Below are 57,419 nucleotides of genomic sequence, written 5' to 3'. Positions count from 1 at the left end.
GCCTGTCGAGGCACCGATGTCTCGAAGAGGTCTCAACTCACCTGCACGAGGGATGCGCGCCACGGCGCGAACCACCGGCGCGTAGATATATGTGAAGCGCGCCCCCGACTCGTACACCTTCGCACACAAATGCGACTGCCGAGGGGTGTATCGGTGGGGGATCGCGCTCACCGGCCGGCGGAGGCGGTCCGGCCATCAGGGCTTCCGCACCTGTCGCAAGCGGGCTCAATCCTCATAAGGTGAGCAGTATTGAAGCCGGTGGTGGTCACGAGGAGGACTGCGGTGAGCGAGACGAGCCCCAAGCTGCGCGCCGAGCTGGAGGGTATCCCCACCTACAAGCCGGGCAAGCCGGCCGCGCCCGGCGGTCCCGTGGCCTACAAACTGTCCTCCAACGAGAATCCCTATCCGCCGCTGCCCGGTGTGCTGGAGAGCGTCTCGGCCGCCGTCGCGTCGTTCAACCGCTACCCGGACATGGCCTGCACGGGGCTGGTGAACGAGATCGCCGAGCGCTTCGGCGTGCCCGCCTCGCATGTCGCCACCGGTACCGGATCGGTGGGCGTCGCCCAGCAGCTGGTGCAGTCGACCGCCGGCCCCGGCGACGAGGTCATCTACGCCTGGCGTTCCTTCGAGGCGTACCCGATCATCACGCGGATCAGCGGCGCGACCGCCGTGCAGGTGCCGCTCACGCCGGGCGATGTGCACGACCTGGACGCCATGGCGGACGCGATCACCGAGCGGACCCGTCTGATCTTCGTCTGCAACCCCAACAACCCCACCGGAACCGTCGTGAAGCGGGCCGAGCTGGAACGGTTCCTCGACAGGGTGCCGGCTGACGTGCTGGTCGTTTTGGACGAGGCCTACCGCGAGTTCATCCGTGACCCCGAGGTGCCGGACGGCTGTGAGCTGTACCGCGAGCGGCCGAACGTGTGCGTCCTGCGGACGTTCTCCAAGGCCTACGGGCTCGCCGGTCTGCGGGTGGGTTTCGCGATCGCCCATGAGCCGGTGGCGGCGGCGCTGCGCAAGACGGCGGTGCCGTTCGGAGTGAGCCAGCTCGCCCAGGAAGCGGCGATCGCGTCGCTGCGGGCTGAGGACGAGCTGTTCGGGAGGGTCGGCTCGCTGGTGTGCGAGCGCACCCGGGTGGTCGAGGGTCTGCGGGCGCAGGGCTGGACGGTGCCCGAGACGCAGGCGAACTTCGTGTGGCTGCGGCTGGGCGAGCGCACCGGCGACTTCGCGGCGGCGTGCGAGCAGGCCGGCGTCGTGATCCGGCCGTTCCAGGGTGAGGGCGTGCGGGTGACGATCGGGGAGACCGAGGCGAACGACATCTTCCTCAAGGCCGCGGAGGGCTTCCGCAAGGAGATGTAGGCACGGCCGCGAGTCGGCCGACCGTCGGGGCGTCTTGGTTTCACGTGGAACCGAGGCGCCCTTCCGCATGCCCCGGAGGCGCGCGTCCCGCCCCCCGCCCCGGACCCCGGCCCTCCCGTCCCGGACCCCGGCCCTCCCGCCAGAGAGCCCTTCGTTGCTGGTCACGGGCATGAAGCGGGGTTTGGGTACCCCCGCTGTCCGAGTGTCGAACGGGCATGCGTCATAATTGCTTGTGAATGTGAACGCTTTCACAAGCGTGGAGTTAGGAGCGGTGACGTGGACCTGGCGTTGGCGCCGGAGACCCTGGCGCGCTGGCAGTTCGGCATCACGACCGTCTACCACTTTCTGTTCGTGCCCCTGACGATCTCGCTGGCCGCACTCACGGCCGGCCTGCAGACCGCCTGGGTACGCACGGAGAAGGAGAAATACCTCAAGGCGACGAAGTTCTGGGGCAAGCTCTTCCTGATCAACATCGCGATGGGTGTCGTCACCGGCATCGTGCAGGAGTTCCAGTTCGGCATGAACTGGTCCGACTACTCACGGTTCGTCGGCGACGTCTTCGGCGCCCCGCTCGCCTTCGAGGCGCTCATCGCCTTCTTCTTCGAGTCGACCTTCATCGGCCTGTGGATCTTCGGCTGGGACAAGCTGCCCAAGAGGATCCACCTGGCCTGCATCTGGATGGTCTCCATCGGCACCGTCCTGTCGGCCTACTTCATCCTGGCGGCCAACTCCTGGATGCAGCACCCGGTCGGCTACCGGATCAACGGCGCGAAGGGCCGGGCCGAGCTCACCGACTTCTGGCTCGTGCTGACGCAGAACACCGCACTCGCCCAGGCCTTCCACACCCTCTCGGCGGCCTTCCTCACCGGCGGCGCGTTCATGGTGGGCATCTCCGCCTTCCATCTGCTGCGCAAGAAGCACATCCGGGAGATGAAGACCTCGCTGCGGCTCGGCCTGGTCACCGTGGCCGTCGGCGGCCTGCTCACCGCGGTCAGCGGCGATGTGCTCGGCAAGATCATGTTCGAGCAGCAGCCGATGAAGATGGCAGCGGCCGAGGCCCTGTGGGACGGCGAGGCGCCCGCCCCGTTCTCCGTCTTCGCCTACGGCGACGTCGACAAGGGCCACAACAAGGTCGCCGTCGAGATCCCCGGTCTGCTGTCCTTCCTCGCCAACGACGACTTCAGCTCGTACGTGCCGGGCATCAACGACGTCAACAAGGCCGAGCAGGAGAAGTTCGGCCCCGGCGACTACCGGCCCAACATCCCCGTCGCCTACTGGGGCTTCCGCTGGATGATCGGTTTCGGCATGACGTCCTTCGCCATCGGTGCGGCCGGACTGTGGCTGACCCGCAAGAAGTTCATGTTGCCGCAGCACCTGCGGGTCGGCGACGACGAGGTGCCGCACGTGGTGCTCTTCCGGGACAAGGCGCTCAGCCCCAAGCTCACCAAGCTGTACTGGCTCGCGGCGATCTGGACCCTGGGCTTCCCTCTGATCGCCAACTCGTGGGGCTGGATCTTCACCGAGATGGGCCGCCAGCCCTGGGTCGTCTACGGCGTCCTGCGCACCCGGGACGCGGTCTCCCCCGGTGTGTCCCAGGGCGAGGTCCTCACCTCGATGATCGTCTTCACCGCCCTGTACGCGATCCTCGCCGTCGTCGAGGTCAAGCTGCTGGTGAAGTACGTGAAGGCCGGCCCGCCCGAGCTCACCGAGGCCGACCTCAACCCGCCCACGAAGATCGGCGGCGACTCCCCTGACGCCGACAAGCCGATGGCCTTCTCGTACTAGGCCGAGGGAGCTGCACAGTCATGGAACTGCACGACGTCTGGTTCGTCCTGATCGCCGTCCTGTGGATCGGCTATTTCTTCCTGGAGGGCTTCGACTTCGGGGTCGGCGTCCTCACCAAGCTGCTCGCTCGCGACCGGCCCGAGAAGCGGGTGCTCATCAACACCATCGGGCCGGTCTGGGACGGCAACGAGGTGTGGCTGCTCTCGGCGGGCGGCGCGACCTTCGCCGCCTTCCCGGAGTGGTACGCCACGCTCTTCTCCGGGTTCTATCTGCCGTTGCTGCTCATCCTGGTCTGTCTGATCGTCCGGGGCGTCGCCTTCGAGTACCGGGCCAAGCGGCCCGAGGAGAACTGGCAGCGCAACTGGGAGAACGCGATCTTCTGGACCTCGCTGCTGCCCGCGTTCCTGTGGGGGGTGGCCTTCGGCAACATCGTCCACGGCGTGAAGCTCGACCGTGACTTCGAGTACGTCGGCAACCTGTGGGACCTGCTCAACCCGTACGCGCTGCTCGGCGGTCTGGTGACCCTGACCCTGTTCACCTTCCACGGCGCGGTGTTCACGGCGCTCAAGACCGTCGGCGAGATCCGCGAACGGGCACGGAAACTGGCCCTCAAGGTCGGTCTGGCGACCGCCGTCCTCGCGCTGCTCTTCCTGCTGTGGACGCAGATCGACAGCGGTGACGCCAAGAGCCTGGTGGCGATGGTCGTGGCGGTGGCCGCTCTGGTCGCGGCGCTCGTGGCGAACCAGGCGGGTCGCGAAGGCTGGTCGTTCGCGCTGTCCGGCCTCACCATTGTGGCCGCCGTGGCCATGCTGTTCCTGACGCTCTTCCCGAACGTCATGCCGTCCACCCTCAACGAGGAATGGAGCCTCACGGTGACCAACGCCTCGTCGAGCCCGTACACCCTGAAGATCATGACCTGGTGCGCGGTCATCGCCACACCGATCGTGATGCTCTACCAGGGGTGGACGTACTGGGTGTTCCGCAAGCGGATCGGTACGCAGCACATCGCCGAGTCGGTGCACTGAGTCCGAGCCGGGGCGTGTTCCACGTGGAACACGCCCCTTGAGAAGAGGGTGTGTTTCACGTGAAACCGATCGACCCGCGACTGCTCCACTACGCCCGCGCCACTCGCCTCTTCCTCGTGGCGGTCGTCGCACTGGGCGTCGTCGGAGCGGCGCTGGTCATCGCCCAGGCGATGCTCATCGCCGAGATCGTGGTCGGCGCGTTCCAGCACGGGTTGCCGATCACCGAACTTCGCACTCCTCTCATGTCGTTGGCGGCCGTGGCGGTCGGCCGGGCACTGGTTGCCTGGCTCACCGAACTCTCGGCGCACCGCGCGAGCGCCGCCGTGAAGTCGGAGCTGCGGGGACGTCTGCTGGAGCGGGCGACCCTGCTCGGCCCCGGCTGGCTCAGCGGACAGCGCACCGGCTCACTCGTCGCCCTCGCCACGCGAGGGGTGGACGCCCTAGACGACTACTTCGCCCGCTATCTCCCGCAGTTGGGCCTCGCGGTCGTCGTGCCGGTGGCGGTGCTGGCGCGGATCGTCACCGAGGACTGGGTGTCCGCCGCGATCATCGTGGCCACGTTGCCGCTGATCCCGGTGTTCATGGTGCTGATCGGCTGGGCGACACAGTCGCGGATGGACCGTCAGTGGCGGCTGCTGTCCCGGCTGTCCGGGCACTTCCTCGACGTCGTCGCGGGACTTCCCACGCTGAAGGTGTTCGGTCGGGCCAAGGCCCAGGCCGAGTCGATCCGGCGCATCACCGGCGAGTACCGGCGAGCGACTCTGCGGACGTTGCGGATCGCCTTCATCTCGTCGTTCGCCCTGGAGCTGTTGTCGACCCTGTCGGTGGCCCTGGTCGCCGTGACCATCGGTATGCGGCTCGTCCACGGCGAGATGGACCTGTACATCGGGCTGGTCATCCTGGTGCTGGCACCGGAGGCGTATCTGCCGTTGCGGCAGGTGGGAGCGCAGTACCACGCGGCCGCCGAGGGACTCGCGGCTGCCGAGGAGATCTTCGAGGTGCTGCAGGCCCCGGTTCCGGCGTCGGGCACGAGCGCGGCGCCGGCGGGCGGCATCGCCTTCGACGCCGTGACCGTCCGCTATCCCGGACGGTCCGCCGCCGCGGTGTCCGATGTGTCCTTCACCGCCGGGCCGGGCGAGACGGTCGCCCTCGTCGGCGCCAGCGGCGCGGGCAAGTCGACCCTGCTGTACGCGCTGCTGGGCTTCGTCCGGCCCGCGGAAGGCCGGATCCGGGTCGGGGGAACCGACCTCGCGGACATCGACCTGGAGCAGTGGCGGTCCCGGGTCGCCTGGGTGCCGCAGCACCCGCACCTGTACGCCGGGACGATCGCCGAGAACGTGCGGCTGGCGCGCCCCGACGCCGACGACGCGGCCGTGCGCCGTGCGCTGGCCGACGCGGGGGCCCTTCAGTTCGTGGACGCGCTGCCCGAGGGGGAGCGGACGGTGCTCGGTGAGGCGGGCTCCGGACTCTCCGCCGGGCAGCGCCAGCGGCTCGCGCTGGCCCGGGCGTTCCTCGCCGACCGGCCCGTCCTGCTGCTCGACGAGCCGACGGCCGCGCTCGACGGGGAGACCGAGGCGGAGGTCGTGGCGGCCGTGCGGCGGCTGGCGGCCGGGCGGACGGTGCTGCTCGTCGTGCACCGGCCGGCGCTGCTGGCGGTGGCGGACCGCGTGGTGCGCCTGGACACCGTGGAGCCGGCCACGGGACCGGTACGGGTCGCGGCGGTCCGCCGGGTGGACGACCTGCCCGGAGGCCACGAGGCGGATGTGCCGCCTGCAGGGACGTACGAGCCCGAAAGCCGGCTCCCCTCCGGGGGTGCGGTCCTCGCCCGGGTCCGGGACATGGCGGGCGCCCGGCGCGGCCGGCTGGCCCTCGCACTGCTGCTCGGCAGCCTCGCCCTCGGCAGCGCGGTCGGACTCATGGCCACCTCCGGGTGGCTCATCTCCCGGGCCTCGCAGCAGCCGCCGGTGCTGTACCTGATGGTCGCGGTCACGGCGACGCGGGCCTTCGGCATCGGGCGGGCGGTGTTCCGGTACGCGGAGCGGCTCGTCTCGCACGACGCCGTGCTCCGGATGCTCGCCGACACCCGGGTCGCGGTGTACCGGCGGCTGGAGCGGCTGGCGCCCGCTGGGCTGCGCGCCACGCGCCGGGGGGACCTGCTGTCCCGAATCGTCGCCGATGTGGACGCGCTGCAGGACTACTGGCTGCGCTGGCTGCTGCCTGCGGGCGCGGCCGTCGTCGTCTCGGCCGGGTCCGTGGCCTTCACGGCGTGGCTGCTGCCCGAGGCCGGTGCGGTCCTCGCGGCGGGTCTGCTCGCTGCCGGAGTGGCCGTCCCGCTGGTCACCGCGGCTGTGGCGCGCCGGGCCGAGCGCCGGCTCGCCCCGGCCCGCGGCGAACTCGCCACCCGCGCGGCCGACCTCCTCACCGGCACCGCCGAACTGGCCGTCGCCGGCGCCCTGCCGGCCCGGACCGCCGAGGTCCGCGCGGCGGACTCGGTGCTCACGCGGATCGCCTCACATGCCGCCACCGCCACGGCCCTCGGAGCAGGACTGACCGCGTTGGTGTCCGGGCTGACCGTCGCCGCCTCCGCGCTCGTGGGCGCGCAGGCCGTCGGCGCGGGGCGGCTGAGCGGCGTGACCATGGCCGTCGTCGTCCTCACCCCGCTGGCCGCGTTCGAGGCCGTCCTCGGGCTGCCCACGGCCGTCCAGTACCGTCAGCGATCGCTCAGGAGCGCGGAGCGGGTGTTCGAGGTGCTGGACACCCCCGAGCCGGTGCGGGAACCGGAGCGGCCCCGGCAGGCGCCCGCGTCGCCGTTCCCGCTCGTCCTCCAGGGACTGAGCGCCCGGCACACCGGGCAGGGCCGGGACGCTCTCGCCGGGGTCGACCTGACCCTGGACCAGGGACGCCGGATCGCCGTCGTGGGCGCCTCCGGTTCTGGCAAGACGACGCTCGCCCAGGTGCTCCTGCGGTTCCTCGCCGCGGACACGGGCGGGTACACGCTCGGCGGGGTCGACGCTCGAGCCCTGGACGGCGACGACGTGCGGCGGCTCGTCGGGCTGTGCGCGCAGGACGCGCATCTCTTCGACAGCTCGGTCCGCGAGAACCTGTTGCTGGCGAGGAAGGACGCGACCGAGGACCGGCTGCGGGACGCGCTGGGGCGGGCCCGGCTGCTGGAGTGGACCGACAGCCTGCCCGACGGCCTCGACACGCTCGTCGGCGAGCACGGGGCCAAGCTCTCCGGCGGGCAACGGCAGCGGCTCGCCCTCGCGCGCGCCCTCCTCGCCGACTTCCCGGTGCTGGTGCTGGACGAGCCCGCGGAACACCTCGACCTGGCCACCGCCGACGCCCTCACCGCGGACCTGCTGGCCGCCACCGAGGGGCGGACGACGCTGCTCATCACGCACCGGCTGGCCGGACTGGACGCCGTGGACGAAGTGATCGTCCTGGACGAGGGGCGCGTCGTGCAGCGAGGCGCGTACGCGGAGCTGGCCTCCGAAGAGGGGCCGCTGCGCACGATGATCGAGCGGGAGACGGCGGCGCGGACGCCGGCGGGGGCGCGGTAGCGCGCTCACCACGCGGCTGGGCCGTTCGTGCTGTCCGGTCCCCCGGGCGTACGACGTGAACAGGACCCGGGCGGACCCGCCGGGCCACGATCGCTGACATGCGCTCATCTCGCCGCCGCCCGCTGCTCGTCCCGGTTCTGCTGTGTGTGCCCGCGCTGCTGGCGGCAGCGCCGATATCCGCCGGCGAGGAGTCCGGCGGCGAGGGCGCCGGTGCGGAGGTGGGGCCGGCGTGCCGGTGGCGCGTCTGTACGAGGACGCGCCCGTGGCCGGCCGGATGTACGAGGCCGGGCGGGTCGAGGCGGAGGCCCAGCGGGCGGAGGTCGAGCGGCTGGAGGCGTTGCTCACGGGTCGGCGTCAGAAGATCGCCGCGCTGCGGGAGGAACTCGGCCGGATCGCGCGCGCCCAGTACCGCACCGGCGGCGAACTGTCCGCCGCGGCGCAGGGCCTCCTGGCCGGCCGTCCCGACGCGGTGTCCCGCCGGCAGCACTCCTTCGCGCGGATGAGCCTGGACGTGGACAAGGCCATCGGGGAGAGCAGGCGGGCGGAGGCGCGGCTCGCGGCGGACGAGGCGAAGGCGGCCGACGGCTGGCAGGCGATGGAGCAGCGCACGCTCGAACTCGCCTCCCTCAAGGCGGACATCGAGCAGAAGCTGGAACAGGCGCGCGGGCAGTTGCAGGGGGGAGGCCGACGCCTCGGTCGCCGCCGGTGCGTGCCGCGGCGCCGTGCGGCTGGACCAGGAACCGGCGTCCTGCTCCGGCGCATGGGTCACGTCCGTCGAGGGGTACACCCTGTCGGCGGGCTTCGGCAGCGCAGATGGGCACTGGGCGAACCGGCACACGGGCAGGGCTTCGCGGTGCCCATCGGGACGCCGGTGCGGGCGGTGGGCGCGGGCAGGGTGGCGCGGGTGTCCTGCGGGGGCGCGTTCGGCATCGAGATCGTGCTGGAGCACGACGACGGCTACTGCACCCAGTACGCCCATCTCGCGGCCGTCGCGGTGGACCAGGGTGAGAGCGTGGGCCCCGGACAGTTGATCGGCCAGTCCGGCACCGGCGGCAACTCCACAGGGCCGCATCTGCACTTCGAGGCACGGGTCACCCCGGAGGCGGACTCCGCGGTGGACCCGGTGCCCTGGCTGGCGGCACGCGGGGCTCCTGTCGGCCAGTGACGGCCGAGGCGCCTACCGGTCGCGGCCCTCTGCGCGGAGTCGCTCCGCGAGCAGCTCTTCGATGATCACGGCGACGCCGTCGTCGTTGTTGGCGACGGTCTGCCCGGAGGCCGCCGCGACCACGTCCGGGTGCGCGTTGCCCATCGCGTACGACCGGCCCGCCCAGGTGAGCATCTCGACGTCGTTGGGCATGTCCCCGAAGGCGACGACCTCCTCGTGGGAGATGCCGCGTTCCGCGCAGCACAGGGCGAGCGTGCTGGCCTTGGAGACGTCGGGGCCGCTGATCTCCAGCAGGGCGCTGGGGCTGGAGCGGGTGACGTTGGCGCGGTCGCCGATGGCCAGCCGGGCCACGGTGAGGAACGCGTCCGGGTCGAGCGTGGGGTGGAACGCGAGGATCTTCAGCACGGGTTCGTCGGCGCCCGGCGCGTCCGGCGCGAGCAGCCGCTCGGCGGGAGCCAGGGCGTCGGGAACCTCCATGTGCATCTTGGGGTACTCCGGCTCCTGGTAGAAGCCGTACGTCTGCTCGACCGCGTACATGGTTCCCGGCGCCGCCTCGCGCAACAGCCGTACGGCGTCCAGAGCGTTCTCCCGGGCCAGCTCGCGCACCTTCACGAACCGGTGGGCGCCCGGGCCGCCGTGCAGGTCGACCACGGCGGCGCCGTTGCCGCAGATCGCCAGGCCGTGCCCGTGGACGTGGTCGCTGACGACGTCCATCCAGCGGGCCGGGCGGCCGGTGACGAAGAAGACCTCGATGCCGGCCTCCTCGGCGGCGGCGAGGGCCGCGACCGTCCGTGGCGAGACCGACTTGTCGTCGCGCAGGAGAGTGCCGTCCAGGTCGGTGGCGATCAGCCGGGGCGGGGTGGCGGCGGCCGGGGTCTCGGGCTGTCGAGTCGCTGAGGTCACCGCGCCATTCTCGCGCATATGCCTGCGCGGTCGTGCGACGGTCCGCACGGGTGAGGCCGGCGCAGGGGCCGCCGAGGTCAGCGCAGCTGCGCCGGCGCCTCCATGGCGATCTGCTCGAAGACCTTCTGGTCCGCGGCGAAGTCGGAGTCCGGGATGGGCCAGTGCAGAACGAGTTCCGTGAAGCCGAGCTCCTTGTAGCGCCCCGCGAAGTCGACGAACGCGTCCAGGGACTCCAGCGGGCGGGCGCGGTCGGGAGTGAAGCCGGTGAGCAGGATCTTGTCGAGCGAGTGCACATCGCGCCCGAGAGCCACACAGGCGTCCGTCAGCTTCTCGATCTGGCCGTGGACCGCCTGGACGGACTGTTCGGACGTGCCGTTCTCGAACAGCCGGGGGTCGCCGGTGGTCACCCAGGCCTGTCCGTGCCGGGCCGCCAGCTTCAGCCCGCGCGGCCCAGTCGCGGCGACGGCGAACGGCAGTCGGGGCCGCTGGACGCAGCCGGGGATGTTGCGGGCCTCGTGCGCCGAGTAGAAGTCGCCTTCGAAGGAGACGGAGTCCTCGGTGAGCAGCCGGTCGAGAAGGGGCACGAACTCGGCGAAGCGGTCTGCCCGCTCGCGCGGCGTCCATGGTTCCTGGCCGAGGGCGGTGGCGTCGAAGCCGGTGCCACCCGCTCCGATGCCGAGGGTGACACGGCCGTCGGAGAAGTCGTCGAGGGAGATCAGTTCCTTGGCGAGGGTCACCGGGTGCCGGAAGTTCGGGGAGGTGACCAGCGTGCCGAGGCGGATCCGGTCGGTGACGGACGCGGCGGCGGTCAGCGTCGGGATCGCGCCGAACCAGGGGCCGTCGCGGAAGGCGCGCCAGGACAGGTGGTCGTAGGTGTACGCGGTGTGGAAGCCGAGTTGCTCGGCGCGCATCCACGCCGAACGGCTGCCTTCCCGCCAGCGGCGGTACGGCAGGATCACAGTGCTCAGACGCAGACTCATGGCATTGAGCCTATGCGGACGCACTGTTTCACGTGAAACAGTCACCCTGTGTGTGTCTCGCCACAGGTCACGGTGTCAGTGGGCCTCGGGGAACCGCAGATACCGCGGCGGGACGGCCTTCGCCAGCCACACCCCGTTCGCGCTGACGTGGAAGACATGGCCGTCGCGGTGCATGGCCCCTGAGTCCACGGAGAGGACCACCGGGCGGCCGCGGCGGGCCCCGACCCGGGTCGCCGTCTCCCGGTCGGCCGAGAGGTGCACGTCGTGCCGGTTCATGGGCAGCAGTCCCTCGGCGCGGATCGCGTCCAGGGAGCGGGCGACGGTGCCGTGGTACAGGTACGGCGGTGGGGTCGCCGGAGGCAGGCCGAGATCGACCTCGATGCTGTGCCCCTGGCTGGCACGGATGCGGGCGCCCTCGATCGCGAAGCGCTTCTTGTCGTTGGCGGCGACCACATGGTCCAGCTCGTCCCGGGTGAACCGGAACCCGTGGGCGCCGGCCGCCGCGATCAGCGCCTCGATCTCGACCCAGCCCCCTTCGTCGAGGGTAAGGCCGATCCGCTCCGGCTGGTGCCGCAGGTGTTTCGAGAGGTACTTCGACACCTTCACGGTGCGTCTTTCGTCCATTCGTCCAGCATGACGCGTGAGACGTGGATCACGCATTTCGTTTTGCGCCCGGATGTTTGGTCCACAGCCAACTCCGCTTATCCACAGAAGTATTGGCGATCCTGTGGACAACTCGACTCCAGATACGACCTGTTGGGCAAGCACACGTGTGAGCTCATCACTTGGGCTCATGTGCGCCAACGTTTCTACGGAAGCGGCTCGATACGCGCCAGCGTCCTCAACACACCAGGAGCGAAACGGGACAGCGCACGCGCTGCCTTGGCCTCCGGTGTCACCGCGACCACCGCCTCGTTGCGGACGACCGCTCTCAAGATCGCTTGCGCTGCCTTCTCCGGAGGGTAGTTGCGCAGACGGTAGGCCCGGGCGGCCCTCTTCCGGCGGCGCTTCTCCTCCTCCGGGCCGACCCCGACGAACGTGGCCGTCGTCGTGATGCCGGTGTTCACCACGCCGGGGCAGATCGCCGTGACTCCGATGTCCCGCCCGGCCAGTTCGGCCCGCAGGCACTCGCTGAGCATGAGGACCGCCGCCTTGGACGTGCCGTAGGCGGGCAGGGACCTCACCGGCTGAAAGGCCGCGGCGGAGGCGATGTTGACGATATGGCCGCCCTGTCCACGCTGCGCCATCTGCCGCCCGAAGAGACGACAGCCGTGGATGACGCCCCACAGATTGACGTCCAGCACCCTGTGCCAGTCGTCGGACGTCGTGTCGAAGAAGGAGCCCGACAGGCCGATGCCCGCGTTGTTCACCAGCACGTCCACCACGCCCAGTTCACCGTGGACCCTCGCCGCGAGCTTCTCCATCGCCGGCTCGTCGGAGACGTCCACCGTCTCCGCCCACGCCTGTGTCGCGCCGGCCGACAAGGCCGCCTCCGCGGTGCGGGCGGCACTCTCCGCGTCCCGGTCCACAGCGATCACCCGCGCCCCGGCCCCGGCGAACGCGAGTGCCGTGGCCCGCCCGATGCCGCTGCCCGCTCCGGTGACCAACACGAGCTGTCCGCCGAAGCGTTGGGCGTAGGCGGACGGGGTCCGGCGCCGGGACTCTTCGGCCGGGACGGCCCTGCCACCCGCTGTCGACTCCACCGACATGACGAAGTCGGCGATCCAGGTCGACACCTGGTCGGGCCGCGTCCGCGGGAGCCAGTGCTTCGCCGGCAGCGTCCGTCGTGTCAACCGCGGTGCCCACCGCTCCAGTCCGTCGTAAAGGCGCTCTGAGAGATACACGTCGCCCGAGGGCGTGATGAGCTGCACGGGCACGGTCGTGCGGGCGTCGGTGCGCGGCCGACTCAGCCGTTCGCGCACGTTGTCCCGGTACAGCCAGGCGCCGTTGGCCGCGTCGGAAGGAAGCGAGGGCGTCGGGTAATCACCGTCCGGAACCCGCTCCAGCCGTCGCAGGACGCCAGGCCACCGCCTGCCGAGCGGCCCCCGCCACGCCAGTTCGGGCAGTGCGGGGGTGTGCAGCAGACCGACGTACCAGGATCTCGCTCCCTGGCCGAGGAGTTGGCCCACCCGGCGCGGACTCGGTCTGGAGAGACGCTCGTTGATCCAGTGGCCGAAGTGGTCCAGGGACGGGCCGGACATCGACGTGAAGGAGGCGATCCGGTCCCTGGCGCGTGCGACGGTGACGAACTCCCACGACTGCACCGAGCCCCAGTCGTGTCCCACCAGGTGCACAGGGCGGTCCGGGCTGACGGCGTCCGCCACGGCCAGGAAGTCGTTCGTCAGCTTCTCCAGGGTGAACCCGCCCCGCAGCGGCTCGGGCGCGGTGGACCGGCCGTGCCCCCGGACGTCGTACAGCACCACATGGAAACGCAAGGCGCCGGCCAGCCGGGCCGCGACCTCGGACCACACCTCCTTGCTGTCCGGGTAGCCGTGCACCAGGACGACCGTCGGCCGTCCGGCGTCTCCCAGCTCGACCACGCACAGCTCGACCCCGCCGGTTCGCACCCTGCGCTCGCGCGCACCCTCGAGCATCGCCGCTCCCCCTCCGCCGCTCCGCGTGTCCGTGAGGTGACGCCGCCGAATCTGACAGTCGTTAGACGCATCGTCAATAGGGCGGCTCCCGCGCCGGAGCCACCTCTCCCGTAACTCTCAGGCAGGGGGCCCCCTACGGTCCCCTACTTCTGAAGGCTGATGCGAAGACGGCTCTCCGGTCTGACGACCGACGTGGCGCGCGTCACTAATGTCGAAGACGTGACTGTGATCGCTACCGAAAGCCTGAGCAAGCGGTTCCCCCGGGTGACCGCGCTCGACCGGCTGTCCGTCGACGTCGGGCCCGGTGTCACCGGACTCGTCGGCGCCAACGGAGCCGGCAAGTCCACCCTGATCAAGATCCTGCTGGGTCTGTCCCCCGCCTCGGAGGGCCGCGCCTCGGTGCTCGGCCTGGACGTCGCCACCAAGGGCGCCGAAATTCGCGAGCGCGTCGGCTACATGCCGGAGCACGACTGCCTGCCGCCCGACGTCTCGGCCACCGAGTTCGTCGTGCACATGGCCCGCATGTCCGGCCTGCCGCCCACCGCCGCCCGCGAACGCACCGCTGACACGCTGCGCCACGTCGGTCTGTACGAGGAGCGCTACCGCCCCATCGGCGGCTACTCCACCGGCATGAAGCAGCGGGTGAAGCTCGCCCAGGCCCTCGTCCACGACCCCCAGCTGGTCTTCCTGGACGAGCCCACCAACGGCCTCGACCCGGTTGGCCGCGACGAGATGCTGGGCCTGATCCGCCGCATCCACACCGACTTCGGCATCTCGGTCCTGGTCACCTCCCACCTCCTGGGCGAACTGGAACGCACCTGCGACCACGTCGTCGTCGTCGACGGCGGAAAGCTCCTGCGCTCCAGCTCCACCACCGACTTCACCCAGACCACCACCACCCTCGCGATCGAGGTCACCGACACCGACGAGCACCCCGACGGCACGCGCGCCGTCCGCGAGGCGCTCCACGCGCGCGGAGTGGACGTCCTCGACGGCGACAGCGGCCTGCCGGGCGCCGGCCACATCCTGCTGCTCACCGCCCGGGGCGAGGAGACCTACGACGTGGTGCGCGACCTCGTGGCCGAGCTGGGCCTCGGGCTGGTGCGCATGGAACAGCGCCGGCACCACATCTCCGAGGTCTTCAAGGACGGCGACGCACAACGGAAGGAGGCCGTCGGCCATGGCGGTTGAGCACCCCGCACCCACCCTCCCGGGTGACCAGACCCGCATCCACAACATCGGCTACCGCAGCTACGACGGCCCCCGCCTGGGCCGCGCCTACGCCCGCCGCTCCCTCTACTCGCAGTCCCTGCGCGGCGCCTACGGCCTCGGCCGCTCGGTGAAGTCCAAGGTGCTGCCCATGCTGCTGTTCGTGGTGATGTGCGTGCCCGCGGCCATCATGGTCGCCGTCGCGGTCGCCACCAAGGCGACCGCGCTCCCGCTGGAGTACACCCGCTACGCCGTCGTCATGCAGGCCGTCATCAGCCTGTACGTCGCCTCGCAGGCACCCCAGTCCGTCTCGCGCGACCTGCGCTTCAAGACCGTGCCGCTGTACTTCTCCCGGCCGATAGAGACCGCCGACTACGTGCGCGCCAAGTTCGCCGCGCTCGCCTCGGCGCTGTTCATCCTCACCGCCGCACCCCTGCTGGTGCTCTACGTGGGCGCCCTGCTGGCCAAGCTCGACTTCGCCGACCAGACCAAGGGATTCGCCCAGGGACTGGTCTCCGTGACCCTGCTCTCCCTGCTCTTCGCCGGCCTCGGCCTGGTCGTCGCCGCGGTCACTCCGCGCCGCGGGTTCGGCATCGCCGCCGTCATCGCCGTCCTGACCATCTCCTACGGCGCGGTCTCCACCCTCCAGGCCATCGCCGAGGCCCAGGGCAGCACCGACGCTATCCGCTGGATAGGCCTGTTCTCGCCGATCACGCTGATCGACGGGGTGCAGTCGGCGTTCCTCGGCGCCTCCTCCGCCTTCCCGGGCGGGATCGGCCCCTCCACGGGCGAGGGCGCGGTGTACGTCCTGTTCGCCCTGGGCCTCATCGCCGCCTGCTACGGGCTCCTGATGCGCCGCTACCGGAAGGTGGGACTGTGACCACGCTCTCCCTCGATCACGTCTCCCGCTGGTTCGGCAACGTGGTCGCCGTCAACGACATCACCATGACCATCGGTCCCGGCGTCACCGGGCTGCTCGGCCCCAACGGCGCCGGAAAGTCGACCCTGATCAACATGATGGGCGGCTTCCTCGCCCCTTCCACCGGCACCGTCACGCTCGACGGACAGCAGGTCTGGCGCAACGAGGCCATCTACAAGCACATCGGCGTCGTCCCCGAACGCGAGGCGATGTACGACTTCCTCACCGGCCGCGAATTCGTCGTCGCCAACGCCGAATTGCACGGACTGGGCGCCAAGGCCGCCCAGAAGGCCCTGGCCACGGTGGAGATGGAGTACGCGCAGGACCGCAAGATCCAGACGTACTCCAAGGGCATGCGGCAGCGCGTGAAGATGGCGTCCGCCCTGGTGCACGACCCCTCCCTGCTCCTGCTCGACGAGCCGTTCAACGGAATGGACCCGCGCCAGCGGATGCAGCTCATGGACCTGCTGCGGCGCATGGGCGACGAGGGACGCACGGTGCTGTTCTCGTCGCACATCCTCGAAGAGGTCGAGCAGCTCGCCTGGCACATCGAGGTCGTGGTCGCCGGACGGCACGCGGCCAGCGGCGACTTCCGCAAGATCCGCCGTCTGATGACCGACCGCCCGCACCGCTACCTGGTGCGTTCCAGCGACGACCGCGCTCTCGCGGCCGCGCTGATCGCCGACCCGTCGACATCGGGCATCGAAGTGGACGTCGCCGAGGGGGCGTTGCGCATCCAGGCCGTCGACTTCGGGCGTTTCACGACGCTGCTGCCGAGAGTGGCACGCGACAACGGCATCCGCTTGCTCACGGTGTCGCCGTCCGACGAGTCCCTCGAGTCCGTCTTCTCGTATCTTGTCGCGGCGTAGGAGGCCGAAGATGTACGACCCCACCGTCGCCCGGCTCACCTACCGGGCCCTGCTCGGCCGTCGCCGGGCCCTCATCCTCGGCTCGCTGCCGCTGCTGCTGATCGTGATCTCGGTGCTGGTGCGCGCCCTCGCGGGCGCCGACGACCAGACCGCGGCCGATCTGCTGGGCGGGCTCGGGCTCGCCACCATGGTGCCGATCATCGGCGTCATCGCCGGCACGGGCGCCATCGGCCCGGAGATCGACGACGGCTCCGTCGTCTACCTGCTGTCCAAGCCGCTGAAGCGGTCGACGATCATCTTCACCAAGCTGATCGTGGCGATCGCGGTGACGATGGTGTTCTCGGCGCTGCCGACGCTGATCGCGGGCTTCATCCTCAACGGCAACGGCCAGCAGGTCGCCGTCGCCTACACGGTGGCCGCGCTGGTCTCCTCCATCGCCTACGCCGCGCTCTTCCTGCTGCTCGGCACGGTGTCGCGGCACGCGGTGGTGTTCGGGCTGGTCTACGCCCTCGTGTGGGAGGCCCTGTTCGGCTCCCTGGTGCCTGGTGCGCGCACGCTCAGTGTCCAGCAGTGGTCGCTGGCCGTCGCCGACAAGGTGGCCGGCGGTGATCTGATCAGCTCCGACGTCGGACTGACCACGGCGACCGTCCTGCTGGCCGCGGTGACCGTGCTGGCCACCTGGTTCGCGGGGCAGAAGCTGCGGGCGCTGACGCTGGCCGGCGAGGAGTAGGCCGGCGGGACGCAGTCCGCGCGTGCCGAGGGGCGGGGCCCCTTTTTGACGGGGGCTTCACCTCCGCCCCGGCACACTGGGCGAAGAAACGCGAACGACGCGAACAGGCGTCAGCAGATGCCGAGAGGCACCTAGAGACGCCGAGCGGCGTCAAGGAGCGCGAAGAGGACACCGGCGGAGGGGAGGACTGCTGTGGCGGACGAGACGGCGGGGCACGGCAGCCGGGAGCAGGGAGAGCACGGACCGGCCGACGGGCCGGCCGGGGGCGGGCCCTTCGACGCGGCTTGGGACGGCCTGGTGCTGGACGAGGAGTTCATACGGGCCGCCGATACGTCCGAGCCCTCCGCCCGCGCCCGGATGCTCGCGGCCCGCTGGCGGGCCGAGCGGCCCGAGCCGCAGCCGTGGCGGTCCGACGAGCCGCCGGCCGGCTGGTTCTTCAGTAAGGCGCGCCGACGGAGATGGCGGCGCCGGTAGGCACTCGGAGGATCCGCGGAGTCGCCTCCGGCGGGTCCCCGACCTCGTGTCGAACGGTCGTTTTATTCGGTGGCGTCCCACTCGTCCGCCCGGCACAGTGGTGATGTCCGCAACGCCGGCGGAGGCCGGTGTCAGGAACCGGGGAGGAGCGGGACGATGCCCATGCACGGCAGGACGTCCGGCTCCCGGCAGGGCAGCCCGCGGAGGGCTCCGGAGCGGTCACACGCTCCGTCCGAGCCCGCCCCGCAAGGGGCGCTGCCCGGGGGCGGCCGCTTCGAGCACGCGGCACCACTGCCGCGTGAGGCCGCCCCACCCCGGGCCTGATCCTCGGCGGTGTCCCGGGGCTCGGGGCGAGCGCTGCTCAGACCCCTCAGGGAAGCAGCTTCTCCAGCACCAGGGCGATGCCGTCGTCCTCGTTCGAAGCCGTCACCTCGGTCGCCACCGCCTTCAGTTCCGGGTGGGCGTTGGCCATGGCCACGCCTCGGGACGCCCAGGCGAACATCGGGATGTCGTTGGGCATGTCGCCGAAGGCGATCGTGTCGGCGGCCTTGAGGCCGAGGCGGCGGGCGGCGAGGGAGAGCCCCGTGGCCTTGGAGAGGCCGAGGGGGAGCAGCTCCACGATGCCCGCGCCGGCCAGGGCGACGGTGACGAAGCCGCCGGCGGCGCGGCGGGCCGCCTCGGCGAGGTCGTCGTCCGAGAGCTCGGGATGCTGGATGTAGATCTTGTTCAGCGGCGCCGACCAGAGGTCCGACGCGTCGGTGAACGGCGTCGAGGGGAGCTTGCCGGTGACCGAGTAACCGGGTCCGACCAGCACGTCCCCGTCGAGTCCGTCGCGGCTGGCCGCCAGGTACAGCGGACCGACCTCCGCCTCGATCTTGGCGAGCGCCACCCCGGCGAGCTGCCGGTCCAGAGTCACCGAGGTCAGCAGGCGGTGCGCGCCGGCGTCGTAGACCTGGGCTCCCTGGCCGCAGACGGCCAGACCGTCGTAGCCGAGTTCGTCGAGGATGTGCCGGGTCCAGGGAACCGCGCGGCCGGTGACGACGATGTGGGCCGCCCCCGCCGCGGTGGCCGCGGCGAGAGCGTCGCGGGTGCGCCGCGAGATCGACTCGTCGGAGCGCAGGAGCGTCCCGTCGAGATCGGTGGCGATGAGCCGATGGGGGAAGCCCTCGCTCACTTGGACACCGGCTCCAGCACCTCACGCCCGCCGAGGTAGGGCCGCAACACCTCGGGCACGCGCACGGAGCCGTCGGCCTGCTGGTGGTTCTCCAGGATCGCCACGATGGTGCGCGGGACGGCGCACAGCGTGCCGTTGAGCGTGGCCAGCGGGCGAACCTGCTTGCCCTCGCGGTAGCGGATCGACAGGCGGCGGGACTGGAACTCGGTGCAGTCCGAGGTCGAGGTCAGCTCGCGGTACTTGCCCTGGGTGGGGATCCACGCCTCGCAGTCGAACTTGCGGGAGGCCGAGGAGCCCAGGTCGGCGGAGGCGACGTCGATCACGCGGAACGGCAGTTCCAGCGAGGTCAGCCACTGCTTCTCCCACTCCAGCAGGCGCTGGTGCTCGGCCTGCGAGTCCTCGGGAGTGACGTACGTGAACATCTCGACCTTGTCGAACTGGTGCACGCGGAAGATGCCCCGGGTGTCCTTGCCGTGCGAGCCGGCCTCGCGCCGGAAGCAGGGGGAGAAGCCCGCGTAGCGCAGCGGCAGCCGCTCGGCGTCGATGATCTCGTCCATGTGGTACGCGGCGAGGGGGACCTCGGAGGTACCGACGAGGTAGAGGTCGTCCTTGTCGAGGTGGTAGACGTCCTGGGCCGCCTGGCCGAGGAAACCGGTGCCGGCCATGGACTGCGGGCGCACCAGGGCGGGCGTCAGCATCGGCGTGAAGCCGGCCGCCGTCGCCTGCGCGATCGCCGCGTTCACCAGGGCGAGCTCCAGGAGGGCGCCCACGCCCGTGAGGAAGTAGAAGCGGGAGCCGGAGACCTTCGCGCCGCGCTCGACGTCGATCGCGCCGAGGATCTGGCCGAGCTCGAGGTGGTCCTTCGCCTCGAAGCCCTCGGCGGTGAAGTCGCGGATCTCGCCGTGCGTCTCCAGCGTGACGAAGTCCTCCTCGCCGCCGACGGGCACGTCGGGGTGGACGAGGTTGCCGAGCCGCAGCAGCAGGTCCTGGGTCTCGGCGTCGGCGGCGTCACGCTCGGTGTCGGCGGCCTTGACGTCGGCCTTGAGCTGTTCGGCGCGCTTGAGCAGCTCGGCCTTCTCCTCGGCGGAGGCCTTGGGGATGAGCTTGCCGAGCTGCTTCTGCTCGGCGCGGAGCTCGTCGAAGCGGACGCCGGACGACCTGCGCCGCTCGTCGGCGGACAGGAGAGCGTCGACGAGCGCGACGTCCTCTCCACGGGCGCGCTGGGACGCGCGCACACGGTCGGGGTCCTCACGGAGCAGGCGAAGGTCAATCACGCGGTCCAGGCTACCGGTGCGGCGTGAGCGCTCACGACTCACTATTCCCCGTGTGGCGATTCGCGGCTTACGGGCGACTATGGGGCAATTGCGGAACGAGTCAAGGAAAAGTGTCTCACTCCCTGGGACGGGGCAGGCCGCGCACGGTGCGTTGACCCGACTTCCTTGCGGAGGGGGTGACTTGGGCCGGCGTTGTCCACAGGGATTCCGGGGTGGGGGAAAGTTATCCACAGGGTGTGCGAAAGATCTGTGGATACTGGAATTGATCATTCCGAGTGGTGGTCGAGTGGTGCGGAATTCCCGTTCCGCGCCGACTGCACCCCCACTTTCGAGTGGAAATGGGTAGCCCCAAAGGATTGTTCACAGGAAACAGGTGGACTAAGGGTGACGTGCGCCGCCCTGGCCGCGTGTGGGGCCTGTAGGGCGATTTGTCGACCGGACGACCCTTCGATGTCGACTTGTCCCCAGGTCGAGATGCCGCCCTGTGGATAACGCCTGTGGATAACGAAGATATGCAGAAAGGACCTAGAACCGGCCGTCCTGGCAGCGTGCCACCCAGTCCGCCGCCGCGACGAACTCGCCCTCCGAGGTCCCGGGCAGCGGCGCGGGAATGTCCGCCGCCACCGCGTCCGCGCGCGGGTACGAGCCGAGGAACCGCACATCGCGGCAGATCCGCTTCAGCCCCATCAGCGCCTCGGCCATCCGCCGGTCGGCGATGTGGCCGGCGGCGTCGATGCAGAAGCAGTAGTTGCCGATGCCGGCGCCCGTCGGCCGGGACTGCAGCACCATGAGGTTGATGCCACGGGTCGCGAACTCCCCGAGCAGGTCGCGCAGCCCTCCCGGATGGTCGTCGCGCTGCCAGAGCACGACGGAGGTCTTGTCCGCCCCGGTCGGCGCGGCGGGCCGGGCCGGACGGCCCACCAGCACGAACCGCGTCTGGGCGTTCTCCGCGTCGTGGATCTCCGTCTCCAGCGCCTCCAGGCCGTACCGGGCGGCCGCGAACTCGCCCGCGAAGGCCGCGTCGTAGCGGCCCTCCTGGACGAGACGGGCGCCGTCGGCGTTGGAGGCGGCCGACTCCCAAGTGACGTCCGGGAGATGGGCCTTAAGCCAGTTGCGCACCTGCGGCTGGGCAGCCGGATGAGCGGTGACCGTCTTGATGTCCGTGAGCTTCGTGCCGGGACGGACCAGCAGCGCGAAGGTGATCGACAGCAGGACCTCGCGGTAGATCATCAGCGGTGTGCCCGCGACGAGCTCGTCGAGGGTCGTGGTGATCCCGCCCTCGACGGAGTTCTCGATCGGCACGAACGCGGCCTCGGCCTCGCCGGTGCGCACCGCGTCCAGCGCGGACTGCACGGACACGTAGGGGACCAACTGCCGGGTGGCCGTTTCGGGAAGCGTGCGCAGGGCGACCTCCGTGAAGGTGCCCTCGGGGCCGAGATAGGCATAGCTCGCTGGCATGACCTCACCCTAATGGGCCTTGTGTGCTCGGGTGGACCTGTCTCTAGCACCGACCCCTCAGGGGAGTGAACCCGCGTAACCCCTCACCGGCCCCGGCGGTTCGCGGGGCTCCTCACGCGTCCAGCAGCCGCTGCCCCACGTACTCGCCCTCGGCCGCCCCGCCGGGCACGGCGAACAGCCCGCTGGTCTCGTGCCGGATGTACTTCGACAGGGCGTCCCCGCGGTCCAGCTTGCGCTGCACGGTGACGAAACCGCGCAGCGGGTCGGCCTGCCAGCAGACGAAGAGCAGGCCCGCGTCCGGTGTGCCGTCCCGGTCGATGCCGTCGTGGTACGAGAACGGCCGGCGCAGCATCGCCGCCCCACCGTTCTGGTCGGGCCGGGTGATGCGCGCGTGCGCGTTGAGGGGGACCACCAGATCGCCCTTGGCGTCGGTCTTCTCCAGGTCCATCCCGGTCGTCTCGGAGCCCCCGGTCAGCGGCGCCCCGTCGGACTTGCGGCGCCCGATGACCTGCTCCTGCGCCGGGACCGACAGCTTCTCCCAGTCGTCGAGGAGCATCCGGATCCGGCGTACGACGGCGTAGGAGCCGTGGGCCATCCAGGCCGGGTCGGTCGATCCCTCGGCCGGCACGAAGATCCGCTTCTCGAAGTCGGCCTCGGCCGGCTTCGGATTGCGCGTGCCGTCCAGCTGGCCCATCAGGTTGCGGGCCGTCATGGGGTGGGCGGTCGCGCCCGGCGTGCGGTTGAAGCCGTTCATCTGCCAGCGCACACGGGCCGCGCTGCCCGCGTCCTTCTGGATCGCGCGCAGGGCGTGGAAGGCGACGAGGGCGTCGTTCGCGCCGATCTGCACCCACAGGTCGCCGTTGCTGCGGGACGGGTCGAGCTGGTCGGAGGAGAAGGCGGGCAGGGGGTCCAGGGAGACAGGGCGCTGCTTCTCCAGACCGGTGCGGGTGAAGAAGCTGTGGCCGAAGCCGAAGGTGATCGTCAGCGAGGACGGGCCGGCATCCCGGGCCACGTCGGTGTCGTCGTGCGGTGCGGCTTCGCCCGCCATCAGCCGCTGCGCCGTCTGCGACCAGCGGCGCATCAGCGCGGCGGCCTCCTTGCGGCCCGCGCCCGCCGTGAGGTCGAAGGCGACGAGATGGCCCCGTGCCTGGAGTCCCTGGGTGATGCCGGGCTGGTGTTTCACGTGAAACAGTGCCTGCTCCGACCCGATCGAGGAGAGCGGGGCCGCCTGCGCCGGCGCTGCGGCGTAGCCGGCGGCGCCGCCCGCGGCACCGAGCACGAGCCCGGTGGCGCCGGCGGTGCCGAGCAGCCTGCGCCGGGTCAGACCCTCGGGGGAGGGCGTCTTCTCGGCGGACGCCTTGGTCTCGGGGGCGGGGGTCACCGGGCTGGTCTGTTCGGGCATGGTGGGGTTCAGCCGATCTGCGCGTTCTTGGAGACGGTCACCTGGTCGATGTCGGAGGTCCGGACGGTCACGGCGACCTGCCATTCGCCGCTCACGGGAATCTGCACTCCGTCGGCCGACCAGTGGCCGGTGGTGATGTGGTCGGGGGTGACGGGGAGCGGCCCGATGCTCTTGGCTTCGAGGGTGAAGGCGACCTTCACTTCGGGGACGTCGAAGGCGCGGCCGTCGGGGCGGGTGACGTAGACGTGCATCTCGTTGGCGCCGGTCCGCGCGGGGTCGATGTCGACGCTGACGACGCCCTTGCCGTTGACGCCGCCGGTGTCGAAGGACATGTCGAGGGTCACGGCGCCCGCGGTGTCCGCCGACGCGACGGCGGCTGTGGCGGCCTTCGCGTCCAGTTCGGTACGGCCGGGCTCGGTGGACGTCAGCGCGGTGGTCACGGCGAGCAGCACCACGGCGACGCCCGCCTCGGCCAGCACCGAGCGGCGCAGCCCGGAACGGTTCGGGTCTGCGTCCCGCAGCCGCTTCTGCCGTGCGGCGTCGACGGCGGCCCGCTGCCGAGCGAGCTGGGCGGCCCGCCGGGAATCGGTCGTGCCGGTATCGCCGGTGCCGGCACCACCCGCACCGGAACCGGCCTCCGCCTCGCCCGGGGACGCCTTTGCCGCACCCGTGCTCACGGGGGCGGGGTTCTCGGCCTGTGCCGGGGCGTCGGCGGCGGGCGTCTGCGTGGCGGCTCCCGCCGGCTCGGCCGCCTTGGTCCCCTGGGGCGCCCCGTCCCGCTCGGCCGTCCCGGCCTCCTCGCTCGACGCCTCCTCAACAGCCTCGGGGGAGGCGGCCTCGGTGAGGTCGGCCGGCTGTTCCTCCGCCGCCGGCCTCTCCCGTCCGGGAGAGTCGGTGCGCTCGGCCGTCGTCGCTCCGGCCCGCCCCGCAGCCGTCGCCGCCTGCTTCTCAAGCGTCGCCGTCCCCGCGGTCTCCTCAGCCGTCTGCGCCTCCTGCTGCCGCGAGGTCGGCGGTCCGGCCAGCCGGGCCGTCCAGCGGCGGGAGATCCAGGCGATGCCGACGAGCAGGGCCACCAGGCCGATCTTGACGAGCAGGAGCTGCCCGTAGCGGGTCTCGGTGAAGGCCGACCAGGAGCCGAGCTGGCGCCACGACTGGTAGACGCCGGTCGCGAGCAGAGCGATCACGCTGCCGAAGGCGACCCTGGAGAACCGGCGGACAGCCGACGGCTCCACCGGGTTCTCCGCCCGGTACAGCGCCGTGAGCAGTGCGCACAGTCCGCCCAGCCAGGCGGCGACGGCCAGCAGGTGGACGATGTCCACCGGCATCGCGATGCCCGGCTGGAGCCCGGTGGAGGCGTGCTCGGCCATCGCCCAGCTCGCCGCGAGCCCGCCGGCCACGACCGTCCCCCCGATCGCGAGCCCGAAGGTCAGATCCCGCTTCTCCTCGTCCTCGCGCTTGTCGTACGCGCCGAACAGCACGGCGATGAAGAGCGCGGCCGCCGCGAGCAGCAGCAGCCGGGAGACGAGGGCGGCGCCGGTCTTGGTCTGGAGGACCTGCCCGAGCAGGTCGAGGTCGAAGACGTCGCCGAGCTCGCCGGAACCGGTGTAGGAGCCGCGCAGGAGCAGCAGGAACAGGGTGGCCGAGGTGAGCGCGAGCCAGCCGGAGACGACGAGCCGCTGCAGCGCGCGCACCCCGGTGCCGGCCGGCCAGCAGGCCAGCACGAACGCGGCGCCGCCGACCATGACGATGAACCCGGCGTAGGACGCGTACCGTCCGAACCCGTACAGCCCGCCGACGACCCCGCCGCCGGCCTCCTGCGCGGACGCCGGGACGGTGGTCGCGGAGGGGGCTCCGACGGAGAAGGTGTAGGCGCCGGCGACGGGATGGCTGTCGGCGGACACCACCTGGTAGGTCACCGTGTACGTGCCGTCGGGCAGCCCTGGGTGCAACCGCACGGCGTACGTGGTGCCGCTGACGTTGGACGGCTCGCCGGTGTCGACGCGTGTGCCCTTGGGGTCGAGCACGCGCAGCGACGTGCCGCTCATCGCGACCTGTTCGGAGAAGGTGAGCGACACCTGGGTGGGCGCCTTGTCGACCACCGCCCCCTGCGCGGGGTCGCTGCCGGTCAGCGCGGCGTGCGCGGAGGCCGGCCCGGCGGCGGCGAGGAGCGCGCCGGCGACGGCCAGGAGCAGCAGCACCAGCGTCCGGACTCGGGGAGCGGTGGTCTGGTGGGTCAAGGCGGTCCTTCCCTCAGGGGCGCTCAGGGGCCCTCGGAGCCCTTCAGTGCCCGGTCTTCGGGGTGTAGGTGGCGGATTCCACCGGCATCGCGACCTCGACGGTCCCGGACTCGGCGAAGTGCAGTTTCAGGCTCACCTTCTCGCCCTGCCTCGGCTTGCGCTTCAGCTTCTCGAACATCAGGTGGTTCCCGCCGCTGGCGAGCACCACCCGCCCGTGGGCGGGGACGTCGAGGGAGTCGACCTCCTGCATGGCGCCGTCGACCGTCTCGTGGACGGTGACGCTGCCGGCGACGTCACTGGTGACGGAGGTCAGCTCGTCCTTGGCGCCGCCCTCGTTGGTGATGGTGAGGAAGCCGGCCGCCATGCCGTCCGAGATCGGCTGCGGCATGTAGGCGGCGCTCACGGACAGTTCGGCGGCGGACGCGCCGGAGGCGCAGCCTGTGAGGACCAGGGCGCCGGTCAGAGCGGTGACGGCGGCGGTGGCGGTGGCGGTGGCGAACCGTTTCACGGGTTCTGTCCCTTGATGATCTTGGGCAGGTCCTTGGCGTACTGGTCGACGGTGACGCCCTCGCCGTAGAGGAGGTATCCGCCGTTCGTCTTCGGGGAGAAGGCGATGACCTGGGTGCCGTGCGTCGAGACCGTCTTGCCGTTCTTGTCCTTGTGCGGCGGCTCGATGGAGATGCCGAGGGTGCGCGCGGCGGCCTGGATGGTGGCGAAGTCGCCGGTGAGACCGACGCTCTGCGGGTCGATGCCCTTGAGCCAGGCCCCGAGCGCGGCCGGGGTGTCCCGCTCGGGGTCGGTGGTGACGAACACGACGCGCAGCCGGTCCTGTTCCGCCTTGGGCAGCTGCTTCTTCGCCACGGCGATGTTGCTCATCGTCAGCGGGCAGACGTCGGGGCAGTGGGTGTAGCCGAAGTACACCAGCGTCGGGCGCCCGGCGGTCTCCTTGCGGAGGTCGTACTTCTTGCCCTGGGTGTCGGTCAGGACCAGGTTCGGCTTGGTGAAGGGCTGGTCGAGGACGGTCGCGGCCTGCTTGCGACCTTCCTGGGAGACGACGGCGGCCGGGCCTGCGTCGTTGTTCTCGCTTCCGCAGGCGGAGAGGGTCAGGGTGGCCGCGGCGAGCAGAGCGGCCGCGGCGAGCTTCGTCTTGCGCATGGAGAGAAGTCCTGGGTGTGGTGGAGTCCGGCGCGTGCCGGGCCGCGCGGGCCCGGCACACGCCGCGGACGGCCTGGCGTCAGGAGGCGGAGGAGTCGGCGCGGCGACGGCCGGCGAGCACGCCGTACGCCACACCGGCGGCGCCGACGACGATGCCCACGACGCCGAGGACGCGGGCGGTGGTGTCGCTGCCGCCCGAGGAGTCGGAGGCCTCGGTGTCGGCGGCGGCCGGCTTGGCGTCGTCGGCGTCGTCACCGGCGGACGCGCCGTGGGAGTGGCCGTCGGCGGCGTCGGACAGGGTGAGCGCCGGGGCCGGGGTGTCGGGCTCCTCCTTGCCCTTCTCCTGGACCTCGATCCAGCGCACGACTTCCTTGTTGGAGTACGTCTGGATCGCCTTGAAGACGACCTGGTCGGCCTTCTCGGGCAGCGCGCCCATGGAGACCGGGAACTGCTGGAGGCGGCCGGGCTCGATGCCCTTGCCGTCGGCGGTCCAGGTGACCTTGGAGACGACCTCCGAGATCTGCCGGCCGTGCATGTCGAGCGGCTTGGCGAGCTTGCTCTTGGTGACGGCGATCTTCCAGCCCGGGACGTCCTGCGGCAGCACCGAGGCGAGCGGGGTGTCGGTCGGGAAGTTGACCTCCAGCTTGACCGTCGAGGCGTTGTCGCGCTCATTGGGGACGCGGAAGTTGACGACGGCGTAGCCGCCCTTGGCGGCCGTGCCCTCCGGCTGCACGGTGACGTGCGCGAAGGCGGGCGACGACAGGGCGAGCACGACGACGGCCGAGCCGGCGGCGACGGCGGCGAGACGAGAAGCCTTCATGACAGCGAAGCACTCCACTCTGAGTGAGAGGTGACGGTGGTGGGACGTGAGCACGAGAAGGTGCGCACGCACGCGTGCCGCGACGAACGGCGGCCGCCTCCCCGTGTGGTGGAGTGCTGGTCGCGTCGTGTCAGGCAGCGAGGACGAGAGCGGCGGCGGCCGGCGGGCCGCGCCTGATCACCGTGTGCTGGAGTGCGTCGGCCGGCGGCTTGGGAAGCGTGGACGCGGCGGGGCGCGGGGTGCGCGGGCCTTCTTCCGGCGCGGCGGCCAGCCCCGCGTACAGGGCGCGCGCCAGGGCGAACGCCCCGCGCAGGGACCGTATGAGAGCTCCCTCGGCGACGCCCTGCGCCGACAGTTCCATCAGGCGCAGCAGGGCGGTGTCGCCCCGCCGCAGCATCCAGCCCGCGGCGAGGGCCGCGAGAACGTGCGCGAGCAGCATCGGCAGGGACGGCAGCAGCGACGTCGTCGAACCGGCGGTGGACAGGGCGTCCGCGGCGTGATGCGCGGAGCTCATGCCACCGCTGCCGCCGCCGCTCATGACCGTGCCGCCGCTGTCGGCGTCGACGCCGCCGGCCGGGCGGACCCGCGCCTCGGTGAGGATCCTCAGCGCCTGCGAGGGCGTGATCGCCGCCGCGGTGCTCCCGCACACCAGGCGGGCGGCCTGTTCGACCAGCGCGGCGTCGGAGAGGGCCTTCGGCGTGGACGCGGCGGCCGTCGTCGCGTGCTGGCCCAGTCCGAACAGCGAGTGCAGCACGGTCTGTCCGACGGCGAGCAGCGCGGCGATGCCCGGCAGCGAGCGCTCGCGCCCGGCGAACGGCGCCACGACGAGGAGGGCCCCCAGGAACCCGGCGCCCAGCGTCCACAGCGGGACCGTCGCGCAGGAGGCCATGGTGTGACCGGCCGCGGCCAGCACGACGCAGACCGCGGCGAACATCGCGGCCCGCAGCAGCCGGAGATCGTCTCCGGGGCGCGTCGTGCGCAGGTGGCGGTGGAACATGGCGGGCTCATCATCGCACTGGCCTCACCGCGGCCACACGGCAGGTCCACAAGGTTCCGGGGCACGCGGAAGATCACCCTCTGGTGTGACAGCCGCCCCCTGTTTCCCCGGGTTCCCACATACACCGAATCCGGTGGCCCGCGCATCCACCGTATGGGCGGCATCACTCGGAATCCGCGCTTACTCACCGCCCATGGCGGCAATACGTAGGGGTATGTCGAGCCGCGGCCTGGAGGCTGGAGCATGAGCATCTGGTGGTCACTCCATCTGCGGCGCGAGGCCGCGAGCGTGCCGCTCGCCCGGCGCCTGCTGCTCGGCACCATGGAGACGGCGGGCGTCGATCCCGACATCTCCTACGACCTCTCCGTCGCGCTGAGCGAGGCCTGCGCCAACGCGGTCGAGCACGGCGGGGACACCGCTCCGGACGGCTGTTCGCAGGCGTACAGCGTGACCGCCTATCTCGACGGCGAGAAGTGCCGCATCGAGGTCGCCGACTCCGGTCCGGGCTTCACGCCCGAACGTCCCGCCTCTCCCCTCGCCGCGGTCCCCACTCCCGTCCCGGCGCCGGCGCCCGCTCCGAACCCCGTGCCGGTGAGCGCCGACGCCGAGCACGGCCGCGGCCTCTTCCTGATCCGGGAGCTCGCCGACCACGTCCACATCGGCAACAAGCCGGGCCGGGCCGGGGCCGTGGTGAGCTTCGACAAGATCCTCAAGTGGCGGAAGGACGCGCCGCTGATGGCGGTCTGAGGGGTGCGCGGGCAGATCCGAGACAGCACTCACAGGCGTCCCACAGCGGCGGCCCATGCCCCTGACGGACAGTGTTTCTACGTTGCGTGTTCATGACGGGAAACCACAAGGACACAACGCTCACCCGGCGCCGCGCCCTCACCGTGACCGGCGGCACGGTCGCGGCCGGCGGGCTCGCGGTCGCCGGCTACCGGACGGCCTTCGCCGACACGACCGGGTCGGCGTCGACCTCGACCTCCGCAGCGGCTTCGACCTCGAACTCGGCGGCGACTTCGGCGAGTTCCAGCAGCGGCAGTTGCATGACGTTGATGTCGAGCGTCACGCAAGGGCCGTACTACCTCGACGGCGCGCTGGTGCGCAAGGACATCACCGAGGGCAAGAGCGGTGTCCCGCTCACCCTGCGCCTCACCGTCGTCGACGCCACCGACGGCTGCACGCCGGTCGCCGGGGCCGCCGTGGAGATCTGGCACTGCGACGCCTGGGGCTACTACTCCGGCTACACCACCGCCAACCCCGGCGGCTCGGCGCCCGCCGAGAGCGAGGACGGCTCCACCGCGAACGACAGCACCTACCTGCGCGGTTACCAGATCGCCAACGCCAACGGGGTCGTCAAGTTCGAGACGATCTTCCCTGGCTGGTACACGCCGCGCACCTGTCACATCCACCTCAAGGTTCACACCGGCGGCCAGAAGGAGGACGGCACCTACGAAGGCGGCAAGGTCAACCACACAGGCCAGCTGTTCTTCGCCGACGACATCGCCGAGCAGGTCTTCACGCTGGAGCCGTACTCCAAGCACTCCGGCAGCTACACCCGGCTCGCCGACGACATGGTCTACGACGGCGGCGGCGCCTCCAGCGGCCTGCTCACCCTGGAACCGGTCAAGAAGGCCGATCCGTCGCGCGGTTACAAGGGTTTCCTCACGCTCGGGGTCGACCCGGACGCGGAGAACACCGGCGCGGGCGGCGGCGGTGGCGCCGGGGGTACGCCTCCGAGCGGGACACCGACCGGCGCACCCCCGAGCGGGGCGCCCATCGGTACGCCGCCCAGCGGCGCTCCCTCGGCCTCGGCGTCCTCCTGAGGCGCCGCCGATGACCAGCCGTGAGGACGAGACGCTCGCGCAGGCCGCGGTGGCCGCGCTGATCGGACAGCTGGCCCTGGCCCCCAAGCCCGGGCTGCCCGACCCGCGCGACCTCGCCGCCCGCGCGACCCGGCGGGACCACCGCGGGCTGCGCTGGTCGGCCAAGGCGCTCGCTCCAGGCCTCACGGCGATGGCCGCCGCCGCCCGCCGCACCGGCGAGCCCTCGCCCGCGCTGCGTGCCGAGCTGGGCGCGATCGGGCGGTGCGCCGAGCACGCGGTGGGGCTGACCGGCGGCGGCCACCGGGGCGCGCTGTGGACGCTCGGCCTGCTGGTCGCGGCGGCCGCCCTCGACCCACGCGCGCGGGGGGACGAGGTCGCCGCGATCGCGAAGCGGATCGCCGCCCACCCCGACCGGGGCGCTCCGCGCCGGCCGTCGCGGGGTTCGACGGTGTCGGCGAAGTACGGGGCGGCGGGGGCGCGGGGGGAGGCGCGGGCAGGGTTTCCGCATGTGCGGCGGGCGTTGGGCGCGCTCGGGTCGGCTCGGTCGGCCGGGGCCACGGAGACGCGGGCCCGCCTGAACGCCCTGCTGACGGTGATGTCCACGCTTCAGGACACGGAGCTGCTGCATGTCGCCGGGCCGGCGGGGCTGCGGCATGTGCAGGCGGGCGCCCGGGGCGTGCTGGAGGCGGGCGGTGCGGGTTCGGGGCAGGGGTGGGAGGCGTTGGCGGTGCTCGACGCGGATCTGGCGGCGCGGGGGTGGAGTCCGCGGGGGAGCGCGGGGCTGCTGGCGGGGGCGCTGTTCGTGGACGCGCTGCCGGCCGGTGCGCGGGGGGTGTGAACGGAGCCCGGCGCTGGCGGGTGTGCGGACGCCGCGAGCGCGCCAGCGGGGACCGAGCAGCGGCGGAGGGGCTTCTTGTGTTGTTTCACGTGAAACGCTCCGTTGTGACCCCCGGCATCGCCCCCAGCGCCCGCAACTACGGAGGTCCCGGCGGTAGCGATCCCCCGCCGCTGTCGGGAAGTTCAGCAGCGGGGCGTCGCCGTGCTCATCGGCGTCAGACTCCGCGTGCGCGTCACCTCGCCCCGCTTCGCCGCGTGGTGGGACGCCGGGACCATGGCGTAGGACGCCGCGAGTATGGCCGTGCCCAGGAGGAGCCAGCCCGGGGCGCCCCATTCGACCAGGAGCCAGGTCAGGAGGAGGGGGCCCAGGGTACGGGCCACGGTGACTCCGGTGCCGAAGAGGCCCTGGTACTCGCCGACGCGGTCGGCGGGGGCCAGGTCGAAGGAGAGCTGCCAGGAACCCGCCGACTGCCCCATCTCCGCCACGACCTGCAGCAACGACCCCAGCACCAGCACGCCCGCCGCGACCCACGGCGAGGCCCCCGCGGACAGGGCGAACACCGCGCAGGCCGCGCACATCACCCACCCCGAGCGGCGCAACACGCGTGTGGCGCTGTCCAGGCCGGTCACCCCGCGCGCCGCCCGCACCTGGAAGAGCGTCACCACGGCGGTGTTGAGCACGAACAGCGCGGAGACCAGCCACGCCGGCGCCCCGGTCCGCGACGTGATCCACAGCGGCAGCACGAGACTGAGCAGCGGAAGCCGCAGCAGCAGCACGGTGTTGAGGAGGGCGACCACCGCGTACGGCCGGTCCCGCAGCACACCGCCCAGCCGCCCACGCCCCTCAGCCGCAGACACCGCAGGCACCGCCGAGGACGGCACTCTGGGCAGCCCGAGCAGCAGCAGTGCGCACACCAGGAAGCTCACCGCGTCCACCGCGAACACCGCGACGTACGCCGATCTGCTCCCGGCGTGCAGGGCGAGCCCACCGAGACCGGCCCCGACCGCCAGACCGGCGTTGAGTGTCGCCTGCAACCGCGCCAGCAGCCCGGTCCGCTCCCCGGCGGGCACCAGCCCGGCCAGCAGCGCCTGACGCGCCGCCGCCAGCCCGGACTGCGCCGCCGCGTACCCGCACGCCACCAGCACGAACGGCAGGAAGTCCCGCACCAGCGTGAAGGACGCCACCGCCAGCGCGGTCGCCAGCGCCAGCAGCACCGCCGTACCGCGCGGCCCCCGCCGGTCGGCGAGCCGTCCGAGCGGCACGCCGGCCAGCGAGCCGACAGCCCACCCGACGGTCAGCCCGAGCCCCACCCGGGCGGGAGAGAGTCCGGCGATCTGCGTGAAGTAGAGGGCCGACGTCGTGTAGTAGGCGCCGTCCCCGACCGAATTGCTCAACTGGGCGAAGGCGAGAAGGCGTTGCGGGCGAGGGGTCTTCATGCCGACGACGCTAGAAGCCGGGTGGGCCTCTCGACAGCACCAATCCGACGACATCTCACTGGCCCAATCCACCCAACGGCGCCCCTCCCCAGTAGGTCAGCCATCTCCCGTCAGCCCCGGCCCCGTCAGCCCCCGTCCAGCACCCTCGCCAGCACCCCCAGCGCCTCCGGATAGACCCGCTCGCGGGGCGTCCCGTAGCCGACCACCAGCCCCTGCGGGCGGCCCGCGCCGCGTGCGGCGTGCCAGTGCTCACCGAGCCGGCCGATCGCCAGGCCCTCCGCCTCCGCGCGCGCCAGCACCTCCGCCTCGTCGTCGACCTCCACCAGCGCGTGCAGCCCCGCGGCGACCCCGCGCACGCCTCGGCGCTCGCCGAGCCGGTCCAGGAGCAGGTCCCGGCGGCGCCGGTAGCGCAACCGGCACGCGCGGATGTGACGGTCGTAGGCGTGGCCGGCGATGAGGTCGGCGAGTGCGAGCTGGCCGATGGACTCGGTCTGGTGGTCGCTGTACAGCTTGGCGTCGGCGACCGCGTCGACCAGCGGCGGCGGCAGCACCATCCAGCCGAGCCGCAACGCGGGCCCGAGGGTCTTGGAGGCGGTGCCGAGGTAGACGACCTGTCCCGGCGCCATCCCCTGGAGCGCCCCGACGGGCTGCCGGTCGTAACGGAACTCACCGTCGTAGTCGTCCTCGACGATCAACGCGCCGCACTCGCGTGCCCAGTCCGTCAGGGCCCGCCGGCGCGCCGGGTGCAGGGTCACACCCGTCGGGTACTGGTGCGCGGGCGTGACGACGACGGCCCTCACGTCGGCCCCCAGCTCCTCCGTGCGCACCCCGAGGTCGTCGACCGGCGCCGCGGTCACCCGCCCGCCGTTGCGCCGCACGACCTCCCGGTGGAAGGGCAGCCCGGGGTCCTCCATGGCCACCGGCCCGCCGTCCAGCACGCGCGTGAGCAGCGCGAGGCCCTGCACATACCCGGAGGTGATCACGATCCGCTCCGGCGGCGCGATCACCCCCCGCGCCCGCCCCAGATACCCCGACAGCGCGGCACGCAGCTCCGCGCGCCCGCGCGGGTCGCCGTAGTCGTACGCCGTCGAAGGCGCCGCGGCGATCGCCCGGCGCAGGGAACGCAGCCAGACCGCCGTCGGGAACGTACCGACGTCCGGGCTGCCGGGCCGCAGGTCGAAACGCGGCGCACTCACGTGTGCGGCGGCGCCGGACGGCTCGGTGGCGCGGTGGGGCAGCGCGGCGACCTGCGTGCCGGAGCCCTGCCGCGCGATCAGGTAGCCCTCGGCGACGAGCTGGTCGTAGGCGGCCTTCACGGTGTTGCGCGAGATGCCGGTCTCGGCCGCGAGCAGCCGGGTGGCCGGCAGCCGTGTCCCGGGTGCCAGCCTGCCGTCGCGCACGGCGTCGCGCAGGGCCCGCTCGAGCCCGGCGCGACGCCCCTCGGCGGGGTCCGCCTCCAGGTGCAGATCCACGCCGGCGCCCCCGAGGGCGCGGACGGCGCGATCAGCCACGGACTGTCCGCACCGGCCCTCAGCCCTGCGCCCCCCGCAGCGCGGCCATCCACGCCTCGACCTCGTCCGACCCGCGGGGCAGCCCGGCGGACAGGTTGCGATTGCCGTCCTCGGTGACCAGGATGTCGTCCTCGATGCGCACGCCGATGCCCCGGTACTCCTGCGGGACGGTCAGGTCGTCGGCCTGGAAGTACAGCCCCGGCTCGACGGTCAGGACCATGCCCGGCTCCAGCGTCCCGTCGACATAGGACTCCACGCGTGCGGCGGCGCAGTCGTGGACGTCCATGCCGAGCATGTGCCCGGTGCCGTGCAGCGTCCAGCGCCGCTGGAGGCCGAGCTCCAGCACCCGCTCCACCGGACCCTCGACGAGCCCCCACTCCACGAGCCGCTCGGCCAGCACCCGCTGCGCCGCGTCGTGGAAGTCGCGGTACTTGCCGCCCGGCTGCACCGCAGCGATGCCGGCCTCCTGGGCGTCGTACACCGCGTCGTAGATCTTCTTCTGGATCTCGCTGAACCGCCCGTCGACCGGCAGCGTGCGCGTGACGTCGGCGGTGTAGTACGTCTGCGTCTCGACGCCCGCGTCCAGCAGCAGCAGGTCGCCCGAGCGCACGGGCCCGTCGTTGCGCACCCAGTGCAGCGTGCAGGCGTGCGGGCCGGCCGCGGCGATGGTGCCGTAGCCGACGTCGTTGCCCTCCACACGCGCGCGGAGGAAGAACGTGCCCTCGATGTAGCGCTCGGAGGTGGCCTTCGCCTTGTCCAGCACGCGCACGACGTCCTCGAAGCCGCGCACGGTGGAGTCGACGGCCTTCTGGAGCTCGCTGATCTCGAACTCGTCCTTGACCAGCCGGGCCTCGGAGAGGAAGACGCGCAGCTCCTCGTCGCGCTCGCCGGTGACCTTGTCGGTCAGCGCCGCCTCGATGCCCGCGTCGTGGCCGCGCACGACGCGCACCGGGCCGCTCGCCTCGCGCAGCGCCTCCGCCAGTTCGCGCACGTCGGAGGCGGGGAGGCCGTACAGCTGCTCCGCCTCGGCGAGGGAGTGACGGCGGCCGACCCACAGCTCGCCCTGGCCGGAGAGCCAGAACTCGCCGTTCTCGCGGTCGGAGCGCGGCAGCAGGTAGATCGTCGCGGAGTGGCCCTCGCCCTGGGGCTCCAGGACCAGGACGCCGTCCTCCGTCTGGTTGCCCGTGAGGTAGGCGTACTCCACGGAGGCCCGGAAGGGGTACTCCGTGTCGTTCGAGCGGGTCTTGAGGTTGCCCGCCGGGATCACCAGGCGCTCGCCGGGGAAGCGCGCGGAGAGCGCGGCCCGGCGGGCGGCGGTCTCGGCGGCCTGGGCGATGGGCTCCAGTCCGTGCAGCTCGGTGTCGGCCCAGCCCGACTTCATGTTCTCGGCGAGCTCGTCGGAGACCCCCGGGTACAGGCCGTTCTTGCGCTGCTTGACGGGCTCCTCGGACTCAGCTTCCGGGGTCTCCGGGTTGAGCTCTTCGGCCACGGTCATCCTCCTAGGTAAGGCACTGGACCCCGTCCATCGTACGGTCGTACGGAAGGGGGCCCGGGGGAGGAAGAACCTCAGCCGTCGTCACTCGAAGCGCGCCGCCAGCACCACCACGTCCTCCTCGCTGTCCTGGTCGGCCGCGCCGTCCGGCAGCACCGTGCGCAGCACGTGGTCGGCGATCGCGCCGGGGTCGTGGCGCAGCGCCCGCGGCACCCCGGCCGCCGCGGCGTGCAGCCGGGAGAAGGCGCGGTCGACGCAGTCGCCGGTGCGGTGCAGCAGACCGTCGCTGTAGAGCAGGACCGTCTCGCCGGCTCCGGCCTCCACCTCGACGCTGGGCGCCTCCCAGCAGGCGAGCATGCCGAGCGGGGCGGAGACGGACGTCTCGACGAACTCGGTGCGCCGCTCGCCGACCAGCAGCGGCGGGCAGTGTCCTGCGCCGGCCAGGGTGATCTTGCGCAGCGCGGGCTCGCAGTAGGCGAACAGGGCGGTGGCGGAGCGGGCGGGCTCGGTCAGCCGCAGCAACAGCTCCAGGTCGGACAGGACAGCGACCGGGTCCTCGCCCTCCATCACGGCGTACGCCCGCAGCGAGGCGCGCAGCCGGCCCATCGCGGCGACGGCGCTGGGCCCGGACCCGGTGACCGAGCCGACCGCCAGCCCGAGGGCCGCGTCGGGCAGCGGCAGCGCGTCGTACCAGTCGCCGCCCCCGCGCGGCCCGGTGCGGTGGCGCGCGGCGAGCTGCACGCCGGCCACCCTCGGCAGCCGGGAGGGCAACAGCTCCTCGGTCATCGTGGCCATGGACGCGCGCGTGCGCTCGACCTCCAGGAGCCGGGCGAGGTGTTCGGCGGCGTGCCGGACGTACAGGCCGACCAGATGGCGTCTGCGCTCGTCCGGCTCGGCGGGCTCGTCGTAGAGCCAGACCGCGGCGCCCAGCCGGCCGGCGCGTTCACCGGCGAGCGGCAGGGCGTAGCTGGCGGCGTAGCCGAGGCGGGCGGCCACCTCGCGGTGGCGGGGGTCGAGGCCGTCCTCGGCGAACAGGTCGGGCTGGGCGATGTCGCCGTCCCCGCCGGGCAGTCCGTCGAGGATGCGCCCGTACGCCGTGGAACTGCGCGGGACGGTCTCGATGTGCCCGAGGTCCGCGCGGCCGAGGCCCAGGCCGATCGTGGTGTCCGGGCCGAGCCCGTCGGCGGGCTCCAGCACGACCAGACCGCGCCGGGCGCCCACGAGGGCGGACCCGGCGCGCAGCAGTTCCTGGAGGGCGTCCGCGAGGCAGTCGGTGCGGGCCAGACGCTCGGTGAGTTCGTGGAGGGTGGTCAGATCCGAGACCCAGCCGGCCAGACGGTCCTGGAGGACCGCTCCCGCGGCGGGCGGGGCCAGTGGGGCCGGCGTGGCTGCGGGCGCGGGCGCGACAGTGTGTGCGGGAGGGGGAACCGTTGAATCGATTCCGGCCACTTTCGAAGGATGGGGGGCGTTCATGGCTTCCGGCTCTCGGACCGGTGCGTATTGCTGGGAAGCATCGCAAACCCCCATGTCGTTCTGCGCCGCTAGCAGTGTCTCCACATGTACACGCACTCGAGAGGGGATGTCCAGCATTGTCCTGCTGGGATCGCCGGTGTCAGTGGGGTCGGCGGGTTCGTCGGGCACGCTTCCTCCGGCTCCCTTGCGAAACAACGAAGTTGGCTTGAAACTGCCTGGGGTGACGGGTGACTGCGGTCGACTGGGCTTGCTCGACGGAGCGTCACAGCGGTCGTGATGGGTACGTACTCGGTAAGGACCAGGGGTCGTCGGGAGCCACCCGGAACCTGGTGACCGACCCGGGCGTCTTAGCCACCGACGACCGTGCCCCATCCTCCCGTGGCGGAGGCGGAGAGCAGTACGCGGAGCGCAAAAACGCCAGACTTCGCCACCCCTACGCCAGGCCCATGTTCACGATGGGCGCAGTATGGATGCCAGTGGCCGCGGAAGCAGCCGATGTTCGGCCCCCAGGGGTTCCCCTTGTCTCCGGCAGGGGTGTGATGCGCCAACAGGTACGCACAGTGAAGTGATCGACACACGATGTGATGTGGCCCACGGTGTTGCCAGCGGTGCAACGGAAAGGAACGAGCGCTCATGCGCGAGATCCTCGGAAGGCGACGCAGGCTCCTGTCCCAGCGCAGCGACGGGGGGCCTGAGGCGATCGACGCGGCCCTTACCTTCGCGACGGAATGGCAGTGGCCCGTGCTCCCGGGCGTGACGGCGGACCCGCAGGCGGCGTCCCGCTGCGGCTGCCCCGACCCCGAGTGCCCGGTCCCCGGCGCTCACCCCTTCGACCCCGGCCTCCTCGCGGCCACCACCGACGCGCGCATGGTGCGCTGGTGGTGGACCGACCGGCCGGACGCCCCGATCGTCCTGGCCACCGGCGGCAGCGCGCCCTGCGCGGTCAGCCTGCCCGCCCTCGCGGCCTCCCGCGCGCTCGCCGCGCTCGACCGCGACGGCATGCGACTCGGTCCGGTCGTCGCCTCGCCCAGTCGCTGGGCGATCCTCGTCCGCCCTTACGGCATGGAGCAGTTGGGTGAACTGCTGTACGCCAAGGACCACGTGCCCGGCTCGCTGCGCTTCCACGGCGACGGCGGCTACCTCGCCCTGCCCCCGTCCGGGACCGGCCAGGGGGAGATCCGCTGGGAGCGGGCCCCGCTGCCCGGCTCGGCCACTCCATGGGTGCCCGACGTGGAGGCCGTGGTGGACGCGGTCGTCGACGCCCTCACTCGTACGGGTGTGAGCGCGCCCGAGTTGTGAGGGTGTCGGGCGCGCGCCGGACGGAACGGAGGCGTTCGCTCGTTATCTTCCGCTTCATGAGCTTGCGTCTCTTCGCCCTCGGGGGCGCTGTGGTGTGCGCGATCGTGCTTCCCCTGGCCGTGGCGTCCGCGGGGTCCGTGGACGATGAAAGGGAGTTCGCGGTGAGTCCGCTGCCCCTGGCCGACGACCCTGTGACCGACGGCCACGCGGGCGGCGGCGCCGTCGGCGCGGCGGAGGGGAGCCGCTCGGGCGCGGGCCCCGCCGGTGCGCACGGTACGCGTGACGCGCACAGTCCCGACGACGCGCGGCCGCCCGTCGCCACGCCCTCCGCGTCCCCGCGTCTGCTGGGCCTCGGGCTGGCGACCGGCGCCCGCTGCGGCCCCGAACTCAGCTCCCCCGAGGGTGTCGAGGCGCAGACCTGTGTGCTGACCCAGGGCGAGGACACCTGGGCGCGCACCTACTACCGCAACTCCACGGGCCGGGCCCTGAACGCCGTACTGAGCTTCATGGGGCCGCACGGGCGCACGGTGCAGACGCGCTGCGCGGTGGGCGCGGACGACGAGCCGGGCGCCTGCGAGACGCCCCGTGAGCGCGCGCAGGGCGATGCGGGGGCGTACACGGCGGTCGCGGAGTTCTCGGGCGCCGCGGGCGCCGGCGGATCCACGGCGGGCACAGACGCGAGGGCCGGCGGGGACGCGGGAGCGGCCGGAGGAGTCGGTGGCGGGCCGCTGTTGTTGCGGTCGGGCAGCAACTCCGAGGAGCAAAAAGGCAGTTGACGCCCGGCATCGACGCGTGAACGGGGCCGGACATGGAAAGACCCGGTTGCTGGCGACGGGGGATGCACCAGCAACCGGGCTACTCGAACGGTAACAAGAGATCGGCTCCAAGCAAATTCGATCTCCTGTTTTCCTCGGCTTTCCGGACACCCGCACGGCGGCACGTCCGTAGCCGACTCACCTTTCTCACAAGGCAGTTGTGAGGCGGGCCGCGAGGGCCGCCCGGTCCGGGGCGTTGACCCGTGGGTCAGCCGGACCGGGCCCTGGACCTGCTTTTCAGCTGAGCGTGACCTGCCGATTGGTCAGTCCGCCGCGCGCGCGTCGCTCCTCGGGGGTGAGCGGCGCGTCGGTGGCCAGGGCGGCGGCGAGCCGCTCGGCGAACTCGGCGGCCGGCTTCTCCACGTCGTCCGCCGACACCCCGCTCGGCAGGTCCCAGACCGGCACCGTCAGGCCGTGCGCACGGAACGAGCCCACCAGACGCGTGCCCTCCCCGAGGCTGGAACGGCCCGCCGCGTGCAGCCGCGCGAGAGCGTCCAGAAGCCGCTCCTCCGGGTGCGGCATGACCCAGCGCAGGTGATTCTTCTCCGGGGTCTCGCACCAGTACGCCGCGTCCACGCCGGTGAGCTTCACGGTCGGGATCGCCGCCGCGTTGGCGCGCTCCAGGGAGGCCGCCACCTCCGGGGCCGCGTTCTCCGAGTCCGGCACCCAGAACTCGAAACCGCTGTGCACAACTGGCTCGAAGGCGCCTTCGGCGTCCAGCAGATCCTGCATCCGCGGACCGTCGGCGGGGGCGCGGCGGGCCTGGATCGGCGTGCCCGGCTCCGCCTCCAGGGCGCGCTGGAGGGTGTCGGCCATGTCGCGGCTGATGTCCCCGGACGCCGTGTCGTTCTGCAGACCGAGCATGACCGAGCCGTCGTCGCGGCGCAGGGCGGGCCAGGCCATCGGCAGCACCGTGGCGAGGGTGACCGAGGGGACGCCCTCGGGCAGGCCGCCCTTCAGCGGCAGCTCGACCGTTGCGGCGGGGACCAGTTCGCGCAGCGCCACCCAGTCGCACTCGCCCGGCAGGCCCTCGAAGGGGCGCTGCACCAGCTCGGTCGCGGCGTGCGCGGCGGCCCGGCCGTGGCAGGCCTTGTAGCGCCGGCCGCTGCCGCAGGGGCAGGGCTCCCGCGCGCCGACGACCGGGATCTCGCCGTCGGTGAGCTGCGGCCGCCTGGCCGTCGTCTGGTGTCGCTTCTTGGCCATCTGGGTGTCTCCCGGGTACGGCTCGTCTGGTACGGGCGGGAGCCTAGCCGTTCGTACGGGGAGTCAGGGGGACCTGTGGACACGGACGGACGGGCCGGGGCGCCCCCGCCGTGCCTCCGGCGAAACCGCCCCGCCCGACGGACCCGCCCACCGGACCCGCCCGTCGGCCCCTCAGTCCAAGTCGTCGAACGCGTCCGCGAAGCCCAGGCCCGGGATCGTCGACACCGCCGGGGCCGCGACCCGGGAGGCGAAGTCGTCGCGCCGGCAGCCGGCGTCGGGATCGTGGACGTCGGCGTGGACCACCACCCAGACGGTGACCTCGCCGCGGGCGTCGTCCCGCACGCCCCAGTCGTCCGACAGCGCCGTGATGATGTTGAGCCCCCGACCGCCGTGCGCGGTGACAGAGGGGGTGGCTGGTGCCGGGCGGGTCGGGCCGCCGCCGTCGGTGACCTCGACGACCAGCCGGCCGGCGGGATCCACGCACCATGCGGCACGCACGTCACCGTCTCCCGCCAGGGCGTCGCCCAGCGGCCGGCCGTGTTTGCACGCGTTGCTCAACAGTTCGGAAAGGATCAGCAGCGCGTCGTCGATGACCGCTTCGGCGACCCCACCGCTGCGCAGTTGGTCACGCATACGGTGCCGCGCCTTGCCCACGCCCGCAGGGCCATGGGGTACGGCCATGCTCGACGACGTGGGCACCTCCTGTGCCACCACCAACGCCACCCCCGAGACCTCCTTCGCCCCACGCCACGGTGTGGATGCCCCATTGGCCTGTACCGGAAACCGGCCAATCCAGGTCCAGGGACGCATTCACAACGATCGAATACGGACCGAACGCGCCGGAGCACTCCCCGTGACGAGGCGGTCCTCGTGTGGCTTGATTTCTTCGGTGTGGCCGGGAATGGAGGATGCTGCAGGGGGACGGTGCGGTCAAGAGGTGTGGATGGGACTTCTGTGACTTCTGTGATTCCGTATGGATCTTTCGCCTTTCGGGACCACGCCGTCCGCCCGGCCGATCGCCTTTCGGAACCGCTCTGTCCGCCCGGCCGATTCGACGCCGCCGTTCCCACCCGTGCTTTCGGTCCCGCCGTGTCGTGCTTTCGGTCCAGCCGTGCCCGCGCTTTCGGTCCCGCCGGCTCCGCCGGTCAGCGGCCCAGGCGGTGGAGCACCGCGCGGGGGCGGTTGGTGATGATGGCGTCGACGCCGAGCCCGACGCAGCGGTCGACGTCCTCCACCTCGTTCACCGTCCAGACGTGCACCTGGTGACCCGCCCGCTTCCACCGCTCGATGTAGGCGGGGTGGGCGCGCACCACCCGGATCGAGGGGCCGACGATGCCCACCCCGGCCGGGAGTCGCCCGTCCCGCAGGCGGGGTGAGACGAACTGCGTCAGGTAGACCGTGGGCAGCGTGGGCGCGGCGGCGTGCACGCGGTGCAGCGAGCGCGCGGAGAAGCTCATGATCCGCACCGCCGAGTCGGCGGCCGTGGCGGGCGCGTCCAGTCCGAACCTTCCCAGCAGCTCCAACAGCCGCTCCTCCACCTGCCCCGCCCAGCGCGTCGGGTGCTTCGTCTCGATCGCCAGCTCCACCCGGCGCCCCGCGTCCGCGACGAGTTCCAGCAGGCGCTCCAGGGTGAGGACGGAGGTCGCCTCGCGGTCCTCGGGCCGTACCTCCCAGTCGGGCTCCTCGTCGCGCGTGCTCCATGCCTCCCGTGCCTCCCCCGTCTTCCAGGAGCCGAAGTCCAGGGCGGCGAGGTCGGCGAGCTCCAGCGCGGAGACGGCGCCGCGGCCGTTGGACGTACGGTTGACACGTCGGTCGTGCACACAGACGAGATGGCCGTCCGCGGTGAGCCGTACGTCGCACTCGAGGGCGTCCGCGCCGTCCTCGATCGCCTTCCGGTACGCGGCGAGGGTGTGCTCGGGGGCTTCCTCGGAGGCCCCGCGGTGGGCGACGACTTGAATACGGTGCTGCCGTGCTTGGGTCACCGCGTCATGGTGCCACCGGCGAGGGGTACGCGTCCGGCCGGTGGGAAAGCCGAATGCCGAGCCGTCGGACCGGTCGTCTGAGAACCGTCTGAATGTTCCGGAGAACTGCCCGGAATACTGGAAAATGTCCTATGTAAAGAATGGCCATGGACCCACAGCAACCGCTTATGGTGCTCTGACGGCCCGTGGGAAAAGCTGAGATGTACAAAAGCACATGCACAGCTGCAGCGCGCCGGGTCGTCGACAAGCGCGAACGAGCGTGATCGAAGTGCGACCGAGGACAACAGCCGTGGATCGAGGAGAAGAGCTGTGAGCACCGAGAACGAGGGCACCAACGAGGGCGCCACGGTCCCCCCGGCCCCGTCCGCACCCCCCGTGCCGGTGGAATCTCCCTCGGCCTCCCCCACACCCCAGGCGCCCCCGGCGGACGCGGGCGCCCCGACCACCCCGATGCCGTCCACGCCCCCGCCCCCGGCGGCGGCGCCGGCAGGTCCCTACGCCACCGGCGCCCCGTACGGCGCCGCGCCCGCGCCCGGCTCCGGCGGCGCACCCGAGGGTGACTGGCCCCCGCCCGCCGCCCCGCAGGGCCCGGGCTCCCAGTACGCCGCGCCCGCGCACGGCGCGCCCCAGTACCCCGCCCCGCAGCCCGCCACCGCGGCCGAGGGCGGGTGGCCTCCCCCGCCGCCGGCCACGACCGCGTCGTACGACGGCGGTTTCGGCGGGAACTCCGGCGGCGACGGGTGGGGCTCCTCCTACCAGCAGCCCGAGCCCAAGGCCCGCCGCGGGCGCGGTGGACTCCTCGCGGCGGTCCTGGCGGCCGCGCTGGTCGCCGGCGGCCTGGGCGGCGGTCTCGGCTACACCCTGGCCAGGAACGACGACAACTCCGGCTCCACCACGGTCTCCGCCTCCGACAGCGGGGGCTCCATCAAGCGCGACCCCGGCACGGTCGCGGCCGTCGCCGCCAAGGCCCTGCCGAGCACGGTCACCATCGAGGCCGAGTCCAGCAACGGCGAGGGCGGCACGGGCACCGGCTTCGTCTTCGACACCCAGGGCCACATCGTCACCAACAACCACGTCGTCGCGGAGGCGGTCGACGGCGGCAAGGTGACCGCCACGTTCCCGACCGGCAAGAAGTACGACGCCGAGGTCGTCGGACACGCCAAGGGCTACGACGTCGCGGTGATCAAGCTGAAGAACGCGCCCTCGGACCTCAAGCCGCTGACCCTCGGCGACTCCGAGAAGGTGGCCGTCGGCGACTCGACGATCGCGATCGGCGCGCCCTTCGGCCTCTCCAACACGGTGACCACCGGCATCATCAGCGCCAAGAACCGCCCGGTGGCGTCGTCCGACGGCTCCGGCAGCTCCTCCTCCTACATGAGCGCCCTGCAGACCGACGCCTCGATCAACCCGGGCAACTCCGGCGGTCCGCTGCTGGACGCCCAGGGCAACGTCATCGGCATCAACTCCGCGATCCAGTCCACCGGCAGCGGCGGCATGGGCGGCACCAGCCAGTCCGGCTCGATCGGCCTCGGCTTCGCCATCCCGATCAACCAGGCCGAGTACGTCGCCAAGCAGCTGATCAAGACAGGTGAGCCGGTGTACGCCAAGATCGGCGCGTCCGTCTCCCTGGAGGAGTCGACCGACGGCGCGAAGATCACCGACCAGGGCGCGGGCGGCTCGGCCGCCGTCGAGGCCGGCGGTCCCGCGGCCAAGGCGGGCCTCAAGCCCGGCGACGTCATCACCAAGCTCGACGACAGGGTGATCGACAGCGGCCCCACCCTCATCGGCGAGATCTGGACCCACGAGCCCGGCGACAAGGTGACCATCACCTACGAGCGGGGCGGCAAGACGCAGACGGTCGACCTCACCCTCGGCTCCCGCAAGGGCGACAGCTGACCACGCACGAGGCCCGCGCGCACCGCAGGTCATAGACGTACGGCAGAAGGGGTGCCCCTCACTGAGGGGCACCCCTTCCGCGTGCGAGCCGTCTCACCTCGATCAGGCTCTGCAACGGCAATGAGTGAGGCGGTCTGCCGGGAGCGTGGCTTCCGGCAGACCGCCTCTGCTCGCTGCGAGCTATCGGGTCAGCGCACCGTCGGTGATCTGAGTGGCTATGCCGTTCTTGACCACGACCTCGGCCTCCACGCCCTTCTTGGCGGCCTTTTCCAGGTCGGCCTCCTCGCAGGGGGCGTCCACCTTCGAGCCGGCGGTGCCGCAGATCTGTCCCCCGCCCAGGATCACGGTGTCCTCGGCGAGGAAGAAGGCCTGCTGCTCACCGCCGGAGCCCTGGGCCGCAGGACCGTCGACCAGGTACTTGCCGGGTGCCACATACCGCACGATGCCGTACCAGGTGCCGTTGACGCCCTTGCCCTTGTTGAGGCCCTCCACGACGGTCTCGCCGGAGTCGGAAGTGCTCCCGGACCCGGACGTGCCACCGCCGGACGTCTTCCCGGACCCGGACGTGCTGCCGCCGGACGTGCTGCCGCCGGACGCGCTCCCGGACCCGGACGTGCCGCCGCCGGACGTTTTCGCGGAATCGGAGGGGGACGCGGAGGCGCCGCTGACGCCTGTGGCGCCGGACTTGCCCGTCGCCGCAGACGCGTCGGCCTTGCCGGAGGAACTGCCGGCGGCTTCGTCGCTCTGGTTGCACGCCGTCATCAGCAGGGTGCCGCCCAGGAGTGCGGCGGAGACAAGGAAGGCCTTGCGGCGGTTGCGGATCATGGGTCAATTCCCCTGCGTGATCGATGGGTTGGGGCTGAGGTGCGGGCGTTCCTCGGCATGTGCTTGATCATTATGAGGGGTCCAGGACCCGAGCGGATGCCTCGGTCTTTGATCCAGGACGACGCCGTCATGGTCCCGTGACATGAGCAACTCGATCTCAGGCGGGACCCTGTGTGGACCATGCCCCCGAGCAGCGCCTGAGCCCGGTACGCTGTACCCGCTCCGCCCCTGGTGGGCGGGCACAGGTGGGTTGCCCGAGCGGCCTAAGGGAACGGTCTTGAAAACCGTCGTGGCAGCGATGTCACCGTGGGTTCAAATCCCACACCCACCGCAGGTGAACGGCCCCTGACCAGGCGACACGGTCGGGGGCCGTCGCCTTGTCCGAGCCCGTCCGGCACCGGGTCAGCGGAACGACCGTGGCGCGGGGCAATTCTCCTAGCCGTCGTCATCGTCGCCCAGGAGACCGGAGCCGGTCCTCACGCTTCCCGTCCTCCAGCCTTGAACGGGCCGGTCGCGGGGGCTACGCACTTGTCGACGACGGTCTTCTCGCCGGCCGCCGAGCCGTTCAGGCAGAGCCGTCCGCCCCGCTCGCGCAGGTCGAGAAGGAACCGCGTGGTCGTACCGGACCGCTTGAGGCCGTGGATGCGCTCGTCGATGTAACCGAGGTCGTTCAGGACCGCCCTGACCTCGGTGGGGGTGGGGTCCGCCAGCTTCCCCAGCGCCTGGGTGATGCGCTCTTCATGGAGATTGCCCGCGCACCAGTCGCGGGCGTTCAACTCCACCTCCGGCCCCGCCGTGGGGGCGATCGGCTCGATCGCGTCGCCGGGTGGTGTCTCCCCGGACGGCAACGTCCGCGCCGGACCGGTCGGCGGCGCCTCCGGCGAAGCGCTCGGGGGACACCGCTGCGCGATCTCGCTCAGCGTTTCCGTGAAGGCCGCGTCGGGACGGGGCCCGGCGGTGTCGGCGGGGCTGCTCCGCGGTCCGCCGACGGCTGTCTTCTCGGTGCCGCAGGCAGTGAGCGTCACTGCGGCGAGAGCTGCCACCGCGAGCAGGGGCCGCAGGCGGTGCGGGGAGCGGGTGGCCGTGCTGGTCGGGGCAGGAGTTCGTCTCATGCGCCGAGTCTGCGGGCAAGCCACCGCCCCCACTTGAGTACGAGTACTCAAGTGGGCCGGGGGACTCACTCAACTCCCTCGCTCCGGCCATGACCGAGGCTGCGGTCGACGCCGTGAGCCCGCGGGCACAGGATGGAAGTGATGCCCTGCAAGCGGGTCCGGCACCCCTCGGTGCCGGGGTCGAGCTGCGGAAGGAGGTGTGGCGGCATGCCCAAGTTCATGGACGTCCACCACGGGATGAAGGACATCACGGCCGAGCGGCTGAGGGAGGCTCATCAGGACGACGTCGCCATAGAAGGGCAAGAAGGCGTCCACTTCGAGAAGGCCTGGGCGGACCCCGAGTCCGGGACGGTCTACTGCCTGTCCGAGGCTCCCTCGGCCGAAGCGGTCCAGCGCATTCACGAACGCACCGGGCACCCGGCCGACGAGATCCACCCCGTCCCCCTCACCGTGTGAACCGCGCCCCCGCCCGCTGAGAACCCCGGGCGGGGGACACCGTCACCTCGCGCGGCCCGTCATCCGGGCCGCCGAAGTCACCGTGGCCCGTGCCTCCTGGGGCGACAGGCCCGCCCGCACCGCCGCGGCGATCAGGGGGGCGCTCAGAGCCGGGCCCAGGCCGGATTCGTAGGCGCGGCAGGCTGCCCAGAAGAGGCGGGTGTTGCGCTGGCCCTCGTGCGCGGTGAGGACGAAGTTGATCAGGCCGTCGCCCCGTGCGTCCCCCTGCGCCTGGGACGTCTGCGGGCGCGGCGGGGGCAGGAGGAGGCGCAGCAGGGCGCGGGGGCAGGGCGCAGGGGGGAGGTGGGCCGTGCCCGGAGCCGTGGTGTAGACGCCGTGGGCGGTTCGGGAGCCGGGGCCCACCAGGTAGCCGCCGGCGCCGCGGATGTCGATGCCGGGAGCCAAGCGGCCGGCCGAGTTGGGGACGGCGACGTCCGGTGGGCCGGTGAGCCAGAGGTGGCGGCCGCCGGAGGGGGTGCGTACGACGACGGTGGGCGGGACCGTGAACAGGTGGCGCAGGGCCAGCTCCCGCAGGGCCGACGTGGCGTCCGTGCCGGACTTGGTGTCGAGGTCGACGCCGATGAGGTGGTGCGGGGGCAGGCCGCAGGCGATGCCGTAGCCCGTGGCCCAGGGGGCGCGGGCGAAGAGGTCGCGGACGCGGGCCGGGTCGGTGGAGGCGTCGTGGACTCCGTGGCCGGGGCGACCGCACTCGCCGTGGCAGGGCGGGGCCGTCGGGGCGTCGGCGCGGTGCGGGGAGCGCAGGGCGGGGAGCTTCGTCGGGGACAGGGGGATGACGGCCAAGCCGCGTTCGGCGGCCGACAGGGCGTGGGCGAGGGCCAGCGTGGTGGCCTGCCGGGGGTACCGGTCGGTGGTGGCCATGCGTTCATTTTCGTATGTGTGTTCGAACAAGGCAAGAGGGTTCGTGCTGCGACGCGCCGAGGGGGAAGCGGGGAGGCGGGAGCGGGGTGCGTCGCGCCGGAACGGTTCTTCGCTTGGTGGCGACGGCGGTCCCATGCCCGAGTTGCCGGGGATTGTGAGCTTGATGAGCAGAACAGAGTCAATGAGGGTTTATCGACTTGTCCTCATGCTTGCGTGCTAATCGCGGCGTCCGGCGGGCTGCCGGCGGATCGGCTGGGCAACTCTGGTCACGCGACGTCGTCACCACGCCGGGCAGCCGGCCGACGACGGACAGCCGACGTACCGGTCGCGAGCCGGTACGCAGCCCCTGTTCTGGAGGAACCCCATGGCAAGCATCCGCACCGCCCGCGTCGTCGCCGCCGTCTCCGCCCTCCCGTTGGCAGCCGCGCTGTTCACCGGCACCGCGGCGGCGGACAACGGCGGCTTCGCGGACGACGGGTCGAACGCGGGGGTCGCGAACGTCGTCGGCAGTGGCGTCGGGCGGGACAACAACGGCAACTCCTCGACCTCGCAGCAGAACGCCGTCGGTTCGGGCGCCTCGAACCAGAGCAACTCCGCGCAGATCAGGGGCTCAGCCTCCACAGCCGTCAATCAGGGCAACAGGAGTGTGGCGATCGCCTTCCCGCCCTTGTGGTGGTGAGCCGGGGGCCGGGCCCGGCGTCGCCGCTCACGGTCGGTCCGGCCCTCGCTCGTCGTGCCGGGCGGGGAATGAGGGGGGTCCAGCGTCTGCGCGGCGGTGCTTCGGCGTCGCCGCGCAGACGCGCGTGCGGAAGCGAACGGCCTTGACAGCGCAAGTCATCTGACGGACAGTCAGAAACCTCCGCGGCACGGTTCTGCGACGCGAGGGGGCGGTGGCGAGGATGAGTGACGGGGCGGACGGGCTTCAGGCGCGGCTGAAGGCGTACGAGGGCCGGCCCGCCGCGGTCGCCGGCGTCGGCCGGGACCCGGTCAACCTGCCGATGATCCGGCACTGGTGCGAGGCGATGGGCGACGCCAACCCCGCGTACACCGGACCGGAGGCCGTCGCGCCGGCCACCATGCTCCAGGCGTGGATCATGCACGGGCTGGGAGGCGGCGACCGTGCGGGCGCCGGTCGTCCGGGCCGGGCGCGGGAGTACGAGGAACTGCTGGCCCTCCTCGACGAGGCCGGCTGCACCGCCGTCGTCGCCACCGACTGCGAGCAGGAGTACGTCCGCCCCCTGCGGCCGGGCGACGAGGTCGCCTTCGACACGGTGATCGAGTCGGTGTCCGCCCGCAAGACGACCGCCCTCGGGGCCGGGCACTTCGTCACCACCCGGACGGACGTCCACGTGGCCGGTGAGCTGGTCGGCACGCACCGCTTCCGCATCCTCAAGTACGCGCCGGCGCGACGGAAACCGAGAGAGCGCCGCCCCCGCCCGGTGATCAACCGGGACAACGCCGGCTTCTGGGAGGGCGTCCGCGAGCACCGCCTCCTCATCCAGCGCTGCACCGCCTGCGACACCCTGCGTTTCCCCTGGCTGCCCGGCTGCAACGCCTGCGGCGGGCAGGAGTGGGACACCGTCGAGGCGAGCGGCGAGGGCGCCGTCTTCTCCTACGTCGTGATGCACCACCCGCCCTTCCCGGCCTTCGACCCGCCCTACGCGGTAGGCCTGATCGAACTCGCCGAAGGCGTGCGGATCGTCAGCGACGTGGTCGGCGTGCCCTGTGACAAGGTGCGCGTCGGGATGCCCGTACGGCTCGAATTCAGGCGCTACGACGATGAGTTGGTGCTGCCGGTCTTCGAGGCGGTGGCGATGTGAGGCCGGGGGACGAGCTGGGGCCGCTGGAAGTGCCCGTCACCCGCACGCTGATCGTCGCCGGGGCCGTCGCCTCGCGCGACTTCCAGGACGTGCACCACGACCCGGAGGCCGCCCGGGCGAAGGGCTCCCCCGACGTCTTCATGAACATCCTCACCACCAACGGCCTGGTCGGCCGCTTCGTCACCGACCACTTCGGTCCGACGGCGGTGCTGCGCAGGGTCGCCATCCGGCTCGGGGCGCCCAACTATCCGGGGGACACGATGGTGTTGCGGGGGACGGTGGCGGAGGTCGACGGCCGCACGGCGGTGGTGCGGGTCCTGGGTGAGAACGGTCTCGGGCGGCACGTCACCGGCACGGTCACGGTCACCGTCCCCGGCGGCGGGGACGAGCAGCCGGCCGGAGGCGTCGTATGAGCGTCCGTGCGCGGGACTTCCTCGGCGGACGGGCCGCCGTCGCCGGCATCGGGGCGACCGAATTCTCCAAGGACTCCGGGCGCAGCGAGCTGCGGCTGGCGGTGGAGGCGGTGCGGGCGGCGCTGGACGACGCCGGGCTCACGGCGGCGGACGTGGACGGCCTGGTGACGTTCACGATGGACACCAGCCCGGAGATCACCGTGGCCCAGGCGTGCGGCATGGGCGAGCTGTCCTTCTTCTCCCGCGTCCACTACGGCGGCGGCGCGGCCTGCGCGACCGTCCAGCAGGCAGCGCTCGCCGTCGCCGCCGGGGTCGCCGAGGTCGTCGTCTGCTACCGCGCCTTCAACGAGCGTTCGGGCCGCCGCTTCGGCTCGGGCGTACGGCAGCGGGAGCCGTCGGCGGAGGGCACGGCACTCGGCTGGACGCTGCCGTTCGGGCTGCTCACCCCCGCCTCCTGGGTGGCGATGGCGGCGCAGCGCTACCTGCACGCGTACGGTCTGACCCCGGAGGCGTTCGGGCATGTGGCCGTCACCGCGCGCCGGCACGCGGCGGCGAATCCGGCGGCGTACTTCCACGGCAGGCCGATCACCCTCGCCGAGCACGCTGCCTCCCGCTGGATCGTCGAGCCGCTGCGGCTGCTGGACTGCTGCCAGGAGACCGACGGCGGGCAGGCGCTGGTCGTCACCTCCGTGGAGCGCGCCCGGGAGCTGCGGCATCCGCCCGCCGTCGTGGCCGCCGCGGCCCAGGGCGCGGGCCGGGCCCAGGAGCAGATGACCAGCTTCTACCGGGACGACCTGACCGGCCTGCCGGAGATGGGCGTGGTCGCCCGCCAACTGTGGCGGACCTCGGGCCTCGCGCCCGCCGACATCGATGTGGGGATCCTGTACGACCACTTCACGCCGTTCGTGCTGGCGCAGCTGGAGGAGTTCGGGTTCTGCCCGCCCGGTGAGGCCGCCGCCTTCGTGGCCGAGGACCGTCTCCCGCTCAACACCCACGGGGGCCAGCTCGGCGAGGCGTACCTCCACGGTATGAACGGCATAGCGGAGGCGGTACGTCAGTTGCGGGGCACGTCGGTGAACCAGGTGCCGGGCGCGGCGCGCGCCCTGGTGACGGCGGGGACGGGTGTGCCGACCTCGGGGCTGGTGCTCGTCGCCGACGGCTGACCGGCCGCGCGGGGGAGGACCGCGCCCCCTCAGGGACGGTCAGCTTCCCGTCCACCTTCAGGAGGTCGAGCCGACTCCACCCCTACAACCTGAGGCGGACCCGGCTTCGGCACCTGCGGCCGATCCGCCGGGCGGGGCGCGAACCTAGCGTGGAGCCATGACCACACCCGTCTGCACCAGCGCGTCGAACGGCGTGAGGCGGCCCGTGCCGTACCCCTCGTTCGCGTCGTACGTCAGGGCCCGTCAGCCGGTGCTGCTGCGCACCGCCCGGTCGCTGACCGCGAACCCGAGCGACGCGGAGGACCTGCTGCAGACCGCGCTGGCCAAGACCTATGTCGCGTGGGAGCGGATCGAGGACCACCGGGCGGTCGACGGGTACGTCCGCCGGGCCCTGGTCAACACGCGCACGTCGCAGTGGCGCAAGCGCCGGGTCGACGAGTTCGCGTGCGAGGAGCTGCCCGAACCGGAGCCGCTGCCGGACGGCGCCGATCCGGCCGAGCAGCAGGCGCTGCACGACGCGATGTGGCGGGCGATCCTGCGACTGCCGGCACGGCAGCGGGCGATGGTAGTCCTCAGGTACTACGAGGATCTGAGCGAGGCACAGACGGCGGAGGTGCTCGGCGTCTCGGTCGGCACGGTGAAGTCGGCGGTGTCCCGGGCCCTCGGCAAGCTCCGGGAGGACCCTGAGCTGGACGTTGTTCGATAGCGCGCTGAACTGGGGATTCGGGACGCGCTTCAACGGATCTTGAGCGATCCGGGGACCGATCCTTGACGAGTCCTGATCGATCATCGCTCTCCTAGTGACATACCGCGCGGTATGTGCGCAGAATCAGCGCAACCGTTACCACCGCGTAGGCAAAGTCGCCGCCCTGGGAGGACGCCGTGCTGAGCACCATGCAGGATGTACCGCTGCTGATCTCGAGGATCCTGACTCACGGATCCACGATCCACGGCACATCCCAGGTGACCACCTGGACCGGCGAGGGCGAACCCCACCGCCGCTCCTTCGCCGAGATCGGCGCCCGGGCCGCCCAGCTCGCGCACGCCCTGCGCGACGACCTCGGGGTGACCGGCGACGACCGGGTGGCGACGCTCGCCTGGAACAACGCCGAACACGTCGAGGCCTACTTCGCGATCCCCTCCATGGGCGCCGTCCTCCACACCCTGAACCTGCGTCTGCCCCCCGAGCAGCTCGTCTGGATCGTCAACCACGCCGCCGACAAGGTCGTGATCGCCAACGGCTCGCTGCTGCCGCTGCTGGCACCGCTGCTCCCGCACCTGAAGACGGTCGAGCACGTGGTCGTCACCGGCCCCGGCGACCGCTCCCTCCTCGCCGGCGCGAGCGCGCAGGTCCACGAGTACGAGGACCTGATCGCCGGGAAGCCCACCGCCTACGACTGGCCCGAGCTGGACGAACGCCGGGCCGCCGCCATGTGCTACACCTCCGGCACCACGGGCGACCCCAAGGGCGTGGTCTACAGCCACCGCTCCATCTACCTGCACTCCATGCAGGTCAACATGGCCCAGTCGATGGGCCTCACCGACCAGGACACCTCGCTCGTCGTGGTCCCCCAGTTCCACGTCAACGCCTGGGGCCTGCCGCACGCCACCTTCATGACCGGCGTCAACATGCTGATGCCGGACCGCTTCCTCCAGCCCGGCCCGCTCGCCGAGATGATCGAGAGCGAGAAGCCGACCCACGCGGCCGCCGTCCCCACCATCTGGCAGGGCCTGCTGGCGGAGCTCACCGCCAAGCCCCGCGACGTCGCCTCCCTCACCCAGGTCACCATCGGCGGCTCCGCGTGTCCGCCCTCCCTGATGACGGCCTTCGACAACCTGGGCATGCGGGTCTGCCACGCCTGGGGCATGACGGAGACCTCCCCGCTCGGCACCATCGCCCGCCCGCCGGCCGCCGCGGTCGGCACCGACGAGGAGTTCGCCTACCGCCTCACCCAGGGCCGCTTCCCGGCCGGCGTCGAGGCCCGCCTCACCGGCCCCGGCGGCGAACGCCTCGCCTGGGACGGCGAGTCCGCGGGCGAGCTGGAGGTGCGCGGCCCGTGGATCGCCGGCGCCTACTACAACGGCCCCGACGCCGAACCGCTGCGCCCCGCCGACAAGTTCAGCGAGGACGGCTGGCTCAAGACCGGCGACGTCGGCACCATCTCCCCCGAGGGCTTCCTCACCCTCACCGACCGCGCCAAGGACGTCATCAAGTCCGGCGGCGAGTGGATCTCGTCGGTGGACCTGGAGAACGCGCTGATGTCCCACCCCGACGTCGCCGAGGCCGCCGTCGTCGCGGTCCCCGACACCAAGTGGGGCGAGCGCCCGCTGGCCACCGTCGTCCTCAGGGAGGGCGCGACCGCCGACTTCGAGGCCCTGCGCGCCTTCCTCGCCGAGGAGGGCAAGATCGCCAAGTGGCAGCTCCCGGAGCGCTGGACGATCGTCGAGACGGTCCCGAAGACGAGCGTGGGCAAGTTCGACAAGAAGGTGCTGCGCCGGCAGTACGCGGAGGGCGCGCTGGACGTCACCCAGCTCTGACCCTCGCGGTCGTGCGCCGTACGCCGGCCGGGACCCCTCGGGGCCCCTGGCCGGCGTACGCGTTGTGGAGGCACGTGTCCGTCGCGCGCGCCCGGAGCGCGGGCCGGCCCGTCAGTTGGTGCCGATGCGGGCCAGCAGGTCCACGATCCGGTCCTGGACCTCCGTGCTGGTGGACCGTTCCGCGAGGAACAGCACCGTCTCGCCGGAGGCCAGCCGGGGCAGGTCGGCCTGGTCGACGGCGGCGGTGTAGACGACCAGCGGGGTGCGGTTGAGCTGCTGGTTCGCCCGCAGCCAGTCGACGATCCCGGCCCGGCCGCGGTGCACCTGCATCAGGTCCATCACCACCAGGTTCGGCCGCAGCTGCGAGGCCAGCGTGACCGCGTCCGCGTCGCTCGCCGCACGGGCCACCTGCATCCCGCGCCGCTCCAGCGTCGACGTCAGCGCCAGCGCGATCTCCGCGTGCTCCTCGATGAGCAGCACCCGCGGCGGATGCTGCTCGCTGTCACGCGGGGCGAGCGCCTTCAGCAGCACGGCGGGATCGGCGCCGTACGCCGCCTCACGCGTCGCCTGTCCGAGACCGGCCGTCACCAGCACCGGCACCTCGGCCGCGACCGCCGCCTGACGCAGCGACTGCAGCGCGGTGCGCGTGATGGGCCCGGTCAGCGGGTCGACGAACAGCGCGGCAGGGAAGGCGGCGATCTGCGCGTCGACCTCCTCGCGGGAGTGCACGATCACCGGCCGGTACCCGCGGTCGCTGAGCGCCTGCTGGGTGTTGACGTCCGGGGCCGGCCAGACCAGCAGCCGACGCGGGTTGTCCAGGGGCTCCGGCGGCAGTTCGTCGTCCAGCGGCTGCGGACGCGGCGGGTCCGCCACCTCGACGGCCCCGCCCGGCCCGTCGAGCGGCTCGGGCCCCTCGGCGGCGTTCTCGTCCGGGGCGCCTATGGCGTACGACCGGCCGATCCCCTCGGTCCCGGGCGCGAGCCGCGTCTGCCCGGCCATCGACTGCCCGGCCATCGACTGCCCGGGCAGCGGCTGGCCCGCGAGGGACGGCTGCGGCGCGGGCGCGGCCTGCGGAGCGGCCGCCGGCGCCTTAGGAACGGGGGCCTTCGCTACGGCGGGCTGCTCGTTCTGAGGGTGCGGACGTGCCGTCTGCTCCGGTCGCGCGGCCGGGTCGGGCGGCGTGCCCAGTTTGCGGCGCCGGCCGGAACCGCCCGGCGCGTTCGGCGCGGGCGTGCCCGAGGGCTGGAGCGGCTGCGCCGCCTGACGCGCCGCCTGCTGCACCTGGGCGGCCTGCCGGGTGAACGGCACGCCCTGCCCGAGCGTCCGCACGCTGATCGCCCGTCCCTGCGTGGAGTTGGGGTCCTCGGGCCGGGCGGCGGCCTCCGCCGGCAGCGGCTGCGCGACCCGCGGCTGGTCCACGGCGGCCTCAGGGGGCAACGGGGTGCCGGTGCTCGGAGTGGACGTCGGCGCGGCCTCGCTCGCAGGCGCGGGGGCCGGCGCCGCGGGCGCTGCCGGGGCGGGGGCCGTCTGCGTCGGGAGCGGCTGACCCGGGGCGGCGTCCTGGCCGGCTGCGGCGGCGGGCCGGCCGGCGGTCGGCTGCCCGGGGGCGGGCGGTTGCGCGGGAGCCGGCTGCCCTGCGTTCGGCGGGCCCGGCAGCGGCTGAGCCGGCCGGCCGGGACCGGCCTGACCGGGTGCCACGGCGCCCTGGCCGCCTTGCGCGGCAGGGGCGGCCTGTGCCGGCTGCGCCGCCTGCTCGGGCTGTCCTGCCGCGCCCTGCGCGGGTACGACGCCCCCCGGCTGCTGCCCGTTCGGATCCGGCTGGGCCTGCGCGACGGGCTGTCCCGCGGCCGGCGCCGACGCCCCGCCGTTCTCCGGTGCCTGCGCCTGCGCCGGCACGGCACCGGGCGGCACGACGCCGGGCGTCTCGGCGGCCTCCGCCGCCGGCTGACCCACGGCACGCCGACGACGTCCCGTGGGCGCGCTCGTCGGGTGCGGCTGCGGAGGGGTGTGGTCGTCGGCCTGGTCGAGCGGGGCGGCGTCATGGCGAGCGTGGTCGAGCAGGGCGTCCTCGGACGTGCCCTGCGCCGGAACCTGAACGGGCGTCGGCTGCTGGACCGCCTGAGCGGGCGCCGGAACCTGCTGTCCCGCCACGGGAACCGGGATCGGACCCGGCTGTCCGGGCACGGGAATCCGCACCGACTGCCCCGGCACCGGGACCTGCTGACCGGGCACCGGTACCTGCGGGCCCGGGGCAGGAACCTGCTGGCCCGGGGCAGGAACCGGAACCACAGGAACGGGAACCGGCATGGGCATCGGCATCGGCATGGGGGCCTGGGCGTCAGGCCCCGGCACCTGTCCCACGGCCTGAGCTCCCGCACCGCCGTCGGCTCCGGCGACCGCCCCCGCAGCTCCCTCGGCCTCGTCCCCGGCCGTCCGGTCCGCCTCGGCCGGCGGCAGGGCGAACACCGTGCGGGGCCCGGCCTCCTGTGCGGCGGCGCGCTCGTTCGCGGCGGCCAGGGCACGCCGACGGCGTCCGGTCGGCTGCGAGCCGGCCTCACCGTCCGCCGCCTCGCCCGACGCGGACGCTCCCGCCACCGCCGGCAGGGCGGGCGGCAGCGCGTGCTGTTCGTCACCGGCGCGCCGGGCCCGGCGTCCGGCCGGCGCGGGCACGCCCTGCGGCGGAACGGTGCCGCCGAGCCCCGTGCCCGAGGCCGCGGTCCCCGCCGCGTGCTCGGCGGCCGTGACGACCGCGCCCTCCGAGACTCCCGAACCGGCGCCCGGGACGGCGTTCTCCGCGTCGTCGCCCGCGGGCTCGGCGGGCCGTCCGCGTCGCCGCCCGGTGCCCCCGGAGGCGTCCGTCCGGTCCTCCGGCGTCTCGGCCTGCGGCTCCTCGGCGGCAGGCCCCCGCCGACGCCGCCGTCCGGTCGGCGTGGCGGCCTCCGCCTCGCCGCCGTCCGCGGCCGCGCCGGGAAGGTCGCTGTCCAGGAAGGCGTCCACGGAGGACCGCCGGGCCCGCCGCCGCCCCGCGCCGGACTCCGGCGCGCCCGCGGCCATGCCGTCGGGCGCCACCGCCTCCAGCGCCCCCGCACCCGCCGCCATACCGTCGTGCCCCGCCTGCGCCGGCAGCGCGAGCGCGGACCCCACGGCGGCGACCGGGGCGGCGACCACCGCGCCGGCCCCGCCGCCCAACGGGACTTCGAGGACGTAGGCGTTGCCGCTCATGCCCGGCACTTCGTGGGTCTGGAGCACACCGCCGTGCGCCCGCACGATCCCGCGCACGATCGGCTCGTGCACCGGGTCGCCGCCCGTGTACGGCCCGCGCACCTCGATCCGGACGACCTCGCCGCGCTGGGCGGCCGCCACGACGACCGTGTTGTCCATGTAACCGCCCGACGAGACGGGCGCGTTGCCCGTGGCGTCCACACCGGCGACGTCGGCCACCAGGTGCGCGAGCGCGGTCGCGAGGAGCCGCGCGTCGACCTCGGCCTCGATGGGCGGCGCGTGCACGGCGAACTGCACCCGCCCCGGTCCGACGAGTTCGACTGCCCCGTCCACACCGGCGGCGACCACCGCGTCGAGCATCACCTTCGTACGGCTGATCCCCTCGCCGCCGGCGTCGAGCCGCTGGTAGCCGAGGACGTTGTCGATGAGGGTGGTGATGCGCGCGTACCCCGCCGACAGATGGTGCAGCACCTGGTTGGCCTCGGGCCACAGCTGCCCGGCGTCGTCGGCGGCGAGCGCGGACAGCTCACGGCGCAGTTCGTCCAGCGGCCCGCGCAGCGAACGGCCCAGCAGGGTGAGGAGCTGCTCGTGCCGGGCGGCGAGGGCCTCGTAGCGGTCCTTCTCCCGCTCGCCCAGCGCGGCGTAGCGCTCCTCGCCGGCGGCGAGCTCCTCCTCGTGCTGGTCGCGCAGCTCCTCCAGCTCGGCGACGTGCTGCTGGCGCAGCGCGGTGAGATCGGAGGCGTGCTCCTCGGAGAGCTTCTCCAGCGCCTCCGCGTGCCGCTTCTCGACGGCGGCCTTCTCCTCGGCGAGCGAGTCGAACGGCCGGCGGTCGGTGAAGGTCATGACGGCGCCCACGAGCTGGTCGCCGTCGCGTACGGGCGCGGTCGTCAGGTCGACGGAGACCTTGTCCCCGCCCTTGGACCACAGCACCTGGCCGCGCACCCGGTGCTTGCGCCCCGAGCGCAGGGTGTCGGCGAGCGGCGACTCGTCGTACGGGAAGGGAGTGCCGTCGGTGCGCGAGTGCAGGACGAGGCCGTGCAGCTCCTTGCCGCCGAGGTCGCTCGCCCGGTAGCCGAGGATCTGCGCGGC

46 protein-coding genes, 1 tRNA gene and 1 pseudogene (1 of these 48 only partly in view) are annotated in these 57,419 nt (G+C 72.5%); 24 read left to right on the top strand and 24 right to left on the bottom strand.

Annotated features, from left to right (window positions below):
• Positions 1 to 282: 282 nt before the first annotated feature.
• The 5 genes and pseudogenes from hisC to ACIRS4_RS14870 all read left to right on the top strand — a co-directional run bounded on the left by hisC (position 283) and on the right by ACIRS4_RS14870 (position 8,897).
• Positions 283 to 1,362: a histidinol-phosphate transaminase gene (gene hisC / locus ACIRS4_RS14890; protein ID WP_404194983.1), complete on the top strand. Its 1,080-nt coding sequence runs from the start codon at positions 283 to 285 to the stop codon at positions 1,360 to 1,362.
• Positions 1,363 to 1,638: 276 nt separating this feature from the next.
• Positions 1,639 to 3,147, top strand: a complete 1,509-nt coding sequence (locus ACIRS4_RS14885; RefSeq protein ID WP_404194980.1) for a cytochrome ubiquinol oxidase subunit I — start codon at positions 1,639 to 1,641, stop codon at positions 3,145 to 3,147.
• 20 nt (positions 3,148 to 3,167) lie between these two features.
• Positions 3,168 to 4,172, top strand: a complete 1,005-nt coding sequence (gene cydB / locus ACIRS4_RS14880) for a cytochrome d ubiquinol oxidase subunit II (RefSeq protein ID WP_404194978.1) — start codon at positions 3,168 to 3,170, stop codon at positions 4,170 to 4,172.
• A 59-nt stretch (positions 4,173 to 4,231) separates the two neighbouring features.
• Positions 4,232 to 7,732, top strand: coding sequence for a thiol reductant ABC exporter subunit CydD (cydD, locus tag ACIRS4_RS14875; RefSeq protein WP_404194976.1), 3,501 nt, complete (start codon positions 4,232 to 4,234; stop codon positions 7,730 to 7,732).
• A gap of 98 nt (positions 7,733 to 7,830) precedes the next feature.
• Positions 7,831 to 8,897, top strand: a pseudogene (locus ACIRS4_RS14870) (peptidoglycan DD-metalloendopeptidase family protein).
• Between the two features lie 12 nt (positions 8,898 to 8,909).
• Here the strand turns inward: ACIRS4_RS14870 and ACIRS4_RS14865 are convergent.
• The 4 genes from ACIRS4_RS14865 to ACIRS4_RS14850 all read right to left on the bottom strand — a co-directional run bounded on the left by ACIRS4_RS14865 (position 8,910) and on the right by ACIRS4_RS14850 (position 13,374).
• Entirely contained in the window at positions 8,910 to 9,818 is a 909-nt protein-coding gene (locus tag ACIRS4_RS14865) for an HAD hydrolase family protein (protein ID WP_404194974.1), read from the bottom strand.
• 59 nt (positions 9,819 to 9,877) lie between these two features.
• Positions 9,878 to 10,780 (bottom strand): LLM class flavin-dependent oxidoreductase, encoded by a 903-nt coding sequence (locus ACIRS4_RS14860; RefSeq protein ID WP_404194971.1) that lies wholly within the window; start codon positions 10,778 to 10,780, stop codon positions 9,878 to 9,880.
• Positions 10,781 to 10,855: 75 nt separating this feature from the next.
• Positions 10,856 to 11,404 carry an RNA 2'-phosphotransferase gene (locus ACIRS4_RS14855; protein ID WP_404194968.1) on the bottom strand — a complete coding sequence of 183 codons (549 nt, stop codon included), beginning with the start codon at positions 11,402 to 11,404 and terminating at the stop codon, positions 10,856 to 10,858.
• Positions 11,405 to 11,589: 185 nt separating this feature from the next.
• Positions 11,590 to 13,374: an SDR family oxidoreductase gene (locus ACIRS4_RS14850; protein WP_404194966.1), complete on the bottom strand. Its 1,785-nt coding sequence runs from the start codon at positions 13,372 to 13,374 to the stop codon at positions 11,590 to 11,592.
• A gap of 225 nt (positions 13,375 to 13,599) precedes the next feature.
• Here ACIRS4_RS14850 and ACIRS4_RS14845 point away from each other — a divergent pair, with 225 nt between their 5' ends.
• The 5 genes from ACIRS4_RS14845 to ACIRS4_RS14825 all read left to right on the top strand — a co-directional run bounded on the left by ACIRS4_RS14845 (position 13,600) and on the right by ACIRS4_RS14825 (position 17,575).
• Positions 13,600 to 14,565, top strand: coding sequence for an ABC transporter ATP-binding protein (locus tag ACIRS4_RS14845; RefSeq protein WP_404195497.1), 966 nt, complete (start codon positions 13,600 to 13,602; stop codon positions 14,563 to 14,565).
• Positions 14,555 to 15,463: an ABC transporter permease gene (locus ACIRS4_RS14840; RefSeq protein WP_404194963.1), complete on the top strand. Its 909-nt coding sequence runs from the start codon at positions 14,555 to 14,557 to the stop codon at positions 15,461 to 15,463. The genes ACIRS4_RS14845 and ACIRS4_RS14840 overlap by 11 nt, the downstream gene beginning before the upstream one ends.
• On the top strand, positions 15,460 to 16,371 hold the full coding sequence (locus ACIRS4_RS14835; protein WP_404194961.1) for an ABC transporter ATP-binding protein: 912 nt from the start codon (positions 15,460 to 15,462) through the stop codon (positions 16,369 to 16,371). Before ACIRS4_RS14840 ends, ACIRS4_RS14835 begins: the two co-directional genes overlap by 4 nt.
• A 10-nt stretch (positions 16,372 to 16,381) precedes the next feature.
• Positions 16,382 to 17,101, top strand: a complete 720-nt coding sequence (locus ACIRS4_RS14830) for an ABC transporter permease subunit (protein WP_404194959.1) — start codon at positions 16,382 to 16,384, stop codon at positions 17,099 to 17,101.
• A 192-nt stretch (positions 17,102 to 17,293) separates the two neighbouring features.
• Positions 17,294 to 17,575: a hypothetical protein gene (locus tag ACIRS4_RS14825; RefSeq protein WP_404194956.1), complete on the top strand. Its 282-nt coding sequence runs from the start codon at positions 17,294 to 17,296 to the stop codon at positions 17,573 to 17,575.
• A 370-nt stretch (positions 17,576 to 17,945) separates the two neighbouring features.
• Here the strand turns inward: ACIRS4_RS14825 and ACIRS4_RS14820 are convergent, their stop codons facing one another.
• The 9 genes from ACIRS4_RS14820 to ACIRS4_RS14780 form a co-directional block, all read right to left on the bottom strand.
• Positions 17,946 to 18,749, bottom strand: a complete 804-nt coding sequence (locus ACIRS4_RS14820) for an HAD family hydrolase (protein ID WP_404194954.1) — start codon at positions 18,747 to 18,749, stop codon at positions 17,946 to 17,948.
• Positions 18,746 to 20,023, bottom strand: a complete 1,278-nt coding sequence (serS, locus tag ACIRS4_RS14815) for a serine--tRNA ligase (RefSeq protein WP_404194952.1) — start codon at positions 20,021 to 20,023, stop codon at positions 18,746 to 18,748. The genes ACIRS4_RS14820 and serS overlap by 4 nt, the downstream gene beginning before the upstream one ends.
• Positions 20,024 to 20,548: 525 nt before the next feature.
• The gene (gene pheA / locus ACIRS4_RS14810) at positions 20,549 to 21,481 is read right to left on the bottom strand and encodes a prephenate dehydratase (RefSeq protein WP_404194949.1); all 933 of its coding nucleotides are present in this window, start codon (positions 21,479 to 21,481) and stop codon (positions 20,549 to 20,551) included.
• A 112-nt stretch (positions 21,482 to 21,593) separates the two neighbouring features.
• Entirely contained in the window at positions 21,594 to 22,883 is a 1,290-nt protein-coding gene (gene efeB / locus ACIRS4_RS14805) for an iron uptake transporter deferrochelatase/peroxidase subunit (RefSeq protein WP_404194947.1), read from the bottom strand.
• Positions 22,884 to 22,891: 8 nt separating this feature from the next.
• Positions 22,892 to 25,120, bottom strand: a complete 2,229-nt coding sequence (locus ACIRS4_RS14800; protein WP_404194944.1) for a copper resistance protein CopC — start codon at positions 25,118 to 25,120, stop codon at positions 22,892 to 22,894.
• Between the two features lie 43 nt (positions 25,121 to 25,163).
• A complete protein-coding gene (locus tag ACIRS4_RS14795) occupies positions 25,164 to 25,628 on the bottom strand; it encodes a copper chaperone PCu(A)C (RefSeq protein WP_404194941.1) in 465 nt (154 codons plus the stop codon).
• The gene (locus ACIRS4_RS14790; protein WP_404194938.1) at positions 25,625 to 26,275 is read right to left on the bottom strand and encodes an SCO family protein; all 651 of its coding nucleotides are present in this window, start codon (positions 26,273 to 26,275) and stop codon (positions 25,625 to 25,627) included. Before ACIRS4_RS14790 ends, ACIRS4_RS14795 begins: the two co-directional genes overlap by 4 nt.
• Positions 26,276 to 26,354: 79 nt before the next feature.
• The gene (locus ACIRS4_RS14785; RefSeq protein ID WP_404194935.1) at positions 26,355 to 27,095 is read right to left on the bottom strand and encodes a YcnI family protein; all 741 of its coding nucleotides are present in this window, start codon (positions 27,093 to 27,095) and stop codon (positions 26,355 to 26,357) included.
• Positions 27,096 to 27,225: 130 nt separating this feature from the next.
• Positions 27,226 to 28,092 (bottom strand): hypothetical protein, encoded by an 867-nt coding sequence (locus ACIRS4_RS14780; RefSeq protein WP_404194932.1) that lies wholly within the window; start codon positions 28,090 to 28,092, stop codon positions 27,226 to 27,228.
• A gap of 243 nt (positions 28,093 to 28,335) precedes the next feature.
• Between ACIRS4_RS14780 and ACIRS4_RS14775 the strand changes: the two genes are divergently transcribed.
• The 3 genes from ACIRS4_RS14775 to ACIRS4_RS14765 all read left to right on the top strand — a co-directional run bounded on the left by ACIRS4_RS14775 (position 28,336) and on the right by ACIRS4_RS14765 (position 30,756).
• Complete coding sequence (locus ACIRS4_RS14775) at positions 28,336 to 28,839, top strand: ATP-binding protein (protein WP_404194929.1); 504 nt, start codon at positions 28,336 to 28,338, stop codon at positions 28,837 to 28,839.
• A 92-nt stretch (positions 28,840 to 28,931) separates the two neighbouring features.
• Positions 28,932 to 29,918: an intradiol ring-cleavage dioxygenase gene (locus tag ACIRS4_RS14770; RefSeq protein ID WP_404194927.1), complete on the top strand. Its 987-nt coding sequence runs from the start codon at positions 28,932 to 28,934 to the stop codon at positions 29,916 to 29,918.
• 10 nt (positions 29,919 to 29,928) lie between these two features.
• On the top strand, positions 29,929 to 30,756 hold the full coding sequence (locus ACIRS4_RS14765) for a triphosphoribosyl-dephospho-CoA synthase (protein WP_404194925.1): 828 nt from the start codon (positions 29,929 to 29,931) through the stop codon (positions 30,754 to 30,756).
• 182 nt (positions 30,757 to 30,938) lie between these two features.
• On the opposite strand, the gene ACIRS4_RS14760 is transcribed toward ACIRS4_RS14765, so the two are convergent.
• The 4 genes from ACIRS4_RS14760 to ACIRS4_RS14745 all read right to left on the bottom strand — a co-directional run bounded on the left by ACIRS4_RS14760 (position 30,939) and on the right by ACIRS4_RS14745 (position 36,785).
• Positions 30,939 to 32,192: an MFS transporter gene (locus ACIRS4_RS14760; protein ID WP_404194923.1), complete on the bottom strand. Its 1,254-nt coding sequence runs from the start codon at positions 32,190 to 32,192 to the stop codon at positions 30,939 to 30,941.
• A gap of 125 nt (positions 32,193 to 32,317) precedes the next feature.
• The gene (locus ACIRS4_RS14755; protein ID WP_404194920.1) at positions 32,318 to 33,703 is read right to left on the bottom strand and encodes a PLP-dependent aminotransferase family protein; all 1,386 of its coding nucleotides are present in this window, start codon (positions 33,701 to 33,703) and stop codon (positions 32,318 to 32,320) included.
• A 19-nt stretch (positions 33,704 to 33,722) separates the two neighbouring features.
• A complete protein-coding gene (locus ACIRS4_RS14750; protein WP_404194917.1) occupies positions 33,723 to 35,192 on the bottom strand; it encodes an aminopeptidase P family protein in 1,470 nt (489 codons plus the stop codon).
• Between the two features lie 87 nt (positions 35,193 to 35,279).
• Positions 35,280 to 36,785, bottom strand: coding sequence for a PP2C family protein-serine/threonine phosphatase (locus tag ACIRS4_RS14745; RefSeq protein ID WP_404195494.1), 1,506 nt, complete (start codon positions 36,783 to 36,785; stop codon positions 35,280 to 35,282).
• A gap of 516 nt (positions 36,786 to 37,301) precedes the next feature.
• Here ACIRS4_RS14745 and ACIRS4_RS14740 point away from each other — a divergent pair.
• Both ACIRS4_RS14740 and ACIRS4_RS14735 read left to right on the top strand, forming a co-directional pair.
• Entirely contained in the window at positions 37,302 to 37,967 is a 666-nt protein-coding gene (locus ACIRS4_RS14740) for a bifunctional DNA primase/polymerase (RefSeq protein WP_404194914.1), read from the top strand.
• Positions 37,968 to 38,023: 56 nt separating this feature from the next.
• Positions 38,024 to 38,743: a hypothetical protein gene (locus ACIRS4_RS14735; protein WP_404194911.1), complete on the top strand. Its 720-nt coding sequence runs from the start codon at positions 38,024 to 38,026 to the stop codon at positions 38,741 to 38,743.
• A gap of 276 nt (positions 38,744 to 39,019) precedes the next feature.
• Here ACIRS4_RS14735 and ACIRS4_RS14730 read toward each other — a convergent pair whose 3' ends face one another.
• The 3 genes from ACIRS4_RS14730 to ACIRS4_RS14720 form a co-directional block, all read right to left on the bottom strand.
• Positions 39,020 to 39,985: a DUF5926 family protein gene (locus ACIRS4_RS14730; RefSeq protein WP_404194908.1), complete on the bottom strand. Its 966-nt coding sequence runs from the start codon at positions 39,983 to 39,985 to the stop codon at positions 39,020 to 39,022.
• Between the two features lie 171 nt (positions 39,986 to 40,156).
• Positions 40,157 to 40,795, bottom strand: coding sequence for an ATP-binding protein (locus ACIRS4_RS14725; protein ID WP_404194905.1), 639 nt, complete (start codon positions 40,793 to 40,795; stop codon positions 40,157 to 40,159).
• A 335-nt stretch (positions 40,796 to 41,130) separates the two neighbouring features.
• Positions 41,131 to 41,967, bottom strand: coding sequence for a glycerophosphodiester phosphodiesterase (locus ACIRS4_RS14720; protein ID WP_404194903.1), 837 nt, complete (start codon positions 41,965 to 41,967; stop codon positions 41,131 to 41,133).
• 309 nt (positions 41,968 to 42,276) lie between these two features.
• Between ACIRS4_RS14720 and ACIRS4_RS14715 the strand changes: the two genes are divergently transcribed.
• A complete protein-coding gene (locus ACIRS4_RS14715) occupies positions 42,277 to 43,863 on the top strand; it encodes a S1C family serine protease (RefSeq protein ID WP_404194900.1) in 1,587 nt (528 codons plus the stop codon).
• A gap of 180 nt (positions 43,864 to 44,043) precedes the next feature.
• On the opposite strand, the gene ACIRS4_RS14710 is transcribed toward ACIRS4_RS14715, so the two are convergent.
• Positions 44,044 to 44,688 (bottom strand): hypothetical protein, encoded by a 645-nt coding sequence (locus ACIRS4_RS14710; protein ID WP_404194898.1) that lies wholly within the window; start codon positions 44,686 to 44,688, stop codon positions 44,044 to 44,046.
• 244 nt (positions 44,689 to 44,932) lie between these two features.
• On the opposite strand from ACIRS4_RS14710, the gene ACIRS4_RS14705 reads away from it, so the two are divergent.
• Positions 44,933 to 45,019, top strand: a tRNA-Ser gene (locus tag ACIRS4_RS14705).
• A gap of 145 nt (positions 45,020 to 45,164) precedes the next feature.
• On the opposite strand, the gene ACIRS4_RS14700 is transcribed toward ACIRS4_RS14705, so the two are convergent.
• Complete coding sequence (locus ACIRS4_RS14700; RefSeq protein ID WP_404194896.1) at positions 45,165 to 45,800, bottom strand: hypothetical protein; 636 nt, start codon at positions 45,798 to 45,800, stop codon at positions 45,165 to 45,167.
• A gap of 207 nt (positions 45,801 to 46,007) precedes the next feature.
• Between ACIRS4_RS14700 and ACIRS4_RS14695 the strand changes: the two genes are divergently transcribed.
• Positions 46,008 to 46,256: an SCO4226 family nickel-binding protein gene (locus tag ACIRS4_RS14695; RefSeq protein ID WP_358799949.1), complete on the top strand. Its 249-nt coding sequence runs from the start codon at positions 46,008 to 46,010 to the stop codon at positions 46,254 to 46,256.
• A gap of 42 nt (positions 46,257 to 46,298) precedes the next feature.
• On the opposite strand, the gene ACIRS4_RS14690 is transcribed toward ACIRS4_RS14695, so the two are convergent.
• A complete protein-coding gene (locus tag ACIRS4_RS14690; RefSeq protein ID WP_404194894.1) occupies positions 46,299 to 47,174 on the bottom strand; it encodes a bifunctional DNA primase/polymerase in 876 nt (291 codons plus the stop codon).
• Positions 47,175 to 47,538: 364 nt separating this feature from the next.
• Here ACIRS4_RS14690 and ACIRS4_RS14685 point away from each other — a divergent pair, with 364 nt between their 5' ends.
• The 6 genes from ACIRS4_RS14685 (at position 47,539) to ACIRS4_RS14660 (ending at position 53,108) form a co-directional block, all read left to right on the top strand.
• On the top strand, positions 47,539 to 47,853 hold the full coding sequence (locus ACIRS4_RS14685) for a hypothetical protein (protein WP_404194892.1): 315 nt from the start codon (positions 47,539 to 47,541) through the stop codon (positions 47,851 to 47,853).
• Between the two features lie 220 nt (positions 47,854 to 48,073).
• Positions 48,074 to 48,994, top strand: coding sequence for a bifunctional MaoC family dehydratase N-terminal/OB-fold nucleic acid binding domain-containing protein (locus ACIRS4_RS14680; RefSeq protein WP_404194890.1), 921 nt, complete (start codon positions 48,074 to 48,076; stop codon positions 48,992 to 48,994).
• Positions 48,991 to 49,407, top strand: a complete 417-nt coding sequence (locus ACIRS4_RS14675) for a MaoC/PaaZ C-terminal domain-containing protein (RefSeq protein WP_404194888.1) — start codon at positions 48,991 to 48,993, stop codon at positions 49,405 to 49,407. Before ACIRS4_RS14680 ends, ACIRS4_RS14675 begins: the two co-directional genes overlap by 4 nt.
• Entirely contained in the window at positions 49,404 to 50,570 is a 1,167-nt protein-coding gene (locus ACIRS4_RS14670; protein WP_404194886.1) for a lipid-transfer protein, read from the top strand. Before ACIRS4_RS14675 ends, ACIRS4_RS14670 begins: the two co-directional genes overlap by 4 nt.
• 157 nt (positions 50,571 to 50,727) lie before the next feature.
• Complete coding sequence (locus tag ACIRS4_RS14665) at positions 50,728 to 51,276, top strand: SigE family RNA polymerase sigma factor (RefSeq protein ID WP_404194883.1); 549 nt, start codon at positions 50,728 to 50,730, stop codon at positions 51,274 to 51,276.
• 176 nt (positions 51,277 to 51,452) lie between these two features.
• On the top strand, positions 51,453 to 53,108 hold the full coding sequence (locus ACIRS4_RS14660) for a long-chain fatty acid--CoA ligase (protein WP_404194880.1): 1,656 nt from the start codon (positions 51,453 to 51,455) through the stop codon (positions 53,106 to 53,108).
• Between the two features lie 111 nt (positions 53,109 to 53,219).
• Here the strand turns inward: ACIRS4_RS14660 and ACIRS4_RS14655 are convergent, their stop codons facing one another.
• Positions 53,220 to 57,419, bottom strand: partial view of a PAS domain-containing protein gene (locus ACIRS4_RS14655; RefSeq protein WP_404194877.1) — the 3' portion only. Its footprint extends 525 nt past the window's final position; only the last 4,200 of its 4,725 coding nucleotides appear in the window; its start codon lies beyond the right edge, outside the window; the stop codon is at positions 53,220 to 53,222.

This window comes from Streptomyces sp. NPDC101166 (assembly GCF_044768125.1).
Taxonomy (GTDB): domain Bacteria; phylum Actinomycetota; class Actinomycetes; order Streptomycetales; family Streptomycetaceae; genus Streptomyces.
Note: the sequence above shows the minus strand (reverse complement) of the source record. Positions and strands in the feature narration are given on the sequence as shown.

Coding starts and splice junctions, on each gene's coding strand:
- ACIRS4_RS14760 (WP_404194923.1), bottom strand. CDS start 32,192: ATGAAGACCCCTCGCCCGCAACGCCTTCTCGCCTTCGCCCAGTTGAGC.
- ACIRS4_RS14670 (WP_404194886.1), top strand. CDS start 49,404: ATGAGCGTCCGTGCGCGGGACTTCCTCGGCGGACGGGCCGCCGTCGCC.
- cydB (WP_404194978.1), top strand. CDS start 3,168: ATGGAACTGCACGACGTCTGGTTCGTCCTGATCGCCGTCCTGTGGATC.
- ACIRS4_RS14680 (WP_404194890.1), top strand. CDS start 48,074: ATGAGTGACGGGGCGGACGGGCTTCAGGCGCGGCTGAAGGCGTACGAG.
- ACIRS4_RS14850 (WP_404194966.1), bottom strand. CDS start 13,374: ATGCTCGAGGGTGCGCGCGAGCGCAGGGTGCGAACCGGCGGGGTCGAG.
- ACIRS4_RS14735 (WP_404194911.1), top strand. CDS start 38,024: ATGAGCTTGCGTCTCTTCGCCCTCGGGGGCGCTGTGGTGTGCGCGATC.
- ACIRS4_RS14695 (WP_358799949.1), top strand. CDS start 46,008: ATGCCCAAGTTCATGGACGTCCACCACGGGATGAAGGACATCACGGCC.
- ACIRS4_RS14710 (WP_404194898.1), bottom strand. CDS start 44,688: ATGATCCGCAACCGCCGCAAGGCCTTCCTTGTCTCCGCCGCACTCCTG.
- ACIRS4_RS14745 (WP_404195494.1), bottom strand. CDS start 36,785: ATGCTGGACATCCCCTCTCGAGTGCGTGTACATGTGGAGACACTGCTA.
- efeB (WP_404194947.1), bottom strand. CDS start 22,883: ATGCCCGAACAGACCAGCCCGGTGACCCCCGCCCCCGAGACCAAGGCG.
- ACIRS4_RS14685 (WP_404194892.1), top strand. CDS start 47,539: ATGGCAAGCATCCGCACCGCCCGCGTCGTCGCCGCCGTCTCCGCCCTC.
- ACIRS4_RS14690 (WP_404194894.1), bottom strand. CDS start 47,174: ATGGCCACCACCGACCGGTACCCCCGGCAGGCCACCACGCTGGCCCTC.
- ACIRS4_RS14700 (WP_404194896.1), bottom strand. CDS start 45,800: ATGAGACGAACTCCTGCCCCGACCAGCACGGCCACCCGCTCCCCGCAC.
- ACIRS4_RS14830 (WP_404194959.1), top strand. CDS start 16,382: ATGTACGACCCCACCGTCGCCCGGCTCACCTACCGGGCCCTGCTCGGC.
- ACIRS4_RS14775 (WP_404194929.1), top strand. CDS start 28,336: ATGAGCATCTGGTGGTCACTCCATCTGCGGCGCGAGGCCGCGAGCGTG.
- ACIRS4_RS14865 (WP_404194974.1), bottom strand. CDS start 9,818: ATGCGCGAGAATGGCGCGGTGACCTCAGCGACTCGACAGCCCGAGACC.
- ACIRS4_RS14855 (WP_404194968.1), bottom strand. CDS start 11,404: ATGGACGAAAGACGCACCGTGAAGGTGTCGAAGTACCTCTCGAAACAC.
- ACIRS4_RS14730 (WP_404194908.1), bottom strand. CDS start 39,985: ATGGCCAAGAAGCGACACCAGACGACGGCCAGGCGGCCGCAGCTCACC.
- ACIRS4_RS14725 (WP_404194905.1), bottom strand. CDS start 40,795: ATGCGTCCCTGGACCTGGATTGGCCGGTTTCCGGTACAGGCCAATGGG.
- ACIRS4_RS14770 (WP_404194927.1), top strand. CDS start 28,932: ATGACGGGAAACCACAAGGACACAACGCTCACCCGGCGCCGCGCCCTC.
- ACIRS4_RS14785 (WP_404194935.1), bottom strand. CDS start 27,095: ATGAAGGCTTCTCGTCTCGCCGCCGTCGCCGCCGGCTCGGCCGTCGTC.
- ACIRS4_RS14740 (WP_404194914.1), top strand. CDS start 37,302: ATGCGCGAGATCCTCGGAAGGCGACGCAGGCTCCTGTCCCAGCGCAGC.
- ACIRS4_RS14765 (WP_404194925.1), top strand. CDS start 29,929: ATGACCAGCCGTGAGGACGAGACGCTCGCGCAGGCCGCGGTGGCCGCG.
- ACIRS4_RS14665 (WP_404194883.1), top strand. CDS start 50,728: ATGACCACACCCGTCTGCACCAGCGCGTCGAACGGCGTGAGGCGGCCC.
- ACIRS4_RS14790 (WP_404194938.1), bottom strand. CDS start 26,275: ATGCGCAAGACGAAGCTCGCCGCGGCCGCTCTGCTCGCCGCGGCCACC.
- pheA (WP_404194949.1), bottom strand. CDS start 21,481: ATGCCAGCGAGCTATGCCTATCTCGGCCCCGAGGGCACCTTCACGGAG.
- ACIRS4_RS14860 (WP_404194971.1), bottom strand. CDS start 10,780: ATGAGTCTGCGTCTGAGCACTGTGATCCTGCCGTACCGCCGCTGGCGG.
- ACIRS4_RS14840 (WP_404194963.1), top strand. CDS start 14,555: ATGGCGGTTGAGCACCCCGCACCCACCCTCCCGGGTGACCAGACCCGC.
- ACIRS4_RS14780 (WP_404194932.1), bottom strand. CDS start 28,092: ATGTTCCACCGCCACCTGCGCACGACGCGCCCCGGAGACGATCTCCGG.